This window comes from uncultured Microbacterium sp. (genome assembly GCF_963524805.1).
In the GTDB taxonomy this organism is placed as follows: domain Bacteria; phylum Actinomycetota; class Actinomycetes; order Actinomycetales; family Microbacteriaceae; genus Microbacterium.
The window spans coordinates 1-57349 of the sequence record NZ_CAURGG010000008.1 but is presented as its reverse complement, the minus strand read 5'-3'; the positions used below and the strand labels follow the sequence as shown (position 1 = coordinate 57349).

The 57349-nt window shown below is 69.6% G+C and carries 50 protein-coding genes and 1 tRNA gene (1 of these 51 cut by a window edge); 18 read left to right on the top strand and 33 right to left on the bottom strand.

Annotated features, from left to right (window positions below):
* Window positions 1-852, top strand: partial view of an NADP-dependent phosphogluconate dehydrogenase gene (gene gndA, locus RWQ91_RS13980; protein WP_314507367.1) — the 3' portion only. Its footprint begins 636 nt before the window's first position; 852 of the gene's 1488 nt are visible here — the last part of the coding sequence; its start codon lies beyond the left edge, outside the window; it ends in the stop codon at window positions 850-852.
* A 16-nt stretch (window positions 853-868) separates the two neighbouring features.
* Here gndA and RWQ91_RS13975 read toward each other — a convergent pair whose 3' ends face one another.
* Window positions 869-2194, bottom strand: a complete 1326-nt coding sequence (locus RWQ91_RS13975; protein ID WP_314507142.1) for an FAD-binding oxidoreductase — start codon at window positions 2192-2194, stop codon at window positions 869-871.
* A gap of 46 nt (window positions 2195-2240) precedes the next feature.
* Complete coding sequence (gene corA, locus RWQ91_RS13970) at window positions 2241-3257, bottom strand: magnesium/cobalt transporter CorA (protein ID WP_314507140.1); 1017 nt, start codon at window positions 3255-3257, stop codon at window positions 2241-2243.
* Window positions 3258-3314: 57 nt separating this feature from the next.
* Between corA and RWQ91_RS13965 the strand changes: the two genes are divergently transcribed.
* Window positions 3315-4310, top strand: coding sequence for an SDR family oxidoreductase (locus tag RWQ91_RS13965; protein WP_314507137.1), 996 nt, complete (start codon window positions 3315-3317; stop codon window positions 4308-4310).
* Window positions 4311-4327: 17 nt separating this feature from the next.
* Here the strand turns inward: RWQ91_RS13965 and RWQ91_RS13960 are convergent, their stop codons facing one another.
* Both RWQ91_RS13960 and RWQ91_RS13955 read right to left on the bottom strand, forming a co-directional pair.
* Window positions 4328-5056, bottom strand: coding sequence for an ABC transporter ATP-binding protein (locus tag RWQ91_RS13960; RefSeq protein WP_314507135.1), 729 nt, complete (start codon window positions 5054-5056; stop codon window positions 4328-4330).
* A gap of 73 nt (window positions 5057-5129) precedes the next feature.
* Window positions 5130-6605 (bottom strand): ABC transporter permease, encoded by a 1476-nt coding sequence (locus RWQ91_RS13955; protein WP_314507132.1) that lies wholly within the window; start codon window positions 6603-6605, stop codon window positions 5130-5132.
* A 172-nt stretch (window positions 6606-6777) separates the two neighbouring features.
* On the opposite strand from RWQ91_RS13955, the gene RWQ91_RS13950 reads away from it, so the two are divergent.
* Together RWQ91_RS13950 and RWQ91_RS13945 are read left to right on the top strand one after the other, a co-directional pair.
* Window positions 6778-7512, top strand: a complete 735-nt coding sequence (locus tag RWQ91_RS13950) for a response regulator transcription factor (RefSeq protein ID WP_314507130.1) — start codon at window positions 6778-6780, stop codon at window positions 7510-7512.
* On the top strand, window positions 7509-9110 hold the full coding sequence (locus tag RWQ91_RS13945; RefSeq protein WP_314507129.1) for an ATP-binding protein: 1602 nt from the start codon (window positions 7509-7511) through the stop codon (window positions 9108-9110). The genes RWQ91_RS13950 and RWQ91_RS13945 overlap by 4 nt, the downstream gene beginning before the upstream one ends.
* On the opposite strand, the gene RWQ91_RS13940 is transcribed toward RWQ91_RS13945, so the two are convergent.
* The 6 genes from RWQ91_RS13940 to RWQ91_RS13915 all read right to left on the bottom strand — a co-directional run bounded on the left by RWQ91_RS13940 (window position 9104) and on the right by RWQ91_RS13915 (window position 14738).
* Window positions 9104-10675: an FAD-dependent oxidoreductase gene (locus tag RWQ91_RS13940; protein WP_314507126.1), complete on the bottom strand. Its 1572-nt coding sequence runs from the start codon at window positions 10673-10675 to the stop codon at window positions 9104-9106. The genes RWQ91_RS13945 and RWQ91_RS13940 overlap by 7 nt on opposite strands.
* Window positions 10672-11547, bottom strand: a complete 876-nt coding sequence (locus RWQ91_RS13935; RefSeq protein WP_314507124.1) for an FAD:protein FMN transferase — start codon at window positions 11545-11547, stop codon at window positions 10672-10674. Before RWQ91_RS13935 ends, RWQ91_RS13940 begins: the two co-directional genes overlap by 4 nt.
* Before the next feature lie 8 nt (window positions 11548-11555).
* Window positions 11556-12056 carry an FMN-binding protein gene (locus tag RWQ91_RS13930; RefSeq protein WP_314507121.1) on the bottom strand — a complete coding sequence of 167 codons (501 nt, stop codon included), beginning with the start codon at window positions 12054-12056 and terminating at the stop codon, window positions 11556-11558.
* A gap of 130 nt (window positions 12057-12186) precedes the next feature.
* Window positions 12187-13221: a ribose-phosphate diphosphokinase gene (locus RWQ91_RS13925; RefSeq protein ID WP_314507120.1), complete on the bottom strand. Its 1035-nt coding sequence runs from the start codon at window positions 13219-13221 to the stop codon at window positions 12187-12189.
* Entirely contained in the window at window positions 13196-14665 is a 1470-nt protein-coding gene (gene glmU, locus RWQ91_RS13920) for a bifunctional UDP-N-acetylglucosamine diphosphorylase/glucosamine-1-phosphate N-acetyltransferase GlmU (protein ID WP_314507117.1), read from the bottom strand. The genes RWQ91_RS13925 and glmU overlap by 26 nt, the downstream gene beginning before the upstream one ends.
* A gap of 1 nt (window position 14666) precedes the next feature.
* Window positions 14667-14738, bottom strand: a tRNA-Gln gene (locus tag RWQ91_RS13915).
* Window positions 14739-14829: 91 nt separating this feature from the next.
* Between RWQ91_RS13915 and RWQ91_RS13910 the strand changes: the two genes are divergently transcribed.
* The 3 genes from RWQ91_RS13910 to RWQ91_RS13900 are packed head-to-tail and all read left to right on the top strand — an operon-like array spanning window position 14830 to window position 17057.
* Window positions 14830-15327: a MarR family transcriptional regulator gene (locus tag RWQ91_RS13910; RefSeq protein WP_314507114.1), complete on the top strand. Its 498-nt coding sequence runs from the start codon at window positions 14830-14832 to the stop codon at window positions 15325-15327.
* 33 nt (window positions 15328-15360) lie between these two features.
* Complete coding sequence (locus RWQ91_RS13905; RefSeq protein ID WP_314507112.1) at window positions 15361-16839, top strand: SDR family NAD(P)-dependent oxidoreductase; 1479 nt, start codon at window positions 15361-15363, stop codon at window positions 16837-16839.
* On the top strand, window positions 16836-17057 hold the full coding sequence (locus tag RWQ91_RS13900; protein WP_314507109.1) for a hypothetical protein: 222 nt from the start codon (window positions 16836-16838) through the stop codon (window positions 17055-17057). The genes RWQ91_RS13905 and RWQ91_RS13900 overlap by 4 nt, the downstream gene beginning before the upstream one ends.
* A 12-nt stretch (window positions 17058-17069) precedes the next feature.
* Here RWQ91_RS13900 and RWQ91_RS13895 read toward each other — a convergent pair whose 3' ends face one another.
* The 8 genes from RWQ91_RS13895 to mgrA all read right to left on the bottom strand — a co-directional run bounded on the left by RWQ91_RS13895 (window position 17070) and on the right by mgrA (window position 24669).
* Window positions 17070-18866 (bottom strand): ABC-F family ATP-binding cassette domain-containing protein, encoded by a 1797-nt coding sequence (locus tag RWQ91_RS13895; protein WP_314507107.1) that lies wholly within the window; start codon window positions 18864-18866, stop codon window positions 17070-17072.
* A 126-nt stretch (window positions 18867-18992) separates the two neighbouring features.
* Window positions 18993-19910, bottom strand: coding sequence for an ABC transporter substrate-binding protein (locus RWQ91_RS13890; RefSeq protein ID WP_314507106.1), 918 nt, complete (start codon window positions 19908-19910; stop codon window positions 18993-18995).
* Between the two features lie 30 nt (window positions 19911-19940).
* Window positions 19941-20675 (bottom strand): ABC transporter permease, encoded by a 735-nt coding sequence (locus RWQ91_RS13885; RefSeq protein ID WP_314507104.1) that lies wholly within the window; start codon window positions 20673-20675, stop codon window positions 19941-19943.
* A complete protein-coding gene (locus tag RWQ91_RS13880; RefSeq protein WP_314507101.1) occupies window positions 20672-21358 on the bottom strand; it encodes an ABC transporter permease subunit in 687 nt (228 codons plus the stop codon). Before RWQ91_RS13880 ends, RWQ91_RS13885 begins: the two co-directional genes overlap by 4 nt.
* Window positions 21355-22221, bottom strand: a complete 867-nt coding sequence (locus tag RWQ91_RS13875) for an ATP-binding cassette domain-containing protein (RefSeq protein WP_314507100.1) — start codon at window positions 22219-22221, stop codon at window positions 21355-21357. The genes RWQ91_RS13880 and RWQ91_RS13875 overlap by 4 nt, the downstream gene beginning before the upstream one ends.
* Window positions 22222-22233: 12 nt before the next feature.
* Entirely contained in the window at window positions 22234-22536 is a 303-nt protein-coding gene (locus tag RWQ91_RS13870) for a DUF427 domain-containing protein (RefSeq protein WP_314507097.1), read from the bottom strand.
* A 145-nt stretch (window positions 22537-22681) separates the two neighbouring features.
* On the bottom strand, window positions 22682-23605 hold the full coding sequence (locus RWQ91_RS13865) for a 4-(cytidine 5'-diphospho)-2-C-methyl-D-erythritol kinase (protein WP_314507095.1): 924 nt from the start codon (window positions 23603-23605) through the stop codon (window positions 22682-22684).
* The gene (mgrA, locus tag RWQ91_RS13860) at window positions 23602-24669 is read right to left on the bottom strand and encodes an L-glyceraldehyde 3-phosphate reductase (RefSeq protein ID WP_314507092.1); all 1068 of its coding nucleotides are present in this window, start codon (window positions 24667-24669) and stop codon (window positions 23602-23604) included. Before mgrA ends, RWQ91_RS13865 begins: the two co-directional genes overlap by 4 nt.
* Before the next feature lie 147 nt (window positions 24670-24816).
* On the opposite strand from mgrA, the gene RWQ91_RS13855 reads away from it, so the two are divergent.
* Window positions 24817-26400, top strand: coding sequence for a stealth conserved region 3 domain-containing protein (locus RWQ91_RS13855; RefSeq protein WP_314507090.1), 1584 nt, complete (start codon window positions 24817-24819; stop codon window positions 26398-26400).
* On the opposite strand, the gene RWQ91_RS13850 is transcribed toward RWQ91_RS13855, so the two are convergent.
* Window positions 26345-27265 carry a phosphodiesterase gene (locus RWQ91_RS13850; RefSeq protein ID WP_314507088.1) on the bottom strand — a complete coding sequence of 307 codons (921 nt, stop codon included), beginning with the start codon at window positions 27263-27265 and terminating at the stop codon, window positions 26345-26347. The two genes, RWQ91_RS13855 and RWQ91_RS13850, sit on opposite strands and share 56 nt — an antisense overlap.
* Window positions 27266-27403: 138 nt before the next feature.
* Window positions 27404-28246, bottom strand: a complete 843-nt coding sequence (rsmA, locus tag RWQ91_RS13845; protein ID WP_314507084.1) for a 16S rRNA (adenine(1518)-N(6)/adenine(1519)-N(6))-dimethyltransferase RsmA — start codon at window positions 28244-28246, stop codon at window positions 27404-27406.
* Between the two features lie 131 nt (window positions 28247-28377).
* On the opposite strand from rsmA, the gene RWQ91_RS13840 reads away from it, so the two are divergent.
* Together RWQ91_RS13840 and RWQ91_RS13835 are read left to right on the top strand one after the other, a co-directional pair.
* On the top strand, window positions 28378-29823 hold the full coding sequence (locus tag RWQ91_RS13840) for a sugar porter family MFS transporter (RefSeq protein WP_314507080.1): 1446 nt from the start codon (window positions 28378-28380) through the stop codon (window positions 29821-29823).
* Between the two features lie 51 nt (window positions 29824-29874).
* Window positions 29875-31182: an MFS transporter gene (locus tag RWQ91_RS13835; RefSeq protein ID WP_314507078.1), complete on the top strand. Its 1308-nt coding sequence runs from the start codon at window positions 29875-29877 to the stop codon at window positions 31180-31182.
* 16 nt (window positions 31183-31198) lie between these two features.
* Here RWQ91_RS13835 and RWQ91_RS13830 read toward each other — a convergent pair whose 3' ends face one another.
* The 3 genes from RWQ91_RS13830 to rsmI all read right to left on the bottom strand — a co-directional run bounded on the left by RWQ91_RS13830 (window position 31199) and on the right by rsmI (window position 34561).
* The gene (locus RWQ91_RS13830; RefSeq protein WP_314507077.1) at window positions 31199-32083 is read right to left on the bottom strand and encodes a TatD family hydrolase; all 885 of its coding nucleotides are present in this window, start codon (window positions 32081-32083) and stop codon (window positions 31199-31201) included.
* Window positions 32080-33651 (bottom strand): methionine--tRNA ligase, encoded by a 1572-nt coding sequence (gene metG, locus RWQ91_RS13825; RefSeq protein WP_314507075.1) that lies wholly within the window; start codon window positions 33649-33651, stop codon window positions 32080-32082. Before metG ends, RWQ91_RS13830 begins: the two co-directional genes overlap by 4 nt.
* 91 nt (window positions 33652-33742) lie before the next feature.
* The gene (gene rsmI / locus RWQ91_RS13820; RefSeq protein WP_314507074.1) at window positions 33743-34561 is read right to left on the bottom strand and encodes a 16S rRNA (cytidine(1402)-2'-O)-methyltransferase; all 819 of its coding nucleotides are present in this window, start codon (window positions 34559-34561) and stop codon (window positions 33743-33745) included.
* A 17-nt stretch (window positions 34562-34578) separates the two neighbouring features.
* Here rsmI and RWQ91_RS13815 point away from each other — a divergent pair, with 17 nt between their 5' ends.
* Window positions 34579-36201: a dolichyl-phosphate-mannose--protein mannosyltransferase gene (locus RWQ91_RS13815; protein ID WP_399546502.1), complete on the top strand. Its 1623-nt coding sequence runs from the start codon at window positions 34579-34581 to the stop codon at window positions 36199-36201.
* A gap of 3 nt (window positions 36202-36204) precedes the next feature.
* On the opposite strand, the gene RWQ91_RS13810 is transcribed toward RWQ91_RS13815, so the two are convergent.
* The 3 genes from RWQ91_RS13810 to RWQ91_RS13800 form a co-directional block, all read right to left on the bottom strand.
* A complete protein-coding gene (locus RWQ91_RS13810; RefSeq protein WP_314507072.1) occupies window positions 36205-38046 on the bottom strand; it encodes a DUF255 domain-containing protein in 1842 nt (613 codons plus the stop codon).
* Window positions 38047-38075: 29 nt separating this feature from the next.
* Window positions 38076-38651, bottom strand: coding sequence for an FMN reductase (gene msuE, locus RWQ91_RS13805; RefSeq protein ID WP_314507069.1), 576 nt, complete (start codon window positions 38649-38651; stop codon window positions 38076-38078).
* 75 nt (window positions 38652-38726) lie between these two features.
* Complete coding sequence (locus RWQ91_RS13800) at window positions 38727-39566, bottom strand: aldo/keto reductase (RefSeq protein WP_314507066.1); 840 nt, start codon at window positions 39564-39566, stop codon at window positions 38727-38729.
* Window positions 39567-40224: 658 nt separating this feature from the next.
* Between RWQ91_RS13800 and RWQ91_RS13795 the strand changes: the two genes are divergently transcribed.
* From RWQ91_RS13795 to RWQ91_RS13785, 3 genes are all read left to right on the top strand, one after another.
* Window positions 40225-41256, top strand: a complete 1032-nt coding sequence (locus tag RWQ91_RS13795; RefSeq protein WP_314507063.1) for a hypothetical protein — start codon at window positions 40225-40227, stop codon at window positions 41254-41256.
* Between the two features lie 74 nt (window positions 41257-41330).
* Window positions 41331-45236: an ATP-dependent RNA helicase HrpA gene (gene hrpA / locus RWQ91_RS13790; RefSeq protein ID WP_314507060.1), complete on the top strand. Its 3906-nt coding sequence runs from the start codon at window positions 41331-41333 to the stop codon at window positions 45234-45236.
* Window positions 45237-45276: 40 nt separating this feature from the next.
* Window positions 45277-46218, top strand: a complete 942-nt coding sequence (locus RWQ91_RS13785; RefSeq protein WP_314507057.1) for an NADP-dependent oxidoreductase — start codon at window positions 45277-45279, stop codon at window positions 46216-46218.
* Window positions 46219-46228: 10 nt separating this feature from the next.
* Here RWQ91_RS13785 and RWQ91_RS13780 read toward each other — a convergent pair whose 3' ends face one another.
* The 7 genes from RWQ91_RS13780 to RWQ91_RS13750 all read right to left on the bottom strand — a co-directional run bounded on the left by RWQ91_RS13780 (window position 46229) and on the right by RWQ91_RS13750 (window position 53299).
* On the bottom strand, window positions 46229-47083 hold the full coding sequence (locus tag RWQ91_RS13780) for a sulfurtransferase (protein WP_314507056.1): 855 nt from the start codon (window positions 47081-47083) through the stop codon (window positions 46229-46231).
* Window positions 47084-47190: 107 nt separating this feature from the next.
* Window positions 47191-47319, bottom strand: a complete 129-nt coding sequence (locus RWQ91_RS13775) for a hypothetical protein (protein WP_314507054.1) — start codon at window positions 47317-47319, stop codon at window positions 47191-47193.
* Between the two features lie 10 nt (window positions 47320-47329).
* A complete protein-coding gene (gene mmsB / locus RWQ91_RS13770; protein WP_314507052.1) occupies window positions 47330-48550 on the bottom strand; it encodes a multiple monosaccharide ABC transporter permease in 1221 nt (406 codons plus the stop codon).
* Between the two features lie 22 nt (window positions 48551-48572).
* Complete coding sequence (mmsA, locus tag RWQ91_RS13765) at window positions 48573-50102, bottom strand: multiple monosaccharide ABC transporter ATP-binding protein (RefSeq protein ID WP_314507051.1); 1530 nt, start codon at window positions 50100-50102, stop codon at window positions 48573-48575.
* Window positions 50103-50216: 114 nt separating this feature from the next.
* Window positions 50217-51344 (bottom strand): multiple monosaccharide ABC transporter substrate-binding protein, encoded by a 1128-nt coding sequence (chvE, locus tag RWQ91_RS13760; protein WP_314507050.1) that lies wholly within the window; start codon window positions 51342-51344, stop codon window positions 50217-50219.
* A 43-nt stretch (window positions 51345-51387) separates the two neighbouring features.
* Window positions 51388-52107: an L-ribulose-5-phosphate 4-epimerase gene (locus RWQ91_RS13755; protein ID WP_314507362.1), complete on the bottom strand. Its 720-nt coding sequence runs from the start codon at window positions 52105-52107 to the stop codon at window positions 51388-51390.
* A 178-nt stretch (window positions 52108-52285) separates the two neighbouring features.
* Complete coding sequence (locus RWQ91_RS13750) at window positions 52286-53299, bottom strand: LacI family DNA-binding transcriptional regulator (RefSeq protein WP_314507359.1); 1014 nt, start codon at window positions 53297-53299, stop codon at window positions 52286-52288.
* A 217-nt stretch (window positions 53300-53516) separates the two neighbouring features.
* Here RWQ91_RS13750 and RWQ91_RS13745 point away from each other — a divergent pair, with 217 nt between their 5' ends.
* The 4 genes from RWQ91_RS13745 to RWQ91_RS13730 form a co-directional block, all read left to right on the top strand.
* Entirely contained in the window at window positions 53517-54089 is a 573-nt protein-coding gene (locus RWQ91_RS13745; RefSeq protein ID WP_314507048.1) for a hypothetical protein, read from the top strand.
* Window positions 54090-54150: 61 nt separating this feature from the next.
* Window positions 54151-55524, top strand: coding sequence for an aminotransferase class V-fold PLP-dependent enzyme (locus tag RWQ91_RS13740; protein WP_314507046.1), 1374 nt, complete (start codon window positions 54151-54153; stop codon window positions 55522-55524).
* Entirely contained in the window at window positions 55521-56504 is a 984-nt protein-coding gene (locus RWQ91_RS13735; protein ID WP_314507045.1) for a Gfo/Idh/MocA family oxidoreductase, read from the top strand. Before RWQ91_RS13740 ends, RWQ91_RS13735 begins: the two co-directional genes overlap by 4 nt.
* Before the next feature lie 54 nt (window positions 56505-56558).
* A partial coding sequence (locus tag RWQ91_RS13730) for an NYN domain-containing protein (RefSeq protein WP_314507043.1) occupies window positions 56559-57349 on the top strand: 791 nt, incomplete at its 3' end.

Sequence of the window (57349 nt, the reverse complement as noted above, 5' to 3'; positions counted from 1 at the left end):
GCCGAGGCCTACGACCTGATCCGGCGCGGCACGGGCAGAACTCCGGCCGAGATCGCCGACGTCTTCGCCGAGTGGAACCGCGGCGAACTGGAGTCCTACCTCATCGAGATCACCGCCGAGGTGCTGCGCCAGGTCGACGCGGAGACCGGCCGCCCGCTCGTGGACGTCATCCTCGACCAGGCCGGCGCGAAGGGCACGGGCGCCTGGACGGTGCAGACCGCGCTGAACCTGGGCGTGCCCGTTTCGGGCATCGCCGAGGCCGTGTTCGCCCGTTCGCTCTCGAGCCACCCCGAGCAGCGCTCGGTGTCGGGCGAGCTGCCGGGACCCGCGGAGGGCTTCACCGCCGAGGATGCCGACGCCTTCATCGAGGATGTCCGCCTGGCCCTCTACGCGTCGAAGATCGTCGCGTACTCGCAGGGTTTCGACGAGATCCGGGCCGGTGCGGCCGAGTACGACTGGAACATCGATCTCGGCGCGATCTCGAAGATCTGGCGCGGCGGCTGCATCATCCGTGCGCAGTTCCTCAACCGCATCGCCGACGCGTATGGGCAGACTCCCGATCTGCCGGTGCTGTTGACGGCGCCCTACTTCGTCGAGGCACTGGGCCGTGCGCAGGACTCGTGGCGTCGCATCGTGTCGACCGCTGCCGGCGCCGGCATCCCCGCTCCGGCATTCTCCTCGTCGCTGTCGTACTACGACGGCCTGCGCGCCGAGCGCCTGCCGGCGGCACTCGTCCAGGGCCAGCGCGACTTCTTCGGTGCGCACACCTACAAGCGCATCGACAAGCCGGGCACCTTCCACACCCTCTGGTCGGGCGACCGCACCGAGATCGAAGCCGAGGACACGCACTAGGCGGGACGCGCTGACCTCACGCCGGCAGCACGTTGTGGTTGCGTGAGAAGACGTTGGAGGGGTCCCACGCGCGTTTGACGGACGCCAGTCGCGCCACGGTCCCCGCCGGATACATCTTCGACGCGAACACCGGGTCGGTCGATGTGGTGAAGTTGCCGTAGACGCCGGATCCGAGCGCCTCGATCGCATCCCACGCCGCCTGGATGCGCGGTCGGGACTCGTCATCGACGAGTCCCGGGATGTCGAATGCTCCCGCCATCGCGAACCACGTGGCGTCGCGCCCGGGAAACGCCGAGTCTGCCGGCGCCACATCGCCGTAGGCACCCCCCAGCGACCGCAGCAGCAGCACCGATGCGGCGTTCGACTCGCGGAAGGACACCAGCCTGTCGATCGCCTCGTCGCTGAGCTCGTGCAGGAGGGTGTTGCCGCCGACGAATCCCGGCATCGGAACCTCCGGGTCGGCCGCCGGCATGTCCAGCAGGATGTCGGGGTAGCTCGTGGTCTCGATCGCCGCATCGGCGACGCCCTCGGCTCGCAGGAGCGGAGCGAGGGCGGCGCGCGCCGCGTCCTCATCGTCCCCCGCCCAGACGGCGGTGAGCGTCGCGCCCGCCGGAGCGTTCGGATCCATCGCGGGAACGTCCATGAATGTCACCGTGAGCTCGCGGGGCGCGTCGCGCATCACCTCACGCACGGTGCGCAGCAACGGTCTCGAATCACCGGCCAGGGTCAGCGTCGCGAACACGACAGCCGGCAGCGGGTGGGCGCGGAAGTCGAACCGGGTGATCACGCCGAAGTTGCCGCCCCCGCCGCGCAGCGCCCACATCAGCTCGGGGTGCGCGGCATCGGTCACCTCGACGACCTCGCCCGATGCGGCCACCAGCTGGGCCCCGACGAGCTGGTCCGCGGCCAGGCCCCAGGCCCGGACCATCCAGCCGATGCCGCCGCCGAGCGTGAGGCCGCCGACGCCGACCGATGCGGTGTCGCCCGAGCTCAGCCCGAGAGAGTGCCCGCTGAGCACTTCGGCCACGTGTCCCCACGTCGCCCCGCCGCCGACACGGACGGTCGAGCCGTCTAGATCGACCCCGTCCAACGCCGACAGGTCGAGTGTGAGGCCGCCAGGGACGGTTCCCCAGGCGCTGTGCCCTCCGCCGCGGACGAGGATCGGAACGTGCTGGTCGGCAGCCCAGCGCACGGCCGCCACGACGTCGGCGACCGAATCCACCCGGACGATGGCGTCGGGGTCCCCCGTGCCCGAGTGGAAGTGCCGGGCGGCCTCCCAGCCCTGGTCGCCGCGCGCCAGCACGCGGTCCGGCAGGGCGGAGACAAGTTCGTCGATCTGCATCGCACAGACGATACCGACCGGCTCGGACACCGTCCAGACGCCGCCGCTACAGCCAGCCCTTGCGCTTGAATACCTTGTACAGGGTGAAGCTCGTCGTCGCCATCAGGGCGAGCGCCATCGGATAGCCCCACACCCAGTGCAGCTCGGGCATGTAGTCGAAGTTCATGCCGTAGATCGTTCCGACAAGGGTCGGTGCGAACAGGATCGCCGCCCACCCCGACACCTTCTTGACCTGCTCGTTCTGCGACAGGCTGAACTCCGTCATCTCGGCCATCGCGTCGTTCTGGCGCTGTGTGACCAGCGTCGAGTTGAGCAGCAGCGCGTTCTCGAGGATCGTTCGGAAGCTCGCCGAGCGCTCCACGATGCGGATCGCGTGGTCGTGCGCATCCCGGAAGGCGCGCTTGACCTCCAGGTCGATGCCGAAGGAGTCCGCATCGGCCTGCAGTCTCTCCAGAATGGGCACCAGCGGGCCGACTGCGCGCTGGAAATCGATGACTTCGCGCGTCAGGCCGAAGATGCGCCGCGCCACCCCGGGGTCGTTGGCGAAGAGCTGATTCTCGATCTCGTCGATGTCGTTCTCGAGACCGATCACGACAGGCTCGTACTCGTCGACCACCTCGTCGATGATGCCGTAGAGCACCGCCATCGGTCCGCGGGCGAGCAGTTCCGGGTCACCCTCCAGTCGGTGACGGACGCGAGCCAGGTCGGGCGACTCGGCGTGGCGCACCGTCACGACGAACTCCGGCCCGGCGAACACGTGCACCTCGCCGAACTCGACCTCTTCGGCGTCGTCGACGTAGCGCGCCGGTCGGAGCACGACGAAGACCGAGTCTCCGTAGCGGTCGAGCTTGGGCCGTTGGTGGCCGTTGAGCGCGTCCTCGACGGCGAGGGGGTGCAGATCGAACTCCTCGGCGATCTCGCGGAGTTCGGCCTCGTCGGGGCGATACAGGCCGATCCAGGCCATCCCGTGCCGGTCGCTCATCTCCTCGAAGGTCTGGTCGAGCGATGAGGGGTCCGACGTGCGGTGCCCGCTCACGTAGATGGCATTGTCGACGACTGTCATTTCACTCCCGCGCACACTCTACGTGCCGTCGGGGCGGGTATCGGGCACGATGGAACGATGACTTCCCAGCGCATCCTCTACGTCGGCGGCACCGGAACCATCAGCGCGGCGAGTGTCCGGCGCTCGGTCGCCCTCGGCCACGACGTCACCGTCCTCAATCGCGGGTCCGGGCGCCGTGATCTGCCGGAGGGGGTGCACGAGCTCATCGCCGATGTGCGCGACGCCGCGTCCGTTCGCGCGGCCGTGGGCGACGCGGAGTTCGACGTCGTCGCGGAGTTCCTCGCGTTCACCCCGGAACACGTCAGGGCGGACCTCGATCAGTTCGCGGACCGCTGCGGGCAGTACGTCTTCATCAGCTCCGCGTCGGCGTACCAGAAGCCTCCGCAGCGCCTCCCCATCACCGAGTCCACTCCCCTGCGCAACCCGTTCTGGCAGTACTCGCGCGACAAGATCGCCTGCGAGGACCTGCTGGTCGCCGCGTACCGCGAGCGCGGCATCCCGATCACGATCGTCCGGCCCTCGCACACGTACGACGAACGGCTGATCCCGACGATGGGGCACTGGACCGACATCGCCCGCCTGCGGCAGGGCAAACCCGTCGTGATCCACGGCGACGGCACCAGCCTGTGGACCCTCACCCACTCCGACGACTTCGCGGTCGCCTTCACGGGCCTGCTGGGCAACCCGGCCGCGATCGGCGAGGCCTTCACCATCACCGGCACGCACGCGCCCACATGGGACCAGATCTACGGCTGGCTCGCGGATGCCGCCGGCGTGAGCGATCCGGAGTTCGTGCATGTCGCCTCCGAGGCGATCGCCGCGTTCGCGCCGGATCTCGGGCCGGGCCTGCTCGGCGACAAGGCGCACTCCGTGGTCTTCGACTGTGCGAAGGTCACCGCCCTCGTACCGGAGTTCCGCACGACCATCACGTTCGACGAAGGTGCGCGGCGCATCGTGGACCACTACGACGCGCACCCCGACGAGCAGACGTTCGACGAAGGACTGGACGCGACCTTCGACCGGATGGCCGCCTACGCGCGTTCTGCCGGCTGAGCACAGCGCTGCCGCAGTCACGTGGTGACCTCACGCAGCGTTCCCTTCTCCAGCCTCAGCCGGCGACGCGCTCGACCCGCCACGGCCGAGTCGTGCGTGACGATCACGAGCGTGAGTCCGTCGGCGTTGAGCCGCTCCAGGACGACCAGGATCTCGTCGCGCATCGCCTCGTCCAGGTTGCCGGTCGGCTCATCGGCCAGCAGCACGCGCGGGCGCTTCACGATCGCGCGGGCGATCGCGACGCGCTGCTGCTGACCTCCGGAAAGCTCGCCCGGACGATGGTCCGCACGGTCGGCGAGTCCGACGTGGGCAAGCGCCTCAGCGACCCTCGCCTGCCTCTCGGTCTTCGGCAGGCCCAGCGGTTCGAGTGCCGCGTCGACGTTCTCCCGTGCGGTCAGGGTGGGGATCAGGTTGAACCCTTGGAACACGAACCCGATCTCCTCGGCGCGCGTCCGCGCGAGCTCGGCCGAGGAGGCGGAAGCGAAATCGGCTCCTGCGAGCTTCACACTTCCGCTCGTGGGCTTCTCCAGCGCACCGAGCAGCTGGAGCAGTGTGGACTTTCCGCCGCCGGTCGGCCCCTGGATCGACACGAAGTCGCCCTCCGCGATCTCGACGTCCACGCCGGCGAGCGCCGTGACGGTGCGGCCGCGCTGCGAGTAGACGCGCGTCACGCCGATGAGGCGGTAGAGCGCTTCGGATGCGGCGGCCGGTGTGCGCGGCGGCTGTTGCGTCTGGGTCTCGGACATGAGGTCTCCTGGGGTGCCGTGGGTGATGTTCTCGAAGGGTGCGCGTTCGGGCGCTGAGGGTTCCAACCGTCGCTCACGCGACCGATCGCAGCGCTTCGGCCGGACTGAGCCGCGCGGCCCGCCACCCGCCGAACGCGCCGGCGAGAAGGCCGCCGACGATCGAGATGGCGATCGCCGCCGCGACGACCCACAGCGTCAGCGGGGCGTTCAGCACCACATCCGCCGCGCCTGTCTGGTCGAGGACGGAACCGAAGCCCGGTCCCCCACCGCCGGGGCCTGCGCCGCTCGCACCGTCGGGACGGCCGACGTTCACGGCCGACGGGGCGGTCGAAACGGTGGGCGAGATGATGTTGACGATCCCGATGCCCAGCAGCCCGAGCGCGAGCCCCATCGCGCCGCCGAGCAGTCCCCGCGTGACCGATTCTCCCGCGACCTGGCCGACCACCCGGCGATCCGACCACCCGATCGCCTTCAGAGTGCCGAACTCGCGCGTGCGGCGCGAGACGCCGGAGATCGTGAAGAGGACGGCGAGGATGAGCGCGACGGCGAGCACGATGATCGCGAGCCAGGTGCCCAGACCGGTGATCAGCCCGGAGGCGCTGGCCAGGGATCCCGACACGCTCGATGCCAGATCCGACTGCGCACTCACGGTCGCTTCGGGAAGCGCCTCCTCGATGTGGGACTGCACAGTGGCGATCGCGTCGGCGGAATCCGCCTGGACGTAGACGGTGGAGATGACGTCCTCCACGCCGGCGAGGCTCTGCGCCACGTCCAGCGGAATGTACACATTCGCCGCTGTGTCCGCGTCGCTCGATGTCGAGGCGACGATGCCGACCACCTCCAGGTCGGTTCCGCCGACGTCGATCGTGTCGCCGACGGCGAGGCCGCTGCTCGTCGCGTAGGTGGCGTCCAGCACGGCGACGTCCCGGCCGGTGTCGTCCGCTTCCAGCGCGCGGCCCTCGGTGAGTGTCACCGCGGAGAGGGGTCCCACCGCGGCGGCGGCGGGATCGACGCCGAGCACGGAGAACGCGTCGACATCGAAGCTCCCCCCGCCGAAACCGCCGCTCGGCGGGCCGGCGTCCGCGTCGCCCTGGCCGGGCGCAGCGCCCGCATCCGGCACGGCTGCGGAATCCGGCAGCTCTCCCGAGAACGTCGTGTTCGTCAGACTCAGCGCCCCGGACGCGGCTGCGACCCCTTCGATGTCCGTGATCGTCTCCAGGGCGGAGGCCTCGAAGGTGCCGCGCATGAAGTCGGTCATCAGGCGCGACTGGCTCAGATTCGTCGAGCCGTCGCCACTCTGACCGTCGGCCTCATCGAACTCGAACCGCGGGCCTCCGCCTGACCCCGGCTCGGTCATCGCACCGGTGACCGTCAGATCGGTCCCGACGCCGTACACCGACTCGAGCGCCCGCGCCTGCGCGTCGCGCACCCCGGCCGCGAGCGAGGTCACGACGATGACCAGGGCGATCGCGATCGCAAGACCGGTGGCCACGATGATCGTCTGATTCTTGCGGCCGACCAGTTCGCGCCGCAGATAAGTCCAGTACATGGGTCTCCTTTCCGACGGCCCTGTTCCGCCGTTCGAGAGCACGCTACGAACCCCGGTGATGCACGCATCCTGCGTCGGCTATGAGCCGGTGATGAGCGCCGGGGGCGGTACTCACAGCCACCGCATAGCTGCTTCCATAGGAAGCACATAGCAACGGGCGCACAATGGAGCCATGACCACCACCGCGTCCGCTCCCGCACTCCGTCGCCTGGACGGTTCCGCCCTGCGCGTCCTCGTCGTCGACGACGAGCAGATGCTCACCGACCTGCTCTCGATGGCGCTGCGGATGGAGGGGTGGGACGTCCGCACCGCCGGATCCGGATTCCACGCGCTGCAGGCAGCGCGCGACTTCGAACCCGACGCGATGGTGCTGGACATCATGATGCCCGACCTGGACGGCATGGCCGTGCTGCAGCGTCTGCGCCAGTCCGGCAATGACGTGCCGGTGCTGTTCCTGACCGCGAAGGACGCTGTCACGGACCGGGTCGCAGGCCTCACCGCCGGCGGCGACGACTACGTGACCAAACCCTTCAGCCTCGAAGAGGTCGTCGCGCGACTGCGCGGGCTCATGCGCCGTGCCGGAACGGCGCAGTCCGCCGAATCGGAGCCGATTCTGCGGGTCGGGGATCTCACCCTGAACGAGGACAGCCACGAGGTGGAGCGCTCGGGCGACCAGTTCGAGCTGACGGCGACGGAGTTCGAGCTGCTGCGCTTCCTGATGCGCAACCAACGTCGGGTGGTGTCCAAGGCGCAGATCCTCGACCGGGTCTGGAACTACGACTTCGGCGGACGCTCGAGCGTGGTCGAGCTCTACATCTCCTACCTGCGCAGGAAGATCGATCAGGGCCGTGAACCGCTCATCCACACGGTGCGCGGCGTGGGCTACATGATCAAGGCCCCGCAGTGACCACAGCCCCCACCGCGGACGCGGCAGCGGGCACGGACTCCGACGCCCCCGTGGATGCGGCGGAACCGGCATCCGCAGCCGCCCCGCACCGCTCGCGCAGGCGGTGGAGCCTGCAGACGCGGCTCATGGTCACCGTGATCGGCATCGTCTCGCTCATCCTCGTGATCGTCGCGATCGCCACGAGCGCCGCCCTGGGACGAGTCCTCGAGGAGAACCTCGATCGCAGCCTCGACAGTGCCGCGCAGCAGGCCGGACGACAGCTCCAGTCGCCGCAGTTCTCCCCGGGCGATCTGACCGCATACGACGTCTTGAACGCCGGACGGCAGGAGCCCGGGTTCCTCTTCATCGCCCAGACCGTCAGCGGAGACCTCTCCGGGGCATACGTGGGTGAGAACCTCGAAGTCGAGCGGATGACGACCGAGCAGATCCAGCGCGTCGTCGACAGCTTGAGCGAGGGGGGATTCACGACCGTCTCACTGGGCGACGGCCTGGGCGACTATCGGATCGTGCCCGTGCGGGGCGCCGGCTTCGCGGCGATCGCCGGACTCCCCGTCGCCGAAGTCCGCAGCACGATCGCGGCGACGCTGACCACGATCGCCCTCGTGACCGCCGGTGGCCTGCTGCTGCTGGCGGCAGCGATCGCGTTCGTGATCCGCGCAGGGCTCAAGCCCCTGCGGGCCGTGGCCGACACCGCGACACGCGTCGCCTCCCTCCCGCTCTCTCGGGGCGCCGTCTCGATCACCGAGCGTGTTCCCGATGAGGAGACCGACGAGCAGACCGAGATCGGACGCGTCGGTCATGCGCTGAACACCCTGCTGGACCACGTCAGCGAATCCCTCGACGCCCGGCAGCGCAACGAGGAGCGGATGCGGCGCTTCGTCGCCGACGCCAGCCACGAGCTGCGCACTCCTCTCGCCTCCATCCGGGGCTTCTCCGAGCTCTCCCTGCGCGCCCTCCGGCAGGGACCGACGGCACCGGCGGCCGCGACCGTCGAGACGACCGAGGCCTCGCTCGAACGCATCCAGGCGCAGTCCATCCGCATGACCGGACTCGTCGAAGACCTCCTGCTGCTCGCACGCCTGGACGAGGGTCAGGAGCTGGTCTACGGCACGGTCGACCTGTCGCGCCTCGCGATCGACGCGATCGCCGATGCCACCCCCGCCGGTCCCGACCACGGCTGGGAGCTCGACCTCGACGAGGAGCCGGTCATCGTCACCGGCGACTCGGCCCGGCTGCATCAGGTCGTCGGCAACCTGCTGGCCAATGCCCGCACCCACACTCCCGCCGGAACGGACGTCACCCTCACTGTCGCCCGCGACGGATCGGATGCCGTCCTGAGGGTGCACGACGATGGCCCCGGCGTCGATCCCGGCATCGCCGACGACCTGTTCGAGCGGTTCTCGCGGGCGGACCGCTCACGGGCACGCAAGACCGGCGGCACCGGATTGGGGCTCTCGATCGCCCAGGCGATCGTGACCGCCCACGGCGGCTCGCTCGCGGTGCAGAGCACTCCCGGTTCGACGACGTTCGAGGTGCGGCTGCCGCTCGCTCCGACGGCGCCGGCCGTGGCGTCCGCCGAGCTCGAGCGCGATCAGTAGCCGCTGAACGCGTCGGTCGTGATCGACCGGGCGTGCTCCAGCGCCGGCGCCAGGTCGGCGATGAGGCCGGCCGGCCCCGAGATGTAGGCGTGCCGGGCGCTGATGTCGGGCACGACCTGCAGCAGCCCCGCAGCATCCAGTCGCACACCTCTGGCCCAGTGCCAGTGCCGCGGCAGGTCCTTCGGCTCGTCGCGGGTGAAGACGATCACCGGGATGCCGGAGGCCTCGAGTTCGTCGCGGAACGCGAGTTCCGACGCTTCGGAGGCGACGTAGACGAGCACGATGTCGCGGTCGTCGTCCGCGAGCCGGATGTGCCGCAGCTGCGACACGAACGGCGTGATGCCGATGCCGGCGGCGACCATGAGGACGGCGCTGGTCGACTTCTTCGGCAGGACGAAGTCGCCCCACACGCCGGTGACGGCCAGACCATCCCCGGCGGTCACCTTCGCCAGCGCCTTCTTGTACGAGCTCTGCGACTTGGCCCCCGGGACCTCGCGGAACGCGACGGTCAGCAGCGGCAGGTCTTCAGGTGCGGAGGCGATGCTGAACTCGCGGCGCGTTCCCCGCGCGTCCGCGTGCCGGTGCGGCACGTCCAGCTCGAGGTACTGACCCGGCAGGAAGGCCAGTCGGCGCTTGGCGCGGAAGGTCAGCGCCTGGACGGTCGGGGTGATCTCGGCGCGCGATTCGAGCGTGAGCTTGACGGCCGAACGCATCGAGAACGCGAACGCGAACGCCAGCAGGTTTCCGATCAGGAGGGCGCGCTCCTGACCGAGCGTGACCACACCGAGATCGATCGGCCAACCGGCGAGCACTCCCACGAGGGCGGCGACGGCGAACTGCTGCCACCGGCGCGGCGGCATGGTCAGCGGCTCGGACAGCATGAACGCGCCGAGGAACAGGAACGGCGAGGACCACAGCACCGACCAGAGCACCGTCATGGTGTCGATCTCCAGGCCCGCCTGCTGATACTGGGTGGCGGTCCGGGCGACGGCGACCGCGACCGCGACGACCAGGAAGACCAGGATCACGCGGACCTTCTCGGTGCGCACCAGCACGGCAAGGCCCAGCAGAATGACCGGCAGCGCGAGCACGGGCGTGCCGACCCACCACGACGAGGATCCGAGGCCCGGCAGGGCGATGCTGACGAAGGTCAGGGCGGCCGCTCCGGCTGCGGCGGGGTTGAAGATGTGCCGCCCGCGCCAGGCGAGCACGTACTTGGACAGCGAGGCCACGGCGGCGGCGAGGGCGAGACCGGCCAGCCCCGGCAGTTCGAGCGTCGGACGCAGGATGAACAGCAGGATTCCGGCCGTGATGAGCGAGGACTCGATGCGCCACGGGAGCCTGACGACAGCCTGGGCGGCGGCATCCACGAGCACGCAGACCAGGACCAGCAGCGCTGCGCTCACCAGCAGCTCCCACGGGCTGGGTGCGACGAGCTGGAAGAACGAGACGGCGAGCGCGATGACCGCGAGCGCCGCGAGCGAGAGCAGGGCCAGGCGGTACATCGAGATGCGGCCGAGCACCGCGAACATGCGGTTCCACAGCGAGGTGAAGGTTCCGATCACGAGAACAACTCTGCCGTACTCCCGGGCGACCATTCGACGCGGCCGTCGGTGGTCATCCGCACCCACTCGACGTCCCACTCGAACGCGAGCTGCGGCCCGCCGTCGAAGAACAGGGCCGTCGCGATCGCGTCCGCCCGCATCGCCGTCGGTGCGACGGCCCACGTCGCGGCGATCGTGCGCACGGGCTCCCCGGTGCGCGCGTCCAGCACGTGGTGCAGTCCGTCGCCCCACGCTCGCCGATTCGTCGCAGACGCGCAGAGCGCGGCATCCGTCACCTCGATCACGCCGATGACGCGCCGCCGGTCGTACGGGTGCTCGAGGCCGATCCGCTGGGACGCACCCCGCACGGACAGATCGCCGCTGGCGTCGACCACGAGATCGGGATCGATCGACTCGAGGGTCTCCACGACCCGATCCACCAGGCGCCCCTTGCCGAGGGCGCCCACGTCGATGAGCGCGGGCTGGGTCAGCGCGAGGCGTCCGTCGGACCAGGTCAGCATCTCCCGCCACATCCGTGGCGCCGGCCGGACGCCGTGGTCCACGAAGGCGTAGGCGGCGTCGTAACCCCTCGCTGAGAGTGCGTCCCCGACGAGGGGATTGACCGCCCCCCGCGTGGCACGGTCGAGTTCGACGAAGGCGTCGAGCATGTCCGCCGCATCGGGAGGCGCCGGCACGACCCCGGAAGCGGCCGCGAGCCCCGTCACGACCGAGTCCGATCGGAACCGGGACCATTCCCGGTCGAAGTCATCGATGATGCGGGCCACGGTCGAGCGCGCGTCGGCGTCGAGCGGGCGAGCCGTCTCGATGCGCCAGGCCGTTCCGATCGCGTCGAACTCCCACGCCGACCCGGTACCCCCCGAGGGAGCGGACACGCGAGCCTCTAGGCCGCTTCGGACTTGATCGTGTCGATCGCCTGGTTGAAGCCTCCGCTGGTCAGGGAGGAGCCGGCGACGCGGCTGACGGAGATCTGGTCGATGTCCTGACCCACGACGACATCGGCGATGCCGCCGATGAACTTGCTCTGGTATTCCTCCGACTCGCGCTTCTGCGGATCGCCCGACACCGCGACGTCGGTGATGATGTCGTCCTGCAGAGTGACGGTCACCACGATCGTCTCGACCGACTCGGGCGTCGCGTACGAGCCCTCGGCGGTGTAGGTGCCGTCGGCGTAGGTGCTGGAGCCCGATGCGGCATCGGACTCGGATGCCGGGGGCGTGGTGGTCGAGTCGGGTGCGGTCGTGGCATCCGTCGCGGGCTCGGACGTCGCGGCGCTGTCGGCGGTCGACGTCGCCGAGCAGCCGGCGAGGGCGAACGCGCCCGCGACGCCGAGGGCGGCGACGCTGATGCGGACGGGGCGGGGTACGGCGGCGGTGTGGATCATCGGGTCCTCCTTGTGCGGTGCCTCGGAGATTCCACGCTAACGGCGCGGCGGGAGCCGATCGTGCCGTGGGGCTTTGAACACCCTATGAATGCACGCGAATGAAGATTCGCGGCAACGCCGTGGGAGGGTGCTACGCCGCTCCGTCGAACATGCTCGTCACGGAGCCGTCTTCGAAGACCTCGTGAATGGCCCGGGCCAGCAGCGGCGCGATCGGCAGGATCGTCAGCGACGCGAACCGCTTGGCCTCGGGGATGGGCACCGTGTCGGTCACGACGACCTCGTCGATCGCGTCGGATTGCAGACGCGCGGTGGCGGGATCGCTGAAGATCGCGTGGGTGGCTGCGACGATGACGCGCTCGGCGCCGTTCTTCTTCAGCGCTTCGGCCGCCTTGACGATCGTGCCGCCGGTGTCGATCATGTCGTCGACCAGCAGGCAGACGCGCCCGTCGACCTGGCCGACGATCTCGTTCACCGTCACCTGATTGGCGACGTTCGGGTCCCGGCGCTTGTGGATGATCGCCAGCGGCGCCCCCAGGCTGTCCGACCAGGTGTCGGCCACGCGCACCCGGCCGGTGTCGGGCGAGACGACCGTCAGCTTCGCCCGGTCATCGGCTGAGAGGGTGCGCTCGAAGTACTCCAGCAGCACGGGCTTGGCGAACAGGTGGTCCACCGGCCCGTCGAAGAAGCCCTGGATCTGGGCGGCGTGCAGGTCCACGCTCATGACGCGATCCGCCCCGGCGGTCTTCAGGAGATCCGCGACCAGCCGGGCGCTGATCGGCTCGCGGCCGCGGCTCTTCTTGTCCTGGCGGGAGTACGGGTAGTACGGCGCGACGACGGTGATGCGCTTCGCAGATGCCCGCTTGGCGGCATCCAGCATGATCAGCGTCTCCATGAGCCACTCGTTGACCGGCGGTCCGAAGCTCTGGATCAGGAAGAAGTCGCAGCCGCGGATCGAGACCTCGAACCGGGTCAGGATCTCGCCGGATGCGAACGTGCGGTACTCGGTCGGGACCAGTTCGGTGCCGATCGCCTCCGCCACATCGGCCGACAGCGCCGGATGAGAGCGGCCGCCCGCCACGACGAGCCGCTTCTTGGTCTTGGCGACCAGTCCCGGGGCGATGTCGTTGTCGCGGTCGAGATCAACCGTCTTCCTCTTGCGCGCCATCGTCCGCCTTCTGTGCGGACCGGGCTCCGGCCGCAGCGTCAGCCGCAGCGGTGCCCGGTCGGTTCGTCTCGACCCACCCCTCGACGTTGCGCTGAGGAGCCACGCTGAGCGCCAGGGCACCGGCGGGCACATCCTTGCGGATCACCGCTCCGGCCCCGGTCTTCGCGCCTGCACCGATCCTAACGGGCGCCACGAACACGTTGTGCGAGCCCGAGTGCACCTCGTCGCCGATCTCCGTGCGGTGCTTCGCGATGTCGTCGTAATTGGCCGTGATGGCTCCGGCACCGAGGTTCACTCCCGTGCCGATGGTCGTGTCGCCGATGTACGACAGGTGCGGCACCTTGCTGCGCTCGCCGATCGTGGAGTTCTTCGTCTCGACGAACGTGCCGATCTTGCCCCGCTCGCCCAAGTACGTGCCGGGCCGCAGGTACGCGAACGGACCCACCGTGGCACCGGCCCCGATCACCGCGAGCGTGGCGTCGGCTCTCGTCACGGTGGCGCGGGGCCCGACCTCGCAGTCGACCAGGCTCGTGTCCGGTCCGACGGTGGCGCCTTCGGCGACCGTGGTGGCGCGCAGGATGTGCGTGTTCGGCAGCACGGTGACATCGAGCGCGAGGTTCGCCGTGACATCGATCCACGTCGTCGCGGGGTCCAGGATCGTGGCCCCCTCGAGCTGCCACCGGCGTACGGTGCGTGCGTTCAGCAGGCGCGCCGCCTCCGACAGCTGCACCCGGTCGTTCACGCCCAGTGCAGCTGCGGCATCCGTCGCCTGCGAGACGCCGACGCTCAGCCGCGAGTCGCGCATGAGCGCGACCACGTCGGTCAGGTACCGCTCGCCCTGCGCGTTGGCCGTGCCGACCAGCGAGATGTGGGCGCGCAGCGCCGCCGCCTGGAAGACGTAGACGCCCGCGTTGATCTCACTGACGGCGGCCTCCTCGTCGGTGGCGTCCTTCTGCTCGACGATGCGCTGCACTCCGCCCCCGGCGTCGCGGATCACGCGGCCGTACCCGCTGGCATCCCCCACGACCGCACTGAGCAGCGTGGCGGCGGCGCCGCTGCGTCGATGCGTGCGGATCAGACCTGCCAGCGTCTCGTCGTCCAGGAGCGGAACATCACCGCTCAGCACGAGAACGTCGCCGGTGAAATCCGGGACCCGGGCAATCGCCATCTCGACGGCCCGGCCCGTGCCGGGCACCTCGTCCTGGTCCACGACGATCACGTCCGGCGCGTCCTCCAGCACCGCGCCGACGACCATGTCGCGCTCGTGCCGGACCACGACCAGCAGGTTCTCCGGCTGCAGTCCGCGCGCTGTGGCCAGCACGTGCCCGAGCAGCGGGCGCCCGCCGATCCGGTGCAGCACCTTCGGGAGCGTGGATTTCATCCGCGTCCCCTGCCCGGCCGCGAGGATGACGACGGCGAGCTGCGGTTCGGTGTTCTCAGACATGCTCCGCCGCCAGGATTCGAACCTGGACTTAACAGCTCCAAAGGCTGTCGTGCTGCCGTTACACCACGGCGGACCGCGGCCTGGCCCAGCGAGCGGCCGCCCGTCAAGTCTGCCAGACGGGCGTCGGGCATCAGGGTGGACGGGCCGACCGCGATAATGAGCACATGGCCCACGAGACGGACGAAGTCGACCGCATCGTCGAGGCGTGGATCGCGCAACGCCCCGACCTCGACTTCTCGCCGCTCGAAGTGCTGTCGCGGGTCGACAGGCTCTCCCGACACCTGGACCGTGCCCGCCGCGACGCGTTCCGGCGCAGCGAGCTCGAGCCCTGGGAATGGGACGTCCTGTCCGCCCTGCGCCGTGCGGGCGAGCCCTTCCAGCTGAGCCCCAAGGCGCTCCTGCAGCAGACCCTCGTCTCCAGCGGCACGATGACCAATCGCATCGACCGCCTCGTCGGCCGCCGGCTCGTGCACCGCGAGGCCGACCCGGACGACGGGCGCAGCATCCTGGTGACGCTCACCGTCGACGGCCGCACGCGGGTGGATGCCGCCATCACCCGCCTCGTGGATGCCGAAGCCCTGCTGCTGGACACGCTCTCCCGCTCCGATCGGGAGCGCCTCGCCGGCCTGCTGCGCAAGCTCAGCCTCGGCTTCGACTCCTGAGGGCCTGCCCGCGACGGGCGGGTAGAATCTCGTGTGCCCTTCGCCGATTCCTCGCCCGTCCCCGCGCCGAGCGGCATCGACCCCGCCGAGCTCGAGACGACCCTGCGCGTCCTCGCGCAGATGACCGAGGTCGACCCGGCGCATCCCGACTACACGACGGTGCGCCAGGCGACGGCGCAGATGTTCAAAGCGGTCAAGAAGGAGCGTCGCCGCGAGATCCGCGAGGCGATCGCCGACGCCGACCGCTCGGTGATCGCGGCGACCGCGACCGGCGCGCCGGACCGGATCGACGACGAGACGCGCGGCATCCCCCTCGAGACGCGCGCGAGCGCGCCCACGGCCGGCACGCTGATCGTGGCGCGGCCGTGCTACATCTGCAAGCAGCCGTACACGCAGGTCGACGCGTTCTACCACCAGCTCTGCCCGGCGTGCGCGGCCATGAGCCATGCCAAGCGCGACGCGCGCACCGACCTCACCGGCAGGCGCGCCCTGCTGACGGGCGGCCGGGCGAAGATCGGCATGTACATCGCGCTGCGCCTGCTGCGCGACGGCGCCCACACCACGATCACGACGCGCTTTCCGCGCGACGCCGTGCGCCGGTTCACGAGCCTTCCCGACTCGCCGGAGTGGATCGACCGCCTCCGGGTGGTGGGCATCGACCTGCGCGACCCGGCCCAGGTGATCGGACTCGCCGACTCGGTGGCGGCGCAGGGACCGCTCGACATCCTGATCAACAATGCGACCCAGACGGTGCGCCGCTCCCCCGGCGCCTACCAGCCGCTCGTGGATGCCGAGCTCGCCCCGCTGCCGGACGGACCCCTGCCGGAACTCGTGACCTTCGGGCACACGAACGACGCTCATCCGCTCGCGCTGGCGCAGTCCGTGAGCGCGCACCCGATCCTCGCCGCGGCGGCGGCCCGGGCCGACGAACTGACCGAGCAGGCCATGGCGGCGGGCTCGAGCTCGCTCGACCGCCTCGCCGCCGGCACCGCGATCGATGCCGGCGGGCTCGTGCCCGACCTGCACGATGCGAACTCGTGGACGCAGCACGTGCAGGAGGTCGATCCCCTCGAGATGCTCGAAGTGCAGCTGGCCAACACCACCGCGCCGTTCCTGCTCGTCTCACGGCTGCGGCCGTCGATGGCGGCAAGCCCCGCGCGGCGCACGTACGTCGTGAACGTGAGCGCGATGGAGGGCGTCTTCGGCCGCGGCTACAAGGGTCCCGGTCACCCGCACACCAACATGGCCAAGGCCGCCGTGAACATGCTGACGCGCACGAGCGCGCGGGAGATGTTCGAGACCGACCGCATCCTGATGACGAGCGTCGACACCGGCTGGATCACGGACGAGCGTCCGCACCCCACCAAGGTGCGGCTGGCCGAGGAGGGCTTCCACGCGCCCCTCGACCTGGTCGACGGCGCCGCCCGCGTCTACGACCCGATCGTGCGCGGAGAAGCCGGCGAGGACGTGTTCGGGGTGTTCCTGAAGGACTACGCGGTCGGCAGCTGGTGAGTTCGGCAGACTTCCTGCGCGGCATCCCTCTGGCAACGCGAGTGGTCGTGCGCTACCTGCTGCCGGACGGGCGCGCGACGGACGCGCTGGGATATCTCCGTTCGCGGGATGCCGAACACGTGGTCATCGAGACGAAGCGAGGCCTTGACACTGTGGCGCTGGCGGCCGTGATCGCCGCCAAGACGGTTCCGCCGCCACCAGCGCCCCGACCTCGCTGACGCGGGGCCGGGTCAGACGAGCTCGGACAGCTCGAGCCACCGCTCCTCGAGCTGGGCCACCTCGCTCTCGAGGTCCTGCAGCGCCGTCGTCTGGGCCGCCACGGCGGTGTAGTCGTTCTGATCGTGCTCTGCGATCCGCACGTGGGCCGCATCGATCAGCGCGCCGAGCTTCGTCAGCCGCCGCTCGATCGCCGCGACCTCCTTCTGCGCCGTGCGCAGGTCCGCGCCGCTGAGCCCGGTGCGCGCCGGGGCGCCGGCCGCGGCGGAGGCCGAGGCGGCGGCATCCTGCTGCTCCTCCTGCCGACGCCGCAGACGCAGGTACTCGTCCACCCCGCCGGGGAGGTGGCGCAGCCGGCCGTCGAGGATCGCGTACTGCTGATCGGTGACGCGCTCGATGAAGTACCGGTCGTGCGAGACCACCAGCAGGGTTCCGGGCCAGGAGTCCAGCAGATCCTCGATCGCCGCGAGCATGTCGGTGTCGAGGTCGTTCGTCGGCTCGTCGAGGATCAGGACGTTGGGCTGGTCCAGCAGCACGAGCAGCAGCTGCAGGCGCCGCTTCTGCCCGCCCGAGAGGTCCTTGACGGGTGTGGAGAGCTGCGCGCTGGAGAAGCCCATCCGCTCCAGCAGCTGACCCGGCGTGAGCTCCTGAACCTTCGATCCGGTCCCGAAGGAGTACGTCGTGCGCAGGCGCTCGAGGACGATCCGCACAGGATCGTTCAGGTGCGCCTCGAGCTCGTCGAGGCGCTGCGTGAGAGTGGCGACCTTGACGGTCTTGCCCCGCTTCACGCGGCCCGATGTGGGCTCGACGGTGCCGGCGACCAGGCCCAGCAGGGTCGACTTTCCCGCACCGTTCACCCCGAGGATGCCGGTGCGCTCGCCGGGCGCGATCCGCCACTCCACATCCGTCAGCACCGGGCGGTCATAGACGACGGACGCGTCGAGCAGGTCCACGACGTCCTTGCCGAGGCGCGCGACGGCCAGCGAGCGCAGCGCGACCGGATCGCGGATCTCCGGGACGTCGGCGATCAGCGCGTTGGCCGCATCGATGCGGAACTGCGGCTTCGAGGTGCGCGCGGGCGCTCCGCGACGCAGCCAGGCGAGTTCTTTGCGCGCGAGGTTCTGCCGCTTCGCCTCGGACGAGGCCGCCATGCGGTCGCGCTCGACGCGCTGCAGGATGTACGCGGCGTATCCGCCGTCGAACGGCTCGACGATGCGGTCGTGCACCTCCCACGTGCGGGTGCAGACCTCGTCGAGGAACCACCGGTCGTGCGTCACGACCAGGAGCGCGCCGGAAGTCGCGGCCCAGCGGCGCTTGAGGTGCTCGGCCAACCAGGCGATCGCCTCGACGTCGAGGTGGTTGGTCGGCTCGTCGAGCATGAGCACGTCGTGGTCGCCGATGAGGAGCTTCGCGAGGGCCACGCGCCGCCGCTGGCCTCCGGAGAGGTCCGCGACCGGCGCGTGCCAGTCGAAGCCCGCGAGCAGCCCCGCGGTGACATCGCGCACGCGCGGATCGCCGGCCCACTCGTGCTCGGGAAGGTCGCCGACGACCGCGGATGCGACGGTGTCGTCGTCATCGAGCGTGTCGCCCTGGTCGAGCACGCCGACGGTGACGCCGCGCCGCACGGTCACACGCCCGCCGTCGGGCTGCAGCCTCCCGGCGAGCATCGCCAGAAGGCTGGACTTGCCGTCGCCGTTGCGGCCGACGACGCCGATGCGGTCGCCCTCGTCCACGCCGAGCGAGACGGAGTCGAAGATGATGCGGGTGGGGAACTCGAGGTGCAGGGCCTCGGCCCCGAGAAGATGTGCCATGTCCCTCCCAGGTTACGCGCGCGCCGCAGACGGCAATCGACCGTGAGACGACGACTGCACGTCGAGACCGCGGGGAAACCCCACGGTCTCGACGTGCAGATGGCGTCTCAGCGCCGGCAGTGAAAGCTAGATCAGGCCGTTGTCGGTCAGCCACTGCTTCGCGATGTCAGGGGTCGACTCCTGGTCGACCGTGCTCTGCACGTTGAGGGCGACCAGGCCCTCGGGCGTGAGGGCCGCGCTGATCGCGTTGATGATCTCGGCCGCGCCGTCCGGCAGCTCTCCGCTGACGACCGGGACGACGTTCGACGCGAGGAAGAGGCCCTCGGGGTCCTCGAGCACGACGAGGTCCTTCGTCTGGATGGACGGGTCGGCGGTGTAGATGTTGGCGACCTGGATCGTGCCCGCCAGCAGCGCGTCCAGCGTCGTGTCGGCGGTCGGGGAGAACTCGACGGTGACGCCGTAGGTGTCCAGCAGCCCGGTGGGACCGTACGGGCGCTCGGCGAGCTCGGGCGCGCCGCCCAGGGTCAAGGGTGTGGTGACGTTCGCGAGGTCGCCGATCTCGACGAGCGAGTTCTCATCGGCGAAGGCCTTCGTCACGGTGTACGAGTCCTGGTCGGTGGCGCTGGACTGGTCCAGGACGCTCAGGCCTTCGGGAAGGGCGTCGGGCAGGGCGGCGTAGACGTCCTCGGAGGTGCGCGCCTCGGTGTCGGGTTCGAAGAACTGCAGCAGGTTGCCGGAGTACTCGGGGAACAGCGTGATGTCGCCGGCCTCGAGGGCGGGGATGTAGGCGTCGCGCTGCCCGGAGTTGAAGGCGTCGCGGGAGACCTCGAACCCCCCGTTCTCGAGCGCCTGCGCGTAGATCTCGGCGATGATCTCGTTCGAGTAGTACGCCTGCGAGCCGATGACGATCGTCTCGCCGCCGGCCGCCGGAGCGTCGGTCTCGGGGGCGAGCGGGTCGCTGGACGCGCAGCCGGAGGCCGCGAGTGCGATCCCGGTCAGGATGGCCGCGGTGAACGCGACCTTGGACTTGTTGATGGTGAACATGATTCTTTCCTCTGTGTGGTGGTGCGGGATTCAGGCGGCGCCGGCAGCCGCTGTGCGAGCGGATGCCGATCTCTGGGGAACGGAGTGGTGCGACTGACCGGCGCGGATGCCGGCGGGGACGGACGCGCGCTGGAGGAGGGCGAAGATGCCGTCGAGCACGAGCGCGAGCGCGGCGACCAGGAGCGCTCCGCCCAGGACGATGTCGAACCGGCGCAGCGGCAGCCCCGCGAGGATGTACTGCCCGAGGCCCCCCAGGTTGATGAATGCGGCGATCGTGACGGTCGCGACCACCTGCAGCGTGGCCGAGCGGAGCCCGGCGACCAGCAGGGAGAGTCCGAGGGGCACCTCGACGCGCCACAGGATCTGCCATTCGGTCATGCCCATCGCCCGCGCGGCGTCGATGATCTTGCGGTCGATCGCCTCGAAGCCGGTGTAGGCGCCGGCCAGGATCGAAGGGATCGCCAGCAGCACGAACGTGATGATCGCCGCCTCGGTGGTGCGCAGCACCCCGAGGAGCAGGAACAGCAGGATCAGCAGGCCGAAGGACGGGATGGCCCGCGCCGCACCCGAGATCGCGACGGCGATGTCGCGCCCCTTGCCGGTGTGGCCGATGAGCCAGCCGAGCGGAACCGCGATCAGCGCGGCCACCAGCACGGACACGAACGTGAACCACAAGTGCTGAGCCAGTGCCACCGGAATGGGGGCGAGACCGGCACCCGGGTCTCCGGAGAAGATCCAGGCGATCGCTTCGGCGATGAGGTTCACGCGACGCTCACCTCCAGGGGGAGCTCGGCGGTGCGGCTGCGGCGACGGCGCTGAGCGCGCGACCAGGGCATCAGCGCCCTGCCCGCGGCGATCAGCAGCCCGTCGATCACCAGGGCGATGATGACCACGGCGACGATGCCCGCGACGACTTCGGGGATGATCCTGCGCTGGGAGCCGTTCGTGAAGAGGTAGCCGAGGTTCGTGACGCCGATCAGGGCACCCACCGTGGCGAGGGCGATCGTGCTGACCGCGGTCACCCGCAGTCCGGCGAGGATCACGGGACCGGCGAGCGGGAAGTCCACGGCCCAGAACCGGCGGCCGCCACCGTAGCCCATCGCCGTCGCCGAGAGCCTCACGGCGGGGTCGACCGAGGTCAGGCCGTCGGTGACCGAGCGGGTCATGAGTGCGATCGCGTAGATGGTCAGCGCGACGATCAGGTTGATCTCGTTGAACGCCGGCAGTCCGACGATGACCGGGATGATCATCAGCAGCGCGAGCGAAGGAATCGTGTACAGCAGGCCGGTGACGGTCAGGATGCCGCCCCGAGCCACCCGGTAGCGCCACGCGAGCCACCCGAGGGGCAGGGAGAGCACGAAGCCCAGGATGATCGCGATGACCGATTGGCGCAGATGCACCAGGGTCAGCTCCCAGATCAGGTCGAGGTTGTTGCCGACCCAGTTCACGGCCGTCGCTCCCCGTCGCCGCCCTCCGCGGTGCCACTTCCGACGGTGCCACTTCCCACGATGGCCCCCTGCGTGCGTCCCTCGCTGTCGACGACGACCGGACCGCGGTCGGTCTGCTTGATCGTGAGCGCCCGCCTCCCGCGGTCGACCCCGATGAAGCTCGCGACGAAGTCGTCCGCCGGGTTCTCGATGATCTCGCTCGGCGATCCGACCTGCGCGATCTTCGCGCCCTTCTGCAGGATCACGACCTGGTCGCCGAGGAGGAACGCCTCATCGATGTCGTGCGTCACGAACACCACCGTCTTGCCCAGCTCCCGCTGCAACCGGATCAGCTCCTGCTGCAGGTCGGCGCGCACGATGGGGTCGACCGCGCCGAACGGCTCGTCCATCAGCAGGATGTTGGGATCCGCGGCGAGTCCGCGTGCCACGCCGACGCGCTGCTGCTGGCCGCCGGAGAGCTGGCTCGGGTAACGCTTGGCCAGAGCACGGTCCAGGCCCACGGTGTCGAGCAGGGCGAGCGCATCCGCGCGGGCCTTCTTCTTGGGAACGCCGCTCAGGACGGGCACCGTGGCGACGTTGTCGACGACGGTGAAGTGCGGCATGAGACCCGAGTTCTGCATGACGTAGCCGATGCTGCGACGCAGCTTCACGGCATCCCGATCGAGGATGCTCTCGCCGTCGATCGCGATCTCGCCGCCGGTCGGCTCGACCATGCGATTGATCATCCGCAGCAGGGTGGTCTTGCCGCAGCCCGACGAGCCCACGAAGACCGTCGTCCTGCGGGACGGGATGACGAGGGTGAAGTCCTCGACCGCGCGCGTGCCGTCGGGGAACTCCTTGGTGACTGCGGTGAACTCGATCATGGGCGGACCGGGTCAGGCCGTGACCTCGACCCCTTTCCAGAAGGCGACGTAGCCGGAGAAGTCGGTGCCCACGCGCTCGATCGCCGTCGGGTAGGGCGTGGGGTAGGACCATGCCCTGTCGGGGAACACATCCTCGCCGGACACGACGGAGTAGTACTGGCACACGCCCTTCCACGGGCACGTGTACGGGGTGGGGCTCTCCTGCAGCAACTCGCGGTTGACGCTCGCAGGCGGGAAGTACCAGTTGCCTTCGATGCGGACCAGGTCGGCCTCGTCTGCCTCGGCGAGGACAGTGCCGTTCAACTGCGCCTTCATTTTTCCTTCCGGGCGGCGCCGACGGCGCCGATGTTCGATGGCAGCGGACGCCGCGTTTCGAGCGTAGCGAACCCCACCGACGCGGGATCCGAATGGCCGAATCGTTGCAATGCGCCGAAATGAACGCTATGGCGCGACGCAGATCTCAGAGCAGGCGGGCGCCGTGCACCGGCCCATGCACGTGCAGGGCCTGGTATCCGGCGGCGGACAGCACGACCTGCAGCTCCAGCGCGGATTCCGAATCGCCGGCGAGGAAGGCGAGAGTGGGTCCGGAGCCCGAGACCATCCCCGCGAGCGCGCCCGCCTGTTCGCCCAGCTCGAGGGCGTCCCGCAGGTCGGGCCGCAGCGAGAGCGCCGCGGCCTGCAGGTCGTTGCGCACGTGCTCGGCGAGCACGACCGGGTCGCCTGCTCGCAGCGCCTGCAGCACGCCCGGGTGAACGACCGGGGCGCGGGCGGCCGAGACGATGTCGGGCCGGGTGCGCAGCGCATCAAGGTGGGCGTACACCTCGGGCGTGGACAGTCCCGCGCTCGAGGGCACGATCACCCAGTCGAAGCGGCCCTTGACCAGCGCCGGGCTGAGCTCATCGCCGCGGCCGGTGCCGACCGCAGTGCCCCCCATGAGGGCGAACGGGACGTCGGCGCCGAGACGGGCGGCGAGCTGGTGCAGCTGGGCGGTTCCGAGCTCGGCCGCCCACAGCGCGTCGCACGCGAGGAGTGCGGCTGCCGCATCCGCCGATCCGCCGCCCATGCCGCCGGCGACCGGCACGTGCTTGACGATGTCGAGGTGGACCCCCCCGGCGTGGCCGATCTTCTGTGCCACCAGCCGTGCCGCGCGGAGGGCGAGATTCCGATCGTCGGCGGGCACGCCCGAGACGTCGACCGTTCCCGAGATCGAGACCGTGAACTCGTCGGACGCCTGCGCCCACACGTCCTCGTACAACGAGACAGCCTGGTACGCCGACGCGACCTCGTGATAGCCGTCGTCCTGCGCATCGCCCACCTCGAAGAAGAGGTTCAGCTTGCCCGGCGCCCGGACGTGGACGCGATCGGCGACGGCGGCGGAAGTCACAGCTGGGCCGACTCCGCCCAGAGATCGACGTCCAGGCGACCCGACAGGGCGTCGATCTGCTCGAGCTCCTCGGTGTCGAAGGCCGGACCCGTCAGGGCCGCGACGTTCTCATCGAGCTGCTCGGGGCGGGAGGCGCCGATCAGCGCGGACGTGACCACCGGGTCGCGCAGCACCCACTGGATGGCCATCTGGGCGAGGGTCTGCCCCCGCTCCTTGGCGATGACATCCAGCCCGCGCAGCGCCGACAGCCCCCCTTCGGAGAGCTGCTTGTCCGGCAGCGACGAGCGGTTCTGGGCGCGTTCTGCGGGTCCGTCGCCGAGATACTTGTCGGTCAGGAGTCCCTGGGCCAACGGCGTGAACGCGATCGCGCCCATGCCCTCCTGCGTGAGCACTCCGGTCAGGCCGTCCTCAACCCAGCGATTGAGGATGGAGTACGACGGCTGGTGGATCACCAGCGGAGTGCCGAGGCTGCGGGCGACGGCGGAGGCGATCGCCGTGCGTTCCGCGCTGTACGACGAGATGCCCACGTACAGCGCCTTGCCCTGGCGGACGAGGGTGTCCAGGGCCCCGATCGTCTCCTCGATCGGAGTCACCGGGTCCACCCGGTGCGAGTAGAAGATGTCGACGTAGTCCACGCTCATGCGCTTCAGCGACTGCTCGGCGCTCGCGAGGATGTACTTTCGCGAGCCGAGATCGCCGTAGGGCCCGGGCCACATGTCGTAGCCCGCCTTGGAGGACAGGATGAGCTCGTCGCGATAGCGGCCGAAATCCTCGCGCATCATGCGTCCGAAGTTCGTCTCGGCCGTGCCGTACGGCGGACCGTAGTTGTTCGCGAGATCGAAGTGCGTGATTCCGATGTCGAACGCGTGGCGCAGCACCGCGCGCTGGTTGTCGAAGGGGATGTTGTCGCCGAAGTTCCACCACAAGCCCAGGGAGATCGGCGGGAGGTAGAGGCCGGAAGCTCCGACCTGCCGGTATTCGGTCGCGGAGTAGCGGTCGGGGTCGGCCGCATACGGTCGGTGGAGCTCGTTGACATCGGGGCGGAATCGCGGTGAATCGGTCACGCCCCGAGCCTATCCCCGGCCCGAGCGACCGGCACGGCGGGCCCCGCGGCCGCCTGCACGTTCCCGCGGGGAAGTCAATGGCGCGCGCGTGAAATCTGGCGGAAATGCGCGCCGCATAGTCTGGCCCTCCGCCCCCGAGGAGGTCCTATGGCGCCGCTTTCCGCACTGCCCGCCCACCCCCGCAGCTGGGCCGCGCTGCTCGAACGCGACGACATCGTGCTGGACCACGGCGTCCTGCGGCTGCGGCACGATCGCACGACCCCCGATGACGCCCGCACCGAAGACCTGCTGCTGACCGCATCGACGCTCGAAGCCGCCGGCATCCGCCTCCTCCTCGTCCGGCACGACCTGCGGGTTCCGGCGCTCGTGGTGGACGTGACGGATGCCGAAGCCGCGGTGACGGCCCTGCGCGAGCTGCCCGAACCTCTCTACGTCAAGCGCAAGGCCCGCGGCGCGATCCTCGCCGCGGAACTGGACGCGCCGACGGGCGCTCCAGCGGCGATCCGCGTGTATCGTCCGCGCATTTCGCGGAGCGGAGATCTGCGCTACGACCACGAGACCGGCATCCGCGTCGAGTTCTGGCGCTTCGGCCCGGATCTCATCGAGGCCCCCCACGACAACGCGGTCACCCGCCGCCTGACCGCGGCCTCGGATGTCCTCTACACCGACGTGGAGCGCTACGGCCGCGCGTGGCGGACGATCAGGGGCATGTTCGATGTCCATCCGGCCGAGTTCACGGACGACGTCGACATGGTCTTCTCGTGGGTCGACGGTTCGTCCACCGACTTCCAGCGCCAGCGCGCCGCCCAGATGGCCGAGTACGTGGTCGGCGAAGGGGACGACGGCCCCGCCCGATACCGTCACGTCGACGAGCTGCGCTATGCGCTGCGCAGCGTCCACATGTACGCACCGTGGGTGCGCCGGATCTTCATCGCGACCGACTCCCCCGCCCCGGCGTGGCTGCTCGAGCATCCGAAGGTGACGATCGTGCGCAGCGCCGAGTTCTTCGGCGACACCTCGGTGCTGCCCATCCACAACTCCCATGCCGTCGAGGCGCAGCTGCATCGCATCGACGGCCTCGCGGAGCACTTCCTGTACTCGAACGACGACATGTTCTTCGGCCGGCCCGTCGAGCCGGAGCTGTTCTTCTCCCCCGCCGGGCTGTCCCGATTCGTGGAGTGCGGCATCCGCATCGGCGCCGGCGGGTCGGCGGTGCACCGCAGCGGCCACGACAACGCGCTGCGCGTCAACCGCGCCCTGCTCCAGGAGCGGTTCGGCCGCACGATCACCCGCGACCTGGAGCACTGCGCCACACCGCTGCGCCGCAGCGTGATGGGCGAGCTCGAGCACGCGTTCCCCGAGGACTTCGCCCGGACAGCGGCCTCGCGATTCCGATCTGCGACGGACATCTCGGTGACCAACAGCCTGTACCACTACTACGCGCAGTTCACCGGGCGGGCGATCGCGACCACCCGCCCGCGCGTGCGCTATGTGCAGACCACCCTGGCCGCGTCTCTCGCCGGCATGGAGCGCCTGGCCCGGCGCCGCGACGTGGACATGTTCTGCCTGAACGACGGCGGCGCGGGCGAGATGCCCGAGGAGCTGCGGGTGCGCACGGTCACCGACATCCTCGAGCGCATGTTTCCGGTGCGCGCACCGTGGGAGCGCGCCGAGATCAGCGCAGAACGGGGATCGGCTCCGTCGGCGGAGCGATCTGTCGCGATGCGCTGAGCTGCTGCACTCCGGCCGCGGCGAGGCGCCGCTGCGCTTCGGCGGCGTCGATGTGCTCGAGCGTGTGCGGCGCGTCGACCGGAACGACCGAGTGCACGACGGTGTCGTCGTAGACGTGCACCATGTTGAACGCCTGCGCGCCGTCCTGCGGGCGGGTGCCGCCGACCGGCACCGTCAGGTCCTGTGCGTAGCAGGTCGAGGACGCGACCGACACCGGGATGCCGGCGAACGTCGCGAACGTGGAGTAGTGCAGGTGCCCGGCGATGATCGCCCGCACGTCGGTGCCGCGCAGCACGGCCGCCAGACGCTGCTGGTCGCGCAGCTCGACGCTGGCCGCGAGGGGCAGGACGCTCGGCACGGGCGGGTGATGCATCGCCAGGATCGTCCCCAGCGGCGCCGGGGTCGTGAGCACCTGGGCGAGCCACGTCAGTTGCGCATCGCGCACTTCGCCGTAGTGGGCCCCGGGAACGCTCGTGTCGAGGGTCACCAGCCGCAGACCGTCCAGCTCGTCGACCCGGTCGACGGGCGCCATGTCCGCCGCCTCGTCCAGCAGGCGTGAGCGCAGCTGCCCGCGGTCGTCGTGGTTGCCCATGACCCAGAACACACGGGTGCCCAGCCGGGCGGCGAAGGGCTCCACCAACGCCCGCAGTTCCGCGTAGGCGTCGCCTTCCCCGAGGTCCACGAGGTCTCCGGTGAACACGATGCCGTCGGGGTGCACACCCGACGCTTCGATCACCGACAGGGCTCTGGTCAGGTGCGCGCGGGCATCCACCAGGTCGAACAGCCGTGAGCCGGCCGCGCGCAGGTGCGTGTCGCTCAGGTGGAGCAGCAGCCTCTCGGGAGCGCCGTATTCGGCCGTGCGCATGCGGACCCTCCCCCACTCGGCGCCGCGAGGATGCGTCCACGGCCGCCGTCGCCGCCACGGTGACGGATCGAGGGAAATGTTACAGGCATGTTTCGTGAACACCGGGGCACGGGCGCGCGAACACGCCCTGAATACTCGCTATGCCGCCCGAGCGATGGCAAGGAAGTCCTCTACTGCGAGCTGCTCGCCGCGGGCGGTGGGATCGACCCCGGCGCGCTCGAGGATCTCGGATGCGGCCGCCGCGGAGCCGCCGAGCACGGCCGCGACCGCCTGCCGCAGCATCTTCCGGCGCTGCTGGAAGGCGGCATCCACGATCTGGAACGTGCGCAGTCGCTCGATCTCGCTGCCGCGCAGCCGGGCGTCGCGGGTGAACGCCACCAGCACGCTGTCGACGTTGGGAACCGGCCAGAAGACCTGCCGGGACACGGTGCCGGCCAGCCGCCACTGGCCGTACCACGCGGCCTTGACGCTCGGCGCGCCGTAGATCTTCGAGCCGGGCGGTGCGGCGAGGCGCTCACCCACCTCGGCCTGCACCATCACGACGCCGCGTTCGATCGCGGGGAAGGTCTCGAGGAAGTGCAGGATCACGGGGACCGACACGTTGTAGGGGAGATTGGCCACGAGCACCGTCGGTTCGCCCGGCAGATGCGTGATGCGCAGGGCATCGGCGTCGATCACCCGCAGCGCATCGTCGGCGACCCCGTGCGCCCGTGCTGTCTCAGGCAGTCGCGCGGCGAGGCGGTGATCGATCTCCACGGCGGTCACGGAGGCCCCCGCCTCCAGCACGGCCAGTGTGAGCGAGCCCAGCCCGGGTCCGACTTCGACGACGCTCTCACCGCGCTGCACCTTCGCCACCTGCACGATGCGACGAACCGAGTTGGCATCGACGACGAAGTTCTGCCCGAGCTTCTTGGTGGGAGTGACGTCCAGTTCGGCGGCCAGCGCGCGGATCTCGGACGCGCCGAGCAGAGTCACGGGCATGAGTTCACCCTAGCCGTGCAGGTCCGGGCCGCCGGTGCGCGCGCCTGCTTGACAGCGTGCGGCAACGCGCGACAGGGTGGGCCCAGACGGGCGGCGAGGCTCGTCGAAGGCTCGAACGAGGAGGACAACCCATGAGTTCGGCCCCCACTTCCGGTTCGCACATCAACGTCCCCATCGCCCGCGTGGTGCTGGTCGCCGCCACCGCAGCTCTCGGCGGATTCCTGTTCGGCTTCGACACCGCGGTGATCAACGGCGCGGTCAGCGCGATCGGCGAGCAATTCAGCACCGGCCCGTTCCTGCTCGGGTTCGCCGTCGCCTCCGCACTGATCGGCTGCGCGATCGGAGCGTGGTTCGCGGGCCGCATCGCCGACCGCTACGGCCGGATCCGGGTGATGGTGATCGCGGCGATCCTGTTCGTCGCGAGTGCGCTGGGCTGCGGCCTCGCCTTCGGCGTGTGGGACTTCTCGTTCTGGCGCATCGTCGGCGGCCTTGGCGTGGGAGCGGCATCCGTCATCGCACCGGCGTACATCGCCGAAGTCTCACCGCCCGAGCACCGCGGTCGGCTGGGGTCGCTGCAGCAGCTGGCGATCGTCTCGGGAATCTTCGTCGCGCTCCTCAGCGACGCTGCGATCGTCGCGGCGGCCGGCACCGCCACCGCGCCGTGGCTGTTCGGCCTGGAGGCCTGGCGCTGGATGTTCATCGTCGAGGTCGTCCCCGCCGTCATCTACGGGGTGCTCGCTTTGACGATCCCCGAATCGCCTCGTTATCTCATCGCGCGCGGCGAGATGAAGAAGGCCAAGGAAGTGCTCACCCGCTACGTCGGCGGTGATGTGGAGAAGGTGTCGACCGACATCCTGAAGACCGTCGAGGGCAAGTCCGACCGACCGCGCTTCTCGATCCTGCGGCGCGGCAGATTCGGCCTGCTGCCGATCGTCTGGGTCGGCATCGGGCTGTCGGTGCTGCAGCAGTTCACCGGCATCAACGTGATCTTCTATTACTCCACGACGCTCTGGCAGGCGGTGGGCTTCAACGAGCAGGACTCGCTCACGATCACGGTCATCACCTCGGTGACCAACATCGTGACGACGATCATCGCGATCCTGCTGATCGACAAGGTCGGCCGCAAGCCGCTGCTGCTGGTCGGTGCCATCGGCCAGTTCCTGTGCCTGGCCGTTCTCACGCTGATGTTCGCCACCGCCACCATCGTGGACGGTCAGCCCGTCCTGGAGGGCTCGAGCGGGACGATCGCGCTGGTCGCGGCGAACCTGTACGTCGTGTTCTTCGGTGCGACCTGGGGACCGGTGGTCTGGGTCCTGCTCGGCGAGATGTTCAGCAACAAGATCCGCGCGGTCGCGCTGTCGGTCGCCGCGGCGGCGCAGTGGACGGCCAACTTCGTGATCTCCACGACCTTCCCGGCCCTGGCCGCCGTCGGACTGGGACTGGCGTACGGCGTCTACACGTTCTTCGCGTTCGTGGCGATCTTCTTCGTGATCCGGTTCGTCAAGGAGACGAAGGGCCGCACGCTCGAGTCCATGAGCGAGGACGAACCGGTCGCCCGAGTGCGCAAGGCCACCTGAGGCCGTCCGGCGCTGCTGAGCGGCGTCCTCGGCCCCTCGTAGGATTGCCGGGTGCCATCGCTCGGGGAACTCATCGCGCCCCGGCGGCTCGGCACCGACTTCCGCTGGCTGCTCGCCTCATCCTGGACGAGCAACATCGGCGACGGCATCGCCCTTTCGGCCGCACCCCTGCTGATCGCCTCATTGACGTCCTCGCCGCTGCTGGTCGCCGCGGGCGCGATGATGCAGTTCCTCCCGTGGCTGCTGTTCGGTCTGCTCGCCGGCTCGATCGCCGACCATCACGACCGCCGGCGTCTCGTCATGATCGCGGACGGATCCCGTGCCCTGATCGTGCTGGGCCTGGTCGCTTTCCTCGTGACCGGTCAGGTCACGGTGTGGATCGTGCTGGCGACGGCCTTCCTCTACGGCACCGCCGAGGTGTTCGCCGACACCGCCGGCAGCACGCTGCTGCCCATGCTGGTGCGCCCGGCGGACCTCGGGATCGGCAACGCCCGCCTCCAGGCCGGATTCCTCGTCGGCAACCAGCTCGCGGGGCCCGTGCTCGGCGCCTTCCTGTTCGCGGTCGGATCGTTCGTGCCGTTCCTCGTCCAGATCCTGTGCGTCGGGTTGGCCGTCGTGCTCATCTCGCGGATCGCGCACACCCCGGTGCCGGCGGACGAGGCCACGCCCGGCACGAAGACCCACCCGATCCGGGAGGGTCTGCGCTGGCTCCGGGGCAACGCGCCGGTGCGCACCCTGGTGATCATCATCCTGGTCTTCAACATCACCTGGGCGGCACCATGGGGCGTCCTCGTGCTGTACGCGACCGAGTACCTGCACATGGGTCCGGTCGGCTACGGCGCGCTCACCACCGCCTCCGCCCTGGGCGGGCTCGTGGGCATCGGCTCGTTCGGCTGGCTCGAGCGCCACGTCTCATTCGCGACGCTCATGCGCGCCTGCCTGTCGCTCGAGGTGCTGATGCACCTGGCGTTCGCCCTCACCACCTCTGCGGCGGTGGCGTTTGCGATCATGTTCGGCTTCGGCGTCTACGCGTTCGTGTGGGGCACGATCTCGACGACGGTCCGACAGCGTCTGGTGCCGATGAAGCTGCAGGGGCGCATCGCGTCGGTGAACATGGTGGGCGTGTTCGGCGGACTGGTGATCGGGCAGCTTCTCGGTGGACTCATCGCCCAGACCTGGGGACTGACCGCGCCCTGGTGGTTCGCCTTCGGCGGGTCCGCGATCACCCTCGCGATCGTCTGGCGCTCGATCTCGCACATCGCCGCGGCCAAGCCCGTTCTCGATCCTCAGGAGGCTGAGCGGATCGGCCCGGACGACGAGCCCGGTGCCGGCGGGATGCCGCTGCCCGACCGCCCGTGACGACCCGGACGGTATGTCAGCGCTCGAACGAGCCGTAGACGGCGAGCGTGTTGGCCGCGAGCTGCGCGCACAGTTCGTCGAGGTCGGCGCCGAGCTCGGCCGCCATGAACCGCACCGTCAGCGGGACGAGATACGGCGCGTTCGGCCTGCCCCGATGCGGGATCGGGGTGAGGAAAGGCGCGTCGGTCTCGACGAGGATGCGCTCGCGCGGGGTGACGGCCAGCGCGTCTCGGAGGTTCTGGGCGTTCTTGAACGTGAGGTTGCCCGCGAACGACAGGTAGTACCCGGCATCTGCCGCGATGCGCGCCATCGCCGCATCGCCCGAGAAGCAGTGGAAGACCGTGCGGTCGGGCGCGCCGACCCGCCGGAGGGCCTCCAGGACGGCGTCGTGCGCGTCGCGGTCGTGGATCTGCATCGCGAGATCGTGCTTCTTCGACAGCGCGATGTGCGCTTCGAACGACCGGAACTGCGCGGGCACGCCGTCCGGTTCGGTCCGGAAGAAGTCCAGCCCCGTCTCGCCGATCGCACGCACGCGCGGCTGGGCAGCGAGCTCGTCGATCACCTGGATCGCCGCATCCAGTTCCCCGGCCGCTTCGTACGCGGGCGCCTCATTCGGATGGATCGCGACCGCGGCGAGAACACGGGGGTGGGATGCCGCCGCCCAGGCCGACCAGCGGCTCGAGTCGACGTCTCCCCCGGCCTGGACGACGCCGATCACACCGACCTGGCCGGCACGCTCCAGCTGCGCCTCCAGGGTCAGGGGCTCGTCGCCGTCGGCGATCTCCAGGTGCGCGTGGTTGTCGTACACCGGCACGGCAAGCGGCTCGGGCGCGTCCGGCCACCGCACGTCGCGTTTGCCGTCGTTGTGGCGCTCGCGCACGTACTGGCTCGGGTCGGTCACTGGCTCTGCTCGACGCGCGGGAACAGCGGCGCGAGGGCGCTCACCGTCGCACCGGCCGGCAGGATGCCCCAGCGGCCGGCCTCGCGGATGGGCTGGTCGAGGAGCCGGCCGAGCGTGTCACTCGCACCGAGTGCGACCCACAGCTTCTGCGTGGCGATGGGGGTGACGGGCGAAAGCAGCACCGCGAGGGCACGCAGACCTTCGGCCGCCGTGTACAGCACGGTCCCCAGGCGCCCGCGCTGCGCGTCGTCCTTGGCCAGCGCCCACGGCTCGTTCTCGGTGATGTAGAGGTTCAGCGCGTCGACGATCGTCCAGATGGCCGTGATCGCCTCGTCGATGCGGAACCGCTCGATCGCCTCGTCGGCCGCGACCGCGGCATCCGCCACGGTCTTCTGGATCGCGATGTCCTGCGCCGTGTACTGGTCCGCGGGCGGGACGATGCCCTCGAAGTAGCGGTCGATCATGGCGGTCGTGCGCGAGGCGAGGTTGCCGAACCCGTTCGCGAGCTCTGCCTGATAGCGCGCCGACAGGTCCTCCCAGGAGAACGAACCGTCCTGGCCGAAGGCGATCGCGGACAGGAAGTAGAAGCGGTACGCGTCCGAGCCGAACACGTCGGTGATCTCGGTCGGGGCGATGCCGGTGAGCTTGGACTTCGACATCTTCTCGCCGCCGACCAGCAGCCAGCCGTGTGCGAAGACGCCGCGGGGCACCTCCACGCCCGCCGCCATCAGCATCGCGGGCCAGATGACGGCGTGGAAGCGGAGGATGTCCTTGCCGACGACGTGATAGGCGGGCCAGCGCCGGGCGAACTCCTCGGGTTCGGCGCCGTACCCGACCGCGGTCGCGTAGTTCAGCAGCGCGTCGACCCATACGTAGATGACGTGCGACTCGTCCCACGGCACCTGGATGCCCCAGTCGAAGGTCGACCGCGAGATCGAGAGGTCCTTGAGGCCCTGCGTGACGAACGAGACGACCTCGTTGCGCGCCGATTCGGGCCGGACGAAATCGGTCCGGTACAGCTCGAGCAGGCGGTCCTGGAATTCGCTGAGCTTGAAGAAGTAGTTCTTCTCCTGCAGGAGCTCCAGCGGCTTGGAGTGGATCGCGCAGACCTTGAGGCCCTCGAACGGACCGGTGCCGTCGACGATCTCGGACTCGGTCTTGAACTCCTCGCAGCCCACGCAGTACAGCGCCTCGAACTCGCCCGCGTAGATGTAGCCACGGTTGTAGATCGCCTGAACGAACTTCTGCACGCGCTCCTCGTGGCGCTGCTGGGTGGTGCGGATGAAATCATCGTTCGCGACATCCAGTGTCTTCAGCAGCGGGAACCAGGACTCGCTGACCAGCCGGTCGACCCACTCCTGCGGGGTGGCTCCGTTGGCGGCGGCCGCGCGCAGCATCTTCTGGCCGTGCTCGTCGGTGCCGGTCAGCATCCAGGTGTCATCGCCCGCCTGACGATGCCACCGTGCAAGGGCGTCGACCGCCACCGTCGTGTATCCGTGCCCGATGTGGGGCACGTCACTCGGATAGTAGATCGGCGTCGTGATGTAGAAGGATTCGCCGGAAGTCACCCATGGATTCTAGTTGGGCGCGATGCCGGGCCCGGCCGTGTGACCAGCGGGCGGCGGACGGCGCCGTCCCGGGCGCCGTCCGTAACAGTTCTCAGCCCCTGACCGCGAGAGCGGCCTGGTAGAGCTCGCGAGAGGAGTGGCCGGTGTGTGCAGAGACCTCGCCGGCGGCATCCTTCAGCCGCGTGCCGCCGCCCACGAGTTCGAGCACCTGCGTCACGGCGTCCGGAAACGTGATCTGCGCCGCGGATGCGCCTTCGACCACGACCACGAGTTCGCCGCGCACCCCGCCCGCCGCCCACTCCGCCACCTCGGCCGTGGTGCCGCGGACGACCTCTTCGTACAGCTTGGTGAGCTCGCGGCAGACCGCCACACGGCGTCCGGCGCCGAATGCGGCGACCATGTCGGCGAGGGATGCCGCCACCCGCGCCGGCGACTCGAAGAAGACCATGGTGCGGCGCTCGGCCGCGAGGCCCCGCAGCACGCCGCGGCGCTCCCCCGGCTTGCGCGGGAGGAACCCTTCGAACGTGAACCGGTCGGTGGGAAGCCCCGAGACCGCGAGCGCCGAGAGCACGGCGCTGGGCCCGGGGATCACGGTGACCGCGACACCGGCGGCAGCGGCAGCAGCCACGAGGCCGTAGCCGGGATCGCTCACCGTCGGCATGCCGGCGTCGCTCAGCACGAGCACATCCTGATCGCGGGCCAGCGCCACCAGCTCGGCCGCCCGCTCCTTCTCGTTGTGATCGTGCAGGGCCATCACCCGGGGCCGGTTGGCCACCCCGAGACCCGCGAGCAGGCGCTGCGTCGTGCGCGTGTCCTCGGCCGCGATCAGCGTGGCGGCCTCGAGCGCTTCGATCAGACGGCGGGACGCATCGCCGAGGTTGCCGATCGGCGTCGCGGCGAGGATGATCACGCTCCCACCCTAGGCTGATGGCTGTGACAGGGCCCGTGATGCAGCCTGCGGCGGGGACGGCACCCCTCCTCCCCGAGACACGGGCGTCGCTGTACGACCGCTGGAGGATGCGCGTTGCGGCGGATCCGCGCCTGACGCGCCGGTGGGGATGGCTGGCTCCGCTGATCGTGACGCTGCTGGCCGGCATCCTGCGGCTGTGGAATCTCGGGCATCCGCACGCGTTCGTCTTCGACGAGACCTACTACGTGAAAGACGCCTGGACCCAGTGGGCGCTGGGCTACGCGGCGATGTGGCCGCCGGAGGGAGCGAACGAGGCCTTCCTCGCCGGCGACACCGACGTGTTCACCACGAGCGGGAGCTTCGTGGTGCATCCCCCGCTCGGCAAGCTGCTGATCGGGGCCGGGATGGCGCTGTTCGGAGCGGACTCGTCGTTCGGGTGGCGCATCGCCACGGCGCTGATCGGCACCGCCACGGTGCTGCTGCTCTACGTCGTCGCGCGGTCGATGACCGGCTCCATCGCCTTCGCCACCGTGGCCGCGCTGCTCATGGCGATCGACGGTCTGGCGATCGTGATGAGCCGCGTCGCGCTGCTGGACAACTTCCTGACGTTCTTCCTGCTGCTGGCGTTCTGGTTCGTGCTCCTGGATCGCCGCACCCATCTCGATCGGCTGGCCGCGCTGGTGGCCGAGCGGCGCGGCGACGGCCAGCCGCCCGCCTGGGGACCGGTGCTGTGGAATCGACCCTGGGTTCTCGCCGCCGGTGCGGCCGCCGGCGCGGCGACGGCGGTGAAATGGTCGGGCCTGTACGTGATCGCCGGGATCGGCGTCTACCTCGTCGTCACCGACGCCCTGGCGCGCCGCCGTGCGGGCGTGCGCATCTGGCCCGCGGATGCCGCCTTCCGTCAGGGCGCCGCCACCTTCCTGCTGTTCGTTCCGATCGCGCTCGTGGTGTACCTGAGCTCGTGGATCGGCTGGCTCAGCACCGACGGCGGGTACGCCCGGCAGAGCGCCATCGAGGAGCCCGTCACCGGTTTCTGGTCGTGGGTGCCGCCGGCCCTGCAGAGCCTGTGGATCTACCACCGCGCCATCTACGACTTCCACGTCGGTCTGACCGCGGCTCACGGCTACGCGAGCCCTGCCTGGCAGTGGCCGCTCCTGCTGCGTCCGACCTCGATGTATTACCAGGCCACCCCGCAGGGGCAGGCGGGCTGCACCGCACCGAACGGCTGCGTCGAGAACATCTACAGCATGCCGAACCCCCTCATCTGGTACGCCGGCGTCGCGGCCGTCCTCTACCTCGCCTACCGATTCGTCCGGGCTCGCGACTGGCGCTTCGCCTTCGTGCTCACCGGCATCGCGGTCACGTACGTGCCGTGGCTCCTGTATCCCGAACGGACCGTCTTCCAGTTCTATACGATCGCGATTCTGCCCTTCGTGCTGCTGGGGCTGACCTTCGCGCTGCGCGACATCGCCGGGGCATCGCATACCGATCGCACGCGGCGCACGAGCGGTCAACGCGTCGTACTGGTGTTCCTCCTGGTGGCGGTGGCACTGTCGGCGTTTTGGTATCCCGTCCTCACCGCGACGCCGGTGCCGTATTTCTTCTGGCAGGCGCACAACTGGATGCTGAGCTGGATCTGATCGTCAGGTGACGAGCTCGGCGGCATCGGTGACCGGCAGGCGACACGCGAAGTCCCGGCAGTCGTAGGCGGTCGCCGAGCCGTCGATCGCGCTCTTCCCAGAGAACAGCTCGAAGCCCGCTCGTTCCCAACCCGCCGCCTGCCCGCCGCTCACGATCGCGAGCACATCGCAGGGCACCGACCGCGCGGCGCTCACCAGCGGGCCGGAGGCATCGTCCGCGACGATGACGAGCTGGTGGGGCGGCACCGCCAGGCGTGCGGCCACCCGCAGCAGAGCCGCGTACGCGATCGGCTGAGCGAGCGCGGCCGTGCCGTGCGCGGTCACGATCCGCTCGGCGAAGGCGCGCAGCTCGGACGCGCCACCCAGCTGCCACAGGGAGACCGCCGCATCGGCGAGCGCCGAGGGCCCGGAGGGCTCGTCACCGTCGGACGCGGCATCGGGCGCGTCGATCCCCTTTGCCCTGAGCACCGCATCGCCGCCGCCCGGTACGACGGGCAGCCCGTCGGCTCCGATGCATGCGAGCACGAGTTCCCTCGCGCGCTCGGCGTAGGCCGGCTCACCGGTGGCGACCGCCAGGGCGGTGAGCCCGCCCGCCAGCTGGCCGTAGTCGGCGAGCGTCGCGGCAGCCGTGGACGGGATCTCGTCGAGGGAAGCGCGCACGAGCCGCCCGTCGGTCCGGACGTTGACCTCGAGCACGGCTTCTGCCGCCCAGCGGGCCGCCTCGATCCACTCGGGACGATCCAGCACCGCTCCACCGCGCGCGAGTGCGGCGATCGCCAGGCCGTTCCATCCTGTTACGAGCTTGCCGTCGACCGCCGGCGGCTCCAGCGCGCGGCGCGCGGCGGCATCCCTCGCGTAGTAGCCGCCCTCGCTGCGCGCCCCGTCGATCCAGGACTCCGAATCCTGTGCGGCACCGAAACCTCCGGACGGCTGCTGCAGCACGTCCATCAGAAAGCGGGCGATGCCGCGACCGGTCTGCCCGTCGCCCGCGTCGATCGCCACTTCGAGCAGCTGGGCGTTGTCGGTCAGCATCCGCTCGTAGTGCGGCACGGTCCAATCGCGCCGGGTGGCGTAGCGGAAGAACCCGCCCTCGACGACGTCGCGCAGCTCGGAGCCGGCCATCGCCGCGAGTGCGCGCGGGGCGACCTCGGCCGCCGCGGGCGCGGCCGCACGCACGGCGGAGGTCTGCAGGAAGCGCAGGGCTGTCGCGATCGGGAACTTCGGCGCCGTCGCGTCGCCGCCGCCGAAGCCGCCGAACTCGCGGTCCTCGCGCGCTTCCAGCAGGGCCGCCGCACGAGCCAGGTGCTCAATCGTGGGCAGCGCGTCGCCGGTGGATGCCGCTGCCCGCGTCTCCGCGAGGGCGGCGGTCACCGCGGCCGCGGTGCCGTCGACCTGCTCGCGCCGCTGGGTCCACGCCTCGCCGACCGCCTCGAGCACCTGCATGAAGGACGGAATGCCGGAGCGGGGCTCGGGCGGGAAGTAGGTTCCGGCGTAGAAGGGATGCCCGTCGGCCGTGGTGAAGACCGTCAGGGGCCAACCGAGGTGCGGACTGAAGGCGGATGCGGCCGCCATGTAGGCGGCATCCACCTCGGGGTGCTCTTCGCGGTCCACCTTCACCGCCACGAAGTCCCGATTCAGGACGGCGGCCGTCAGCGGGTCCTCGAAGGACTCGCGCGCCATGACGTGGCACCAGTGGCACGTCGAATACCCGATCGACACGAGCACCGGCACATCGCGGCGCTGGGCTTCGGCGAACGCGGCTTCGCCCCACGGATACCAGGCGACCGGATTGCCGGCATGGGCGCGCAGATAGGGACTGGCCGAGGTGCGGAGCCGCTCGTTCATCACTCCACGCTACGTCGGACGACGCCGGCCTACCAGGTGGCGACGTACTCCGAGACGCGCTGGGCGGCGGCCTGCGCGACGAGCGGCAGCGATCGGGTGACGGCCTGATCGATCCGCCGTCTGACGGCATCCGAAGACAGCTCGTAGCCCTCGAAGTCGGTGTCCGACGCGTAGACGCCGACCGGCAGCGTCAGCGCCTGGAAGAAGCCGAACAGCGGCCGCATCTGGTGTTCCAGGATCAGGGCGTGGCGCTCGCCACCGCCCGTGGCCGCCAGCAGGACGGGCGTTCCCACCAGCGCATACTGACCGACGAAATCGAACAGGTGCTTGAACAATCCGGTGAAGGACGCCCGGTAGACCGGACTGGCGACGATGAGCAGGTCGGCGGTCTCGATCGCGCGCAGTGCGTCCTCGACCTCAGGCTGCAGATCCTCCCGGCGCAGTGCCCCCGCGAACAGAGGCCCCAGCGTCGCGACCTCGATGAGCCGCGTCTGGACCTGCTCCCGTGCGGCGACCTGGTCGATGAGCTCGCGCACGAGCGCCGTCGTCTTGCTCGGTTCGCGAAGCGATCCCGAGACACCCACGATGCGCAGCGGTTCGGTCATGATCCGAGGCTAAACGGGCTGCTCGCAGTGCGCTCGGTCGCCGACACGCGGCGTCACACGATGGCGCCGACCGGCTCAGTGCACCTCGTCGGGGTGGGCGCTCACCCGGCCGCTGCCATCACCCGGATCGAGCGCATCGATCGCCGACATCTCGGCATCCGACAGGGCGAAGTCGAACACATCGAGGTTCTCCTCGAGACGCTCGCGACGCACCGACTTGGGGAACACGATGAAGCCCTTCTGCAGGTGCCAGCGCAGCACCACCTGAGCGGGAGACTTGTCGTGGCTGGAGGCCGCGTCCTTCACCGCCGGGAGATCGAACAGGTCGTACTTGCCCTGGCCGAGGGGTCCCCACGCCTCGATGCGCACACCCTGCGCGGCCGCCCAGTCGGTGATCCCCCGCTGCTGGTGAGCCGGGTGCAGCTCGATCTGGTCGACGGCGGGCACGACCCCGGTCGACGCGACGATGCGCTCGAGGTGCGGCACCAGGAAGTTGGAGACGCCGATGCTGCGGGTCAGGCCCGCCTCGCGCAGCTCGATGAGCTTCTCCCAGGCGTGCAGGTAGTTGTCCTTCGCGGGCGTCGGCCAGTGGATCAGGTACAGGTCCACCTGCTCGAGACCCAGCTTGCCGAGGCTTTCGCGGATCGCGGAGTGCGGTTCCTCCCCGTCGTGCCGGTCGTTCCAGAGCTTCGTGGTGATGAACAGCTCTTTGCGCGGGATGCCGCTGCGGGCGATCGCGGCGCCGACGCCCTCTTCGTTGCCGTAGATCGCTGCCGTGTCGATGTGGCGGTAGCCGACCTCGAAGGCCTCGCTCACTGCGCGCTCGGTGTCGGCGGGCGGCACCCGGAAGACGCCGTAGCCGAGCTGGGGGATGTCGTAGCCGTCGTTGAGCTGAAGCGTGGGGATCGTCGTCATGCGCTCCAGCCTAGAAGGCACCCGAGCTGCCCGTCCGATCCTCCGGAGAGCCGGGTCCTCGCCTCACCGGGGCACCGGGGTTCATTATGCCTCTGTTGCTGAAGGCGGCGCCGCTTCTAGAATGCGCACATACGTCCGCCGGAATTCGATTGGGGATCGAGCCGGCACGGGACGGATTCTCGCCGGGGGATGCGGCGCAGTCGATCAAGGGGGATCTGTGTTCGCGCTCATCCGCGGCGTCCAACGTCGCACATCAAGAAGTGACGCCGGGTCTCCTGGCCGGGGGGTACCGCGCCGCGACTGGCGCACGACGGTTGCGGGCATCGTCATCGCTACGATGACGGCGTCGGGAGTCATGTTGACGGCCGCCCCGGCGATGGCGGACGACACCGTCAGCCCGCCGAGCGACTCCGTCGTTCAGGACACCACCACGCGCACCGACGACAACAGTGCGCCGGTGGACGACACCGCCGTCCCTGCTCCGGATGCAGCGGCGGAGACGCCGCCCGAAGGGACCGCAACTCCGCCTGAAGAGCAAAGCGACACGTCCGAGGAACAGCCGGCTGTGGATCCGCTCGCAGAGGATGAGTCAACGGCCGCAGCCGAGGATACTGCGGCCGGGGGTCAAGCCTCGAGGACGGCCGACGTACCCTCCGAGGTGCAACTGCTGCTCGTCCCGCCGAGTGAGGCGGTCGTAAAGAAGGTTCAAATCTGCCACGCAACGTCGTCGTACAAGAATCCGTACATCGTTAATGAGCCTGCGGCCGATGGTGACGTCTCGGGTCACGCAGACCACACCGGGGAGGTCTTCTATCCCGCCATCCCGAAGCACACGGCGTGGGGTGACATCATCCCCCCGTTCTCTTACGACGGGGGCTACTTCGAGGGGTTGAACTGGGACGCGGAGGGTCAGGCGATCTACAAGAACGACTGCAACATTCCCGAAGCGCCGCCGGAACCTCCGTTCATGGTCATCGAGCCCACGACCTGCGCCGTCTACACGGCTCCTTCGCTGACTGTGTGGCTCTACGACCTGCAGGGCGATGTCTCCTACCGCGTGATCGTCAGCGATCAGGATGGCGTGATCGATACCGCGGTCGTGCCGGAGGGCGAATCGGGTGACGGATCCTTCTTCTGGGAGGGCCTGCCGGGAGGCATGTACACCGTGACCCTCCAGCAGGCGATCATCGCCGGAGAATGGGAGACGGTCGACGAGCAGGAGTTCACGGTCGAGGATTGCCCGATTCTCGGTGTCACGGCACAGGCCACCGCCTGCACGACGGGCGCCAACGGTGAGGCAGTCGTCAACCTCACCGGCTTGGTCGCGGGCGAGGATTACTCGTGGATGCTCACCGGGCCGGATGGCACCACGACGGACGGCGTGCTGGAGGACGTTGACTCCGACGCGTTCCCCGTGACGTTCCCGAACCTGCCGCCCGGTGATTACGCGTTCGACATCGCGTGGCATTCGGATGACGAGACGTCAGTCTCCGCCCAGGCTGCATTCACCGTCGCCGCGTGCCCGGTCGTACCGCCGACTCCGCCGAAGCCGGCGGCGCTGGCCGCGACCGGCGCTGAGGGCACCGGCGGTCTGCTGGCGGCAGCCCTGGTGATGATGGCCCTCGGCGGCGGCGCGCTCGCCTTCCGCGGTCGTCGTCCACTCGGAGTGAGGCAGAACGACGGGGCCTGACCCGAACGAGCGCTGAGCCGAGTGACGGGCGATACCCAGCCGGGGTCGCCCGTCACTCGGTACGATCGAAGGCTATGCCCGCGCCCGAACCCGTCATCTCGTATCCGCCGGAGCTGCCCGTCAGCGCCGCGCGCGATGAGATCGCGCGCGCGATCCGCGACCATCAGGTCGTCATCGTCGCCGGCGCGACCGGCTCCGGCAAGACCACGCAGTTGCCGAAGATCTGCCTCGAGCTCGGCCGGACCCGCATCGCACACACCCAGCCCCGCCGCATCGCGGCGCGCACGATCGCAGAGCGGATCGCCGAAGAGCTCGAGGTGCCGCTCGGCGCGACGGTCGGCTACAAGGTCCGCTTCACCGACAAGGTGCAGGACGACACGCGTGTCACGCTCATGACCGACGGCATCCTCCTGAATGAGATCCACCGCGATCGCCTCCTGCGCCGCTACGACACGATCATCGTCGACGAAGCGCACGAGCGCTCGCTCAACGTGGACTTCCTCATCGGCTACCTCACGCAAGTGCTGCCCCAGCGTCCGGACCTGCGCGTGATCGTCACCAGCGCGACGATCGACCCGCAGAGCTTCGCGAAGCACTTCGCGGATGCCGCGGGCGATCCCGCGCCGATCATCGAGGTGTCGGGACGGACGTATCCCGTGGAGGTCCGCTATCGCGGTCCGGAAGACGCCGCGGCCGACGAGGTCGACGGCATCACGGCGGCACTGCGCGAGCTCGACCGCGAGCCGGCCGGAGACGTCCTGGTGTTCCTGCCCGGGGAGGCGGAGATCCGCGATGCCACCGATGCCGTTCGCGGCATGTACGCGAAAGAAGCCGCACCCACCGAGGTGCTGCCGCTCTACGGGCGGCTCAGCGCCGCGGAGCAGCACCGCGTTTTCGAGCCCTCGAAGGTCGCGGGCGTGCGCCGGCGGGTGATCCTCGCGACGAACGTCGCCGAGACGAGTCTCACCGTGCCCGGCATCCGGTACGTGATCGACACCGGCACCGCCCGCATCTCCCGGTACAGCGCGCGCACCAAGATCCAGCAGCTGCCGATCGAGGCGATCTCACAGGCCTCCGCGCAGCAGCGCTCCGGTCGGGCCGGCCGCACCGCGCCCGGCATCGCGATCCGCCTGTACGCCGAAGAGGACTTCGAGGCCCGCCCTGCGTTCACCGAGCCGGAGATCCTGCGCACGAGCCTCGCCTCCGTGATCCTGCAGATGCTCTCGCTCGGGTTCGGCGACATCGCGGCGTTCCCGTTCCTCACCCCGCCGGACTCCCGCGGCGTGAAGGCGGCGTTGGACCTGCTGATCGAACTGGGCGCCGTCCGCACCTCCGATCGCAGGGCGGGCGAAGCCGCGCGCCTCACGGACCTGGGCCGGGAGATCTCGCGGCTGCCGATCGATCCGCGCTTCGCGCGCATGCTGATCGAGGCGAAGCGGATCGGCGTGCAGCGCGACGTTCTCGCGATCGTGGCCGGCATGTCCATTCAAGACGTCCGGGAGCGCCCCGAGGAGCGACGGGAGGAAGCGGACCGGCTGCACGCGCGGTTCGTCGACCCGACGAGCGACTTCGTCACGCTCCTGAATCTGTGGAATCACCTGCAGGAGCAGCAGGCGACCCTCGGATCGAGCGCGTTCCGGAGGCTCTGCCGGTCGGAGCATCTCAACTACGTGCGCGTGCGTGAATGGGTCGACGTGCACCGTCAGCTGCGCACCCTCGTGGGGGCGAGGCGAGACGACAAGCAGCCGGAGGGCACCACGGCCGACCCCGACGATCTGCACCGAGCGATTCTGTCGGGGCTGCTGTCGCACATCGGCATCCTCGACGAGCGCAGCCCCGCGAAGCCGAGCACCGGGGGTCGCGCGGAGTCCAAGCGTCAGCCGGCCGCGGAGTACCTGGGCGCCCGCGGCGCCCGGTTCCTGATCTTTCCGGGCTCGGGCCTGCGCAAGAAGCGCCCCTCCGCCGTGATGGCGGCGGAGCTCGTCGAGACATCGCGCCTCTTCGCCCGCACTGTTGCGAGCATCGACCCCGCCTGGGCCGAGTCGCTCGCCGGCGACCTCGCCAAGCGCCAGCTCAGCGAGCCGCACTGGTCGAAGGCGGCCGGGGCGGCATCCGTCTACGAGAAGGTCACCCTCTTCGGCGTCGAGATCATCCCGCGCCGCCGCGCGCAGCTCGCCCGCTTCGACCGGCCGCTCGCGCGCGAGCTCTTCGTGCGCCACGCCCTCGTCGAGGGCGAGTGGGATCCCGCAGGGCTCGACAAGCGCCTCACCGCTTTCGAGCGACGCAACCTCGAGCTGCGGCGCCGGCTGGAGAAGATCGAGGAGCGCGAGCGGCGCCGCGACATCCTCGTCGGCGACGAGGCGGTCTTCGCGTTCTACGACGCGCGGATCCCTCGCGACGTCTACGACGTGCGCTCGTTCGAGGCATGGTGGCGCGACGCGGCTCAGCGCACTCCGCGCCTGTTGGACATGACCGAAGCCGATCTGCTCGAGGATGCCGCCCGCAGTGACGAGCGGGCCTTCCCGGCGCGGTGGCGGCAGGCCGACCAGGTGCTGAGCCTGGCCTACCGTTTCGAACCGGGCGCCGAAGACGACGGTGTGACGGCCATCGTGCCGCTGGCACTGCTGGCGCAGATGCGACCCGACGGCTTCGACTGGCAGGTTCCGGGCATGCGCGATGAGATGATCACGGCGCTGCTGCGGGCTCTGCCCAAGGCGATCCGGCGGCACGTGGTCCCCGCCGCCGACTGGGCGACCCGGTTCGCCGAAGACCTAGCCGGCCAGGGACCGGAGGCGCACGACGGGATGCCGCCGGCATCGCTGCGAGACGCTCTGGCCGCCCGCATCCAGCGCGTCGCCAACCAGCCCGTGCGCGCCGCCGACTTCGAGCTGGACCGGGTTCCGGCCCATCTGCAGATCTCGTTCCGGGTCGTCGACGAGCGCGGCAGGCCGCTCGGGTCGGGCCGGGACCTCGCCGAGCTGCAGCGGCGGTTCTCCGAGCGCGCCCGGACGTCGGTCGAGAAGTCTCTGGCGCGGCCGGCGAGCGAGCTCCGCGGGACGAAGCGTCCCGGCCCCGAAGCTCCCGTGTCGCCCTCGCCCGCCGCGATCGGGATCACTCCGCGCTCGGGACTCACCGACTGGGACTTCGGTGACCTCCCCGAGGTCGTGGATACGCGCGTCGCCGGCGGCGTCGTCCGCGGATATCCCGCACTCGTGGACGAAGGCGCGAGTGCGGGACTGCGGATCGAGTCGACGCCCGAGGCGGCCGAGCGAGCGACCCGCGCAGGCGTGCGGCGCCTGCTGCTGCTCGCCGTTGCCTCTCCGGCGTCGTACGTGCTCGAGCACCTGACTTCATCCGAGAAGCTGGCGCTCGCGACATCGCCGTATCCGTCTGCGCGGACCCTGGTCGAGGACGCCCGTCTCGCCGTGGCGGATGACGTGCTCACCCGCACCGCGCGCGGAGCGGTCGTGCGCACCCGGGCGGAGTTCGAGCGCGTGCGCGATGCGCTGTCGGCGGCCGTGGTCGATGAGACCTTCCGCACGGTGTCGCTCACCGCCGGCATCCTCACGGCCGCGCGCGACGCCGATCGCGCCCTGCGCTCGCAGAACTCGCTCACCCTCCTCGGCGCGCTCAACGACGTGAAGGGGCAGCTGGCGGGGCTGGTCTTCCCCGGTTTCGTGTCCACGATCGGCGTCGCCCGTCTTGCCCACGTGCCGCGCTATCTGCGCGGGGCGAAGGAGCGGGTGGACGGGCTCGTCGACAACCCCGGCCGCGACCGGCAGCGCATGACGGAGTTCGAGCGCGCGGCAGCGGTCTACGCCGAGGCGGGCGGGACGATTCCTCCCTCTGCCGACGCACCGGCCTCACTCGTGCGCACGCGGTGGCTCCTCGAGGAGTATCGGATCAGCCTGTTCGCACAGCACCTCGGCACCGCCGAGCCGGTCTCGCTGCAGCGCATCCAGAAGTCGCTGCGCGAGTGAGACGGGAATAGCCCGAACGGACGGAGAAGTTGGAGAGATCATGGCTCACGCGATCGCATACACCGAGTTCGGCGGACCCGAGGTCCTCACCCTGATCGACATCCCCGATGCGACGCCGGGGCCGGGTGAGGTGGCGGTCCGCATCGAGGCGGCCGGCATCAACCCGATCGACGCGAAGCTGCGCGCCGGTGTGCGCCCGTCGGGCGAGATCAGCGAGCCGCGTCGGGCCGGCGCCGATGCGGCGGGCGTCGTCTCGGCCGTGGGCGACGACGTGGACGGCTTCCGGGTGGGCGACGCCGTCGTGGTGTTCGGCGCATCGGGCGCCTACGCGTCCGAGATCGTCGTGGACGCGGGCAAGCTGCAGCCGCGACCGCCGCAGGTCAGCGCCGCCGAAGGCGCGGCGCTCGGCATTCCGATCGGCACCGCCTATCAGGCTCTGCGCTCGCTCGCTGTGGGACCGAACGACACGCTTCTCATCCACGCCGGGTCCGGGTCGGTGGGCCAGGCGGCGATCCAGTTCGCGCGCCTGTGGGGGGCGACGGTGGTCGCCACCTCGTCCGAGCGCCGGTTCGATCGGATCCGCGACCTCGGCGCGATCCCGGTCGCCTACGGGGAGGGCCTTGTCGAGCGCGTCCGGGCCGCGGCCCCTCAGGGCGTGACGGTGGCCCTCGACGCGGCGGGCACCGATGAGGCGATCAACGCGTCGCTCGAGCTCGTCGCGGACCGGGAGCGGATCGCGACACTCGTTCGGGGTAGGGATGCCGCATCCTTCGGCATCCGAGCGTTCTCGGGCGGCGGACCCAAGCCGATGACCCAGCGCGAGCTGATCTGGCGCGCCGAAGCGGTTCCCGTCGCCCTCGCCCTCATGGCTGCCGGCAGCTTCTCGGTCGAACTCGGCCCGTCGTTCCCGCTCGCCGATGCCGCCGCCGCCCACCGCGCTCTCGACGCGGGGTCCGACGGCAAGATCACGCTGGTCCCGTAGGCAGACCCGCTCACGCCGGACCCACCCGTCCTGCCGGGGTGGGTCCGGTCGCGACCGGGCGACCTCGGGTGTTGGACCACTGGCTCCACGACCCGGGATAGACCGTGACCTCGATACCGGCGAGCGCACCGGCGAAGGCGGTGTGGGCGGCCGTGACGCCCGACCCGCAGTAGGCCGCGACGGGAGTCTCCGAAGTGATGCCGGCGGAGGCGAAGGAGGCCCGGAGCACGTCGGGTTCGAGGAATCGTCCGGCGTGGACGTGCGCCGTCGTGGGAAGGTTGACCGCGCCGGGCACGTGCCCGGCGACCGGGTCCAGCGGCTCGAGCTCACCCCGGTAGCGCTCCGGTGCGCGCACATCGAGCAGGACCCCCTCGCGCGACCAGCCCGCGGCGTCCTCGATCGATGCGACGCCGTCGGCGATGTCGGTCAGCACGATGTCCCCGGGGGCAGGCTGCACGTCTCCCGTCTGCAGCGGCAGGCCCGCCGCGATCCAGGCACGAAGGCCGCCGTCCAGCACCCGCACGTCCGACACGCCGCTGCGTTCCAGCAGCCACCACGCCCGGGCTGCGGCGACCGACTGCACGTCGTCGTACGCCACGACCGTGGTCTCGGCGGTCACGCCCCATCGCCGGGCCGCGACTTGCAGCGCCTCCCGCGTGGGGAGCGGATGCCGGCCCTCGACCGGCTCGCCCTTGCGGGCGAGCTCGAGGTCGAGGTCGACGTAGACGGCACCGGGTACATGCCCGTCGAGATACTCGGGCCGGCCCTCGGGCCGGTCGAGGCGCCAGCGGACGTCCAGCACCCGCACGGTGCCGTCGGAAGCAAGCAGGTCGGCCAGCTCAGCGGGGGTGATCAAGAGGGCCATGGAATCCATCGTGCTCGTCTGAGGCTCTCATGCGCCCCCGCAACGGAAACAGTTCGACCGCCCAGGCAACACTTCGAAACACTGGCGCGGCCCGAACGCCCGGCTGGTCAGCCGCCGCCCGCCAGCGCGCCGACGAGCCCGGAGATCACCATGTACAGCCCGATCCCCGAAACGACGACCCAGATGCCGATCCGGGCGGCCGAGACGCCCTCTTTCTTGCCTTCCAGATCAGCCATCGGTCGCTCCTCAGTTGCCCGCGCGGCGCTTGTTGTAGACATCGAACGCCACGGCCAGCAGGAGCACCAGTCCCTTGACCGCCTGCTGCCACTCGATGCCGATGCCCATGATCGACATGCCGTTGTTCAGCACGCCGATGATCAGGCCGCCGATGATCGCGCCGCCGATCGTGCCGACACCGCCCTGGACGGCCGCTCCCCCGATGAACGCGGCGGAGATGGCCTCCAGCTCGAATCCCGTTCCCGCCTTCGGGCCGGCGAGGTTCAGCCGGGCGGTGAAGATCAGCCCGGCGAGAGCTGCCAGCACGCCCATGTTGACGAAAAGCCAGAAGTCGACGCGGCGGGTCTTGATGCCGGAGAGCTCGGCTGCGTGCCGGTTGCCGCCGATCGCGTAGATGTGGCGTCCGAACACGGTCCGGTTCATGACGACCCCGTAGACCAGGACGAGGACGGCCAGGATGATCAGTGTGACCGGGATGCCCTTGTAGGACGCGAGCGCCCAGGCGAACCAGCCGAGCACGGCGGCGATCAGCACGAGCTTGACGATGAACCAGACGAGCGGCTCGACGGCCTGTCCGTACTTCGCCCGGCCGCGACGGGTGCGCACCTGCTGGACGACGAACGCGACCACTGCGACGGCGCCCACGAGAAGCGTGAACACGTCAGGTTCGGTCTCGCCGAACACGCCCGAGATGAACCCGTTGCCCAGCCCGCGGTACTCCGTCGGGAAGGACCCGATGTTGGCGTTGCCGAGCACCACCAGGGCGAGGCCACGGAAGATGAGCATGCCCGCGAGCGTGACGATGAAGGCGGGGATGCCGACGGCTGCGACCCAGAACCCCTGCCAGGCCCCGACGAGTGCGCCGATGCCGAGCGAAAGGATGACCGACAGCCACCAGGGCAGCCCCATCTCGACGGCGAAGACGCCCGAACACGCACCGACGAATGCCGCGACGGATCCGACGGACAGGTCGATGTGCCCGGCGATGATGATCATGACCATGCCGATGGCCAGAACGAGGATGTACCCGTTCTGCACGACGAGGTTGGAGATGTTCTGCGGCCGCAGCAGGATGCCGTCGGTCAGGATGGCGAACAGCGTCACCACCGCGATCAGGGCGATGAAGATGCCGTTCTTGCCGAGGTCGGACAGGACGTGCGAGATCCGCTCGGTGAACTTGTTGTCGGGCGGGTTGATCTGCGCGCCGACGGCCTCAGTGCTGTTGGACATTTCTCTTCTTCTCCAGACCCCGTCAGCGGGGCTTCTCCATGGTCATGAGCTTCAGAACGGATTCGGGCGTGGCGTCCTGGATGGGAAGCTCACCGGTGATGCGACCTTCCGAGATCGCGTAGACGCGATCGCAGATGCCGAGCAGCTCGGGCAGCTCGGACGAGATCACGATGATGCCCTTCCCCGAGGCGGCGAGCTTGTTGATGATCGTGTAGATCTCGTATTTGGCGCCCACGTCGATGCCGCGCGTGGGTTCGTCGAGGATGAGCACGTCGGGATCGGAATAGATCCACTTCGACAGCACGACCTTCTGCTGATTGCCGCCCGAGAGCTTGCCGGTCTTGACCAGCACGTTCGGAGCCTTGATGTTCATGCTCCTGCGGTACTCGTCGGCGACCTTGTACTCCTCGTTGTCGTTGACGAGTCCGCCCCGTTCGAGCTTCTTCAGCGACGCCATCGAGATGTTGCGCTTGATGTCCTCGATGAGGTTGAGTCCGTAGGTCTTGCGATCCTCGGTCGCGTACGCGATGCCGTTGTCGATCGCCTCGGCGACCGTGCGCGTCTTGATCTCCTTGCCGCGCATGAAGACCTTGCCCGAGATGCGGGAGCCGTAGCTGTGGCCGAACAGGCTCATCGCGAACTCGGTGCGGCCTGCCCCCATCAACCCGGCGATGCCGACGATCTCACCGGCTCGCACGTTGATCGACACGTTGTCCACCATGACCCTCGACGGGTCCTGCGGGTGGTGCGCGGTCCAGTCCTCGACCCGCAGCAGCTCGTCGCCGAGATGCGGCTCGTGGTCGGGGTAGCGGTGCTCGAGATCGCGGCCCACCATGTCCTTGATGATCCGGTCCTCGGTGACGTCGGCCTTCGCGATCGTCTCGATCGTCTTGCCGTCGCGGATGATCGTGACGGTGTCGGCGACCTTCTTGATCTCGTTCAGCTTATGACTGATGATGATCGAGGTGATCCCCTCCGCGCGGAGGCTGAGGATGAGCTCGAGCAGGTGGTCGGAGTCCTCGTCGTTCAGCGCCGCCGTCGGCTCATCGAGGATGAGCAGCTTCACCTCTTTGGAGAGTGCCTTGGCGATCTCCACGAGCTGCTGCTTGCCGACGCCCAGCTGATTGATGATCGTCGTGGGGTTCTCGCGCAGGCCGACCCGTGCCAGAAGCTTGGCCGCCTCGAAGTTGGTGACGTTCCAGTCGATCAGACGACCGGCGCCCTTGCGCTCGTTGTTGAGGAAGATGTTCTCGGCGATGGAGAGGTAGGGGCTCAAGGCGAGCTCCTGGTGGATGATCACGATGCCTTTGGCCTCGCTGTCGCGCAGGTTCTTGAACTGCACCTCCTCGCCGGCGTAGACGATGTCTCCGTCGTAGGTGCCGTGGGGGTAGACGCCCGAGAGCACTTTCATGAGGGTGGACTTGCCCGCGCCGTTCTCGCCGCAGATCGCGTGGATCTCGCCCTGCGCGACGGTGAAGTTCACGTTCGCGAGCGCCTTGACGCCCGGGAAGGTCTTGGTGATGCCGCGCATCTCCAGGATGTTGCTGGTCATGGTCGCAGACTTCCTCGTGGTGACTGACTGGGGGGAGCGTAGCGGACGGGCGGTGGGGACGGGCGCGAACCCGCCCCCACTGCCGATTGTTCGCTCGATATCGCGTCGACCTGGTTAGAGGCCGAGCTCGTCTGCCGTCCAGTAGCCGGTCTCGACCAGGGCCGACTCGACGTTGTCCTTGACGACGGGCACCGGGCCGAGCAGGTACGACGGGACGACCTTCACGCCGTTGTCGTACGTCTCGGTGTCGTTGACCTCGGGCTCTTCGCCGTTCAGCAGCGCGACGGCCATGGCGGCGGCCACCTTGGCGAGCTCACGCGTGTCTTTGAAGATCGTCGCGTACTGCTCGCCGGAGAGGATCGCCTTGACGGAGTCGATCTCGGCGTCCTGCCCCGAGATGATGGGCCATTCGTCACCGACCGTGTAGCCGGCATCCGTCAGAGCCGAGATGATGCCTCGCGAGATGCCGTCATAGGGCGACAGGACCGCGTCGACCTTCGTGCCGTCCGAGTAGTTGGCGGTGAGGATGTCCTCCATGCGGCTCTGGGCGGTCTCGCCGTCCCAGCGGAGCGTGGCGGCCTGCTCGATCTCGGTCTGACCGGACTGGACGACCAGGGTCCCATCGTCGATCAGCGGCTGGAGCACGTCCATCGCGCCGTTGAAGAAGAAGAACGCGTTGTTGTCGTCCAGCGAGCCGGCGAACAGCTCGATGTTGAAGGGTCCCTCAGGAGCACCCTCCGTCGGATTCCCCTCGAGGTCCGTCAAGCCGAGGCCGTTGAGCACCGTCCACGCCTGCTGCTGGCCGACGAGGAAGTTGTCGAAGGTCGCGTAGTAGTCGACGTTCTCGGTGTCGCGGATCAGTCGGTCGTACGCGATCACCGGGATGTCGCTGTCGGCAGCGGTCTGCAGGACCTCCGAGAGCGTCGTCCCATCGATCGAGGCGACGATGAGCGCCTCGGCGCCCTTGGTGATCATGTTCTCGATCTGCGAGACCTGGGTCGGGATGTCGTCCTCGGCGTACTGCAGGTCGACCGTGTATCCGGCGTCCTCCAGAGCCGCCTTGACGGCGTCGCCGTCCTGGATCCATCGTTCCGAGCTCTTGGTCGGCATCGCGACGCCGATGAGGCCGCCGTCTCCGCCGCCGTCGGAACCGCTGCCGCTGTCGGAGCTCGCGCCCGAGCATGCAGACAGCATCAGTGCGCTTGCGGCAACGGCCGCGAGCAGGATCTTCTTGCCCCTCATTGTGTTTCCTTTCGTGTGGACATCTTCGTCGTGGTGCCGATATTCAGTTGTCGCCTCGCGCCGCCGGAGTCTCCCGGCGGTCGTCGGCGTTCTGCCCGTAGACGTTCTGGTACCGGGCATAGAGCCGGTCGATCGCGTCCTGCGGAAGTGGGATGACCGCGCCGCCCTGGCGCGCGAGGTGGACGGTGCGTGCGACGTCCTCGAGCATGACGGCGGCTTTGACGGCGTCTTTCGCGCTCGTGCCGATCGTGAAGGGGCCGTGGTTCTGCATCAGAACCCCCCGTGAGCGGTGACCGGTCAGGGTCTCCACGATCCCGCGGCCGATCGAATCGTCACCGATGATGGCGAAGGGGCCGACGGGGATGGGCCCGCCGAATTCGTCGGCCATCGCGGTGATCACGCAGGGGATCTCCTCGCCGCGCGCCGCCCATGCCACCGCGTAGGTGGAGTGCGTGTGCACCACACCGCCGACCTCCGGCATGTTGCGGTACACGTAGGCGTGTGCGGCGGTGTCGCTCGACGGCGACCGCTCGCTGCCCGGGGTTCCGGGCACGACGTTGCCGTCGAGGTCGCAGAGGATCATGTTCTCGGGGCCCAGATCGTCGTAGGAGACCCCGGACGGTTTGATCACGAAGAGGTCGGCACCGGGAACCCGCCCCGACACGTTCCCGCCCGTCCAGACCACCAGGCCGTTGCGCACCAGCTCCGAGTGCAGCGTCGCGATCTCCGAGCGCACTCGGGCGATCGTCACTTCGGTCTTCACACCCTCTGCGTAGCGGTCCCGCGTCTCGGCGTCTCTGCCCTGGCCCACTGATCGACTCCTTCGTCCTGAACGTCTCCGGCGACGGTCCATGTGACCGTTCACATTGCGCAACTATAGCTTCGAGGTGAGTTGCGGTGTCAACCGAGACGTGTCTCAGGTTGGTAACGGATCCTCGACGTCAGCGGACGGGGCCGGTCGAGGCCCGAACGATCAGCTCCGGCATGATGACGGCTGCCGGCACGGCGGACTGTCCGTCCGCAGGACCGAGCAGGAGATCGACGCACCGGCGGCCGAGTTCGGGGAAGTCCTGCCGGATGGTCGTCAACGGCGGCCAGAAGTGGGGAGCCTCGGGGATGTCGTCGAAGCCGACGACGCTGATGTCACGCGGCACCTCGAGCCCTTCGTCCCTGATGGCATGGATGAGCCCCAGAGCCATCTGGTCGTTGGACGAGAAGATCGCCGTGAAATCCCTGACCTGCAGCAGCTCACGTCCGGCGTAATACCCGAACTCGGCCGTCCAGTCACCGAGGACGGGCGCCGTCGTGGGGATGTCGCTGGCGGACATCTCCTCCAGGAATCCCCGCATCCTCGACTCCGCCTCTATCCAGTCCTGCGGCCCGGCGAGGTGATAGATGCTGCGATGTCCCAGATTGATCAGGTGTTTCGTCGCAAGCCGCGCACCCGCGATCTGGTCGACCGTCAGCGCGTGATCCTTGTCCAGACCGGTGGACTGCAGCGTGACGTAGGGCACGTCGATGCGCTGCGCCGCCAGAGAGCGGAACACCCGCATCTGAGGCGCGATGACGACGAGCCCCTCGACGGACTGCCCCATGAGGTGGGCGACGCCGGCCTGGATGGAGTCGGGCTCCGACGCGACGATGTTGACCGTGCTCACCCAATATCCGCGCGCCTGCGCCGCCGATTCGATGGCGGCGATGCTGGATGCGGGCCCGTAATCCGTTCGCGAAGCCGAAAGGATGCCGATCGTCCGCGACCTGCTGGTCACGAGCGCGCGGGCCGCGCGATTCGGCGTGTACTGCAGCTGCTCGATCACCTGCAGCACGCGCTCACGCGTCTCGGGCCGGATGCTGGGGTGGTCGTTGAGCACACGGGAGACGGTCTGATGCGAGACATCGGCGAGCCGGGCGACGTCGCGGATGCTGGGCCTCCGACCGGCGGCATCCTCCGTCATCGGTCGCTCCACCCCCATCGGCACGTCGCAGCGGAACCCGCCGAATGCACGAAGCGGCATGCGCACGGTCACACGCTTTGTCTGTCATTATGCACGAAGTAGTGCCAGCCGGAGGCGCGTCCATGTGACTGTCACACGAAGACCACCGTGAAGGCTGGGCGGAGTCGGCTCGTCGTCACATCTCTGTCACATCGGCGTCGGAGCGTACGCTGATCGCATGTCGGACTTCGCGCACGATCTGCCGCTGAGCAATCGGCCTCGGGTGGACGAGTCGCAGGTCACATCGGATCGGCGCGTCGCTCTGGCCGACGTCATCGATGAGGCAGCCCGCCTGCTCTCGACCAGCTCGGCGGACGAAGCGACGAGCGCGATTCTTGCCCGGCGATTCGTCGTGGACGCTCGCCTGGACAAGGATGCGAGCGCCATCGCCGGTGTCGGCCCGGTCTCCCTCCTCAGCGAACTCTCCTCCGGCGTGCGAGCGGGGCGTCGCCGAGGGGTCCGGGCCCTCTCCCACGCCGTCCGCGCCGTTCTGCGTATCGGCGCTGCGCTCGATGCAGAACCCCGCCTGTCTGCCACGACGTGGGGGGCCGTGGCGCTCTACGCCGCGACGGCAGCGCCCTTGGAGCGACGGGTAGTCGTGGCCGGTCACGCCCTCCGCGCCACGGACGCGGACTGGGCGTTCGGGCGCGGACCGACGCTGGAGGGAAGATCCATCGACATCGTCGCGTTCCTGCTCGGCACGTCGGAGGTGCCCCCCGCGCCGGGAGGCACTGCCGGGGCTCCCTCGTAGGCGGCGCGCAACACTTCGACACGCGACGGCGCGAACTCGGGCGCTCCCCGAGGATGGAAGCATGTCCGAGGCTTCCCGTTCGTTCGCTACGGCGCAGGTGCAGGCGGGATACGTCGCCGGCGCGGCGCAGAACACCGCCGTGCCGCCCATCTACCAGTCGAACGCCTTCGAGTTCGCGTCTCTCAGCGAAGCTCGCGACCTGTTCGCACTGCGCCGCGACGGCAACATCTACAGCCGGGCCGCCAATCCGACCGTGCTCGTCCTCGAAGAGCGCGTGGCCGCGCTGGACGACGGCGTGGCAGCCGCCGCGGTCGCATCGGGGCAGGCCGCCGTCGCGGTCGCGCTCCTGGCCCTCGCCAAACGGGGCGAGCACATCGTGGCCGCCAGGCAGCTGTACGGCGGCACCGTCGACCTGCTCCAGGACACCTTCGCCGACTGGGGCATCGAGGTCACTTTCGTGGACCAGGACGATGCGGGCGCCTGGGCGGCGGCCGTCCGTCCGACCACCCGCGCGCTGTTCGCCGAATCGGTCACGAACCCCAACGCCCAGGTGCTGGATGTGCGCGCGGTCGCAGCGGTCGCCCGCGAGGCCGGCGTTCCGCTGGTGGTCGATCACACCGTCGCCACTCCCTACCTCCAGCGCGTGAAGGACCACGGCGCGGACATCGTGGTGCATTCGGCCACCAAGTTCCTGGGGGGCCACGGGACCTCTCTCGGTGGGGTGGTGGTCGACCTCGGCACGTTCGATTTCACCCGGGAGCCTGACCGATGGCCGCAGCTGACCCAGGCCTACCCGCGGGCGCCCGGCGGCAGCCTGGTGGAGCGATTCGGGACGACCGGTTCAGCCTTCATCGCTCTGGTCAAGACGAAGTACGTCCACGACCTCGGCCCGTCGCTGCCCGCCTTCAACGCGTTCCAGCTGCTGCAGGGGCTGGAGACGCTCGATCTGCGCATGGCACGCCACAGTGCGAGCGCGCAGGCGGTTGCGCAGTTCCTCGAGCGGCACCCCGCCGTGGCGCGTGTCAACCACCCGGGGCTGCCGTCGAGCCCGTGGCACGACCTCGCCCACCGGTACCTGCCGCGGGGCGCGGCATCCGTCTTCTCGTTCGACCTGCACCCCGGCAGCGACGACGCCGACGACTTCGCCCGGGTGGAGGCCGCGATCGCGCGCCTGCGCGTCGTGCGACTCGTCGCGAACATCGGCGATGCGCGCAGTCTGATCGCCCACCCGGCATCGATGACGCACAGCCACCTCTCCCCCGCACAGCGGGCCGAAGCCGGAATCTCGTCCACGACCATCCGGCTGTCGATCGGCCTGGAGGATCCTGCGGACGTGATCGCCGACCTGGAAGGAGCGCTTGCGCCGCTGGCCCCGCTGGCCGATACCGCCCCGCGGCGATCATCGCGTGCCCCCGGCGCTACGCTCGAGGCATGACTGGACTGCGCTGGGGAATCCTTGCCACGGGCGGCATCGCCCATGCCTTCGCGAGCGACCTGCGAACGGCGGCCCTCGACCTCGTCGCGGTGGGCTCCCGCTCCGTCGAATCGGGTGAGCGGTTCGCCGCGGAATTCGAGGTTCCGCGCGTCCACGGCTCGTACGAAGCGCTCGTCGACGACCCGGACGTGGACATCATCTACGTCTCCACGCCGCACCCGCTGCATGCCGAGAACGCGATCCTCGCGCTCGAGCACGGCAAGCATGTCCTCGTGGAGAAGCCCTTCGCCCTCACCGGGACCGAGGCGGCGTCGATCCGCGACGTCGCCGCGCGCACGGGTCTGCTCGCGATGGAGGCGATGTGGACCCGCTACCTTCCGCACATGATCCGCGTGCGCGAACTCGTGGAGTCCGGTGCGCTGGGAGAGATCCGCGCGGTGCTCGCCGACCACACGCAGAAGATCTCCACCGACCCGGCTCATCGCCTCAACAATCTCGACCTCGGAGGCGGCGCGCTGCTGGACCTCGGGATCTACCCCGTGTCGTTCGCCTGGGACATGCTCGGCGCCCCGGTGAGCGTCACTGCGACGGCCACGATCGGTGCGACCGGCGTCGACGACGAGGTCGCCACGATCTTCACGCACGCCGGCGGGGCGCTGTCCACCTCGCTGTCGGCGTCCCATGCAGGCGGCCCCAACACGGCTCACGTGATCGGCACCGAGGCCCGCATCGACATCGATCAGACCTGGTACACCCCTACGACCTTCCGGCTGGTCGGCTCGGATGGCGCTCTGCAGGAGGCCTACGAGTCGCATATCCAGGGTCGTGGCATGCAGTTCCAGGCGCTCGCCGCCGAGCGCTACGTCGCCTCGGGCAGCAACGACAGCGACATCCTGCCGATCGATGAGACCGTCGCCATCATGGGCACGCTCGACGAGGTGCGTCGCCAGATCGGACTGCGGTACCCCAGCGAAGGCTGAGTCCTCGCTGCCGCGATCGGCGAGTCCGTCGCGCGCGCCTGTCAGACTGGAGCAATGCCCGACTCGCAGACCTCCCGCGTCGCCGTCTACCTGGACTTCGACAACATCGTCATCTCCTGGTACGACCGCGTACACGGCCGCAACTCCTACGGTCGCGATCGACAGCGCATCATCGAGACACCCGATGACCCCGAGATCGCCGAGCGCCTCAGCGCCGCCACGATCGACGTCGGCGCGATCATCGACTACGCGGCGTCGTTCGGCACGCTCGTCCTGACGCGCGCGTACGCGGACTGGTCCTCGCCCGTGAACGCCGTCTACCGCACGCAGCTGGTCGCGCGGGCCGTCGACCTCGTCCAGCTGTTCCCCGCCGCGGCCTACGCGAAGAACGGCGCCGACATCCGTCTCGCGGTCGACGCGGTCGAGGACATGTTCCGCCTGCCCGACCTGACGCACGTCGTGATCGTCGCCGGCGACTCCGACTATGTGCCGCTCGCGCAGCGGTGCCGGCGCCTCGGCCGCTACGTCGTCGGAGTGGGCGTGGCCGGCTCCACGGCGAAATCGCTCGCGGCCGCCTGCGACGAATTCGAGGCGTACGACTCCCTTCCGGGCGTTCCTCGTCCGGTGCGGCCCGCCGCGAAGGATGCCGGTTCGCGCACGCCTTCACGGGGTTCCGGCGCGCGCGGCAAGTCCGCGACAGCGTCGGCCGACCAGAACTCCGGCGACCCGTCAGCCGCCGAGCCGGTCGAGGCCGCGGATGCACCGGCGGAGGACGCACCTCCCGCCGCGACGACGGCGCGCCCGCGCGGCGGCCGCGGCAGGAAAGCGCCGGCGAAGGACGCGGC

Bases quoted from the DNA above. Each gene is read 5' to 3' on its own strand.
- RWQ91_RS13975 (WP_314507142.1), bottom strand. From the start codon at position 2,194: ATGCAGATCGACGAACTTGTCTCCGCCCTGCCGGACCGCGTGCTGGCG.
- corA (WP_314507140.1), bottom strand. From the start codon at position 3,257: ATGACAGTCGTCGACAATGCCATCTACGTGAGCGGGCACCGCACGTCG.
- RWQ91_RS13965 (WP_314507137.1), top strand. From the start codon at position 3,315: ATGACTTCCCAGCGCATCCTCTACGTCGGCGGCACCGGAACCATCAGC.
- RWQ91_RS13960 (WP_314507135.1), bottom strand. From the start codon at position 5,056: ATGTCCGAGACCCAGACGCAACAGCCGCCGCGCACACCGGCCGCCGCA.
- RWQ91_RS13955 (WP_314507132.1), bottom strand. From the start codon at position 6,605: ATGTACTGGACTTATCTGCGGCGCGAACTGGTCGGCCGCAAGAATCAG.
- RWQ91_RS13950 (WP_314507130.1), top strand. From the start codon at position 6,778: ATGACCACCACCGCGTCCGCTCCCGCACTCCGTCGCCTGGACGGTTCC.
- RWQ91_RS13930 (WP_314507121.1), bottom strand. From the start codon at position 12,056: ATGATCCACACCGCCGCCGTACCCCGCCCCGTCCGCATCAGCGTCGCC.
- RWQ91_RS13925 (WP_314507120.1), bottom strand. From the start codon at position 13,221: ATGGCGCGCAAGAGGAAGACGGTTGATCTCGACCGCGACAACGACATC.
- glmU (WP_314507117.1), bottom strand. From the start codon at position 14,665: ATGTCTGAGAACACCGAACCGCAGCTCGCCGTCGTCATCCTCGCGGCC.
- RWQ91_RS13910 (WP_314507114.1), top strand. From the start codon at position 14,830: ATGGCCCACGAGACGGACGAAGTCGACCGCATCGTCGAGGCGTGGATC.
- RWQ91_RS13895 (WP_314507107.1), bottom strand. From the start codon at position 18,866: ATGGCACATCTTCTCGGGGCCGAGGCCCTGCACCTCGAGTTCCCCACC.
- RWQ91_RS13890 (WP_314507106.1), bottom strand. From the start codon at position 19,910: ATGTTCACCATCAACAAGTCCAAGGTCGCGTTCACCGCGGCCATCCTG.
- RWQ91_RS13875 (WP_314507100.1), bottom strand. From the start codon at position 22,221: ATGATCGAGTTCACCGCAGTCACCAAGGAGTTCCCCGACGGCACGCGC.
- RWQ91_RS13870 (WP_314507097.1), bottom strand. From the start codon at position 22,536: ATGAAGGCGCAGTTGAACGGCACTGTCCTCGCCGAGGCAGACGAGGCC.
- RWQ91_RS13855 (WP_314507090.1), top strand. From the start codon at position 24,817: ATGGCGCCGCTTTCCGCACTGCCCGCCCACCCCCGCAGCTGGGCCGCG.
- RWQ91_RS13850 (WP_314507088.1), bottom strand. From the start codon at position 27,265: ATGCGCACGGCCGAATACGGCGCTCCCGAGAGGCTGCTGCTCCACCTG.
- rsmA (WP_314507084.1), bottom strand. From the start codon at position 28,246: ATGCCCGTGACTCTGCTCGGCGCGTCCGAGATCCGCGCGCTGGCCGCC.
- RWQ91_RS13840 (WP_314507080.1), top strand. From the start codon at position 28,378: ATGAGTTCGGCCCCCACTTCCGGTTCGCACATCAACGTCCCCATCGCC.
- RWQ91_RS13815 (WP_399546502.1), top strand. From the start codon at position 34,579: ATGGCTGTGACAGGGCCCGTGATGCAGCCTGCGGCGGGGACGGCACCC.
- RWQ91_RS13810 (WP_314507072.1), bottom strand. From the start codon at position 38,046: ATGAACGAGCGGCTCCGCACCTCGGCCAGTCCCTATCTGCGCGCCCAT.
- msuE (WP_314507069.1), bottom strand. From the start codon at position 38,651: ATGACCGAACCGCTGCGCATCGTGGGTGTCTCGGGATCGCTTCGCGAA.
- RWQ91_RS13800 (WP_314507066.1), bottom strand. From the start codon at position 39,566: ATGACGACGATCCCCACGCTTCAGCTCAACGACGGCTACGACATCCCC.
- hrpA (WP_314507060.1), top strand. From the start codon at position 41,331: ATGCCCGCGCCCGAACCCGTCATCTCGTATCCGCCGGAGCTGCCCGTC.
- RWQ91_RS13785 (WP_314507057.1), top strand. From the start codon at position 45,277: ATGGCTCACGCGATCGCATACACCGAGTTCGGCGGACCCGAGGTCCTC.
- RWQ91_RS13780 (WP_314507056.1), bottom strand. From the start codon at position 47,083: ATGGCCCTCTTGATCACCCCCGCTGAGCTGGCCGACCTGCTTGCTTCC.
- RWQ91_RS13775 (WP_314507054.1), bottom strand. From the start codon at position 47,319: ATGGCTGATCTGGAAGGCAAGAAAGAGGGCGTCTCGGCCGCCCGGATC.
- mmsB (WP_314507052.1), bottom strand. From the start codon at position 48,550: ATGTCCAACAGCACTGAGGCCGTCGGCGCGCAGATCAACCCGCCCGAC.
- mmsA (WP_314507051.1), bottom strand. From the start codon at position 50,102: ATGACCAGCAACATCCTGGAGATGCGCGGCATCACCAAGACCTTCCCG.
- chvE (WP_314507050.1), bottom strand. From the start codon at position 51,344: ATGAGGGGCAAGAAGATCCTGCTCGCGGCCGTTGCCGCAAGCGCACTG.
- RWQ91_RS13750 (WP_314507359.1), bottom strand. From the start codon at position 53,299: ATGACGGAGGATGCCGCCGGTCGGAGGCCCAGCATCCGCGACGTCGCC.
- RWQ91_RS13745 (WP_314507048.1), top strand. From the start codon at position 53,517: ATGTCGGACTTCGCGCACGATCTGCCGCTGAGCAATCGGCCTCGGGTG.
- RWQ91_RS13740 (WP_314507046.1), top strand. From the start codon at position 54,151: ATGTCCGAGGCTTCCCGTTCGTTCGCTACGGCGCAGGTGCAGGCGGGA.
- RWQ91_RS13735 (WP_314507045.1), top strand. From the start codon at position 55,521: ATGACTGGACTGCGCTGGGGAATCCTTGCCACGGGCGGCATCGCCCAT.